51 protein-coding genes and 2 tRNA genes (2 of these 53 running past the window's edge) are annotated in these 57440 nt (G+C 65.5%); 20 read left to right on the top strand and 33 right to left on the bottom strand.

Going from position 1 to position 57440, the window contains the following annotated elements:
* Positions 1-642 carry the 5' portion of a SpbR family protein gene (gene spbR, locus ACXAJV_RS08885; RefSeq protein ID WP_475084350.1) on the bottom strand. The gene continues 495 nt to the left of window position 1, outside the view, so 642 of the gene's 1137 nt are visible here — the first part of the coding sequence; its start codon is at positions 640-642; the stop codon falls past the left edge of the window.
* A gap of 81 nt (positions 643-723) precedes the next feature.
* Positions 724-1608: a hypothetical protein gene (locus ACXAJV_RS08880; RefSeq protein WP_475084347.1), complete on the bottom strand. Its 885-nt coding sequence runs from the start codon at positions 1606-1608 to the stop codon at positions 724-726.
* Positions 1609-1732: 124 nt separating this feature from the next.
* Here ACXAJV_RS08880 and ACXAJV_RS08875 point away from each other — a divergent pair, with 124 nt between their 5' ends.
* Positions 1733-2218 carry a DUF6491 family protein gene (locus ACXAJV_RS08875; RefSeq protein WP_475084345.1) on the top strand — a complete coding sequence of 162 codons (486 nt, stop codon included), beginning with the start codon at positions 1733-1735 and terminating at the stop codon, positions 2216-2218.
* 10 nt (positions 2219-2228) lie between these two features.
* Here ACXAJV_RS08875 and ACXAJV_RS08870 read toward each other — a convergent pair whose 3' ends face one another.
* Positions 2229-3137 carry an alpha/beta fold hydrolase gene (locus ACXAJV_RS08870; protein ID WP_475084343.1) on the bottom strand — a complete coding sequence of 303 codons (909 nt, stop codon included), beginning with the start codon at positions 3135-3137 and terminating at the stop codon, positions 2229-2231.
* Between the two features lie 197 nt (positions 3138-3334).
* Between ACXAJV_RS08870 and ACXAJV_RS08865 the strand changes: the two genes are divergently transcribed.
* The 4 genes from ACXAJV_RS08865 (at position 3335) to ACXAJV_RS08850 (ending at position 5390) form a co-directional block, all read left to right on the top strand.
* Complete coding sequence (locus ACXAJV_RS08865; RefSeq protein WP_271185256.1) at positions 3335-3529, top strand: type II toxin-antitoxin system HicA family toxin; 195 nt, start codon at positions 3335-3337, stop codon at positions 3527-3529.
* 115 nt (positions 3530-3644) lie between these two features.
* Positions 3645-4046: a type II toxin-antitoxin system HicB family antitoxin gene (locus ACXAJV_RS08860; RefSeq protein ID WP_271185255.1), complete on the top strand. Its 402-nt coding sequence runs from the start codon at positions 3645-3647 to the stop codon at positions 4044-4046.
* 122 nt (positions 4047-4168) lie between these two features.
* Entirely contained in the window at positions 4169-4804 is a 636-nt protein-coding gene (locus ACXAJV_RS08855; protein WP_475084340.1) for a DUF5343 domain-containing protein, read from the top strand.
* 1 nt (position 4805) lies between these two features.
* Positions 4806-5390: a Swt1 family HEPN domain-containing protein gene (locus tag ACXAJV_RS08850; RefSeq protein WP_475084338.1), complete on the top strand. Its 585-nt coding sequence runs from the start codon at positions 4806-4808 to the stop codon at positions 5388-5390.
* Position 5391: 1 nt separating this feature from the next.
* Here the strand turns inward: ACXAJV_RS08850 and ACXAJV_RS08845 are convergent.
* Together ACXAJV_RS08845 and ACXAJV_RS08840 are read right to left on the bottom strand one after the other, a co-directional pair.
* Positions 5392-5468, bottom strand: a tRNA-His gene (locus ACXAJV_RS08845).
* A 317-nt stretch (positions 5469-5785) separates the two neighbouring features.
* The gene (locus ACXAJV_RS08840; protein WP_475084336.1) at positions 5786-6601 is read right to left on the bottom strand and encodes a M48 family metallopeptidase; all 816 of its coding nucleotides are present in this window, start codon (positions 6599-6601) and stop codon (positions 5786-5788) included.
* Positions 6602-6728: 127 nt separating this feature from the next.
* Between ACXAJV_RS08840 and ACXAJV_RS08835 the strand changes: the two genes are divergently transcribed.
* The 3 genes from ACXAJV_RS08835 to phhA all read left to right on the top strand — a co-directional run bounded on the left by ACXAJV_RS08835 (position 6729) and on the right by phhA (position 11312).
* Positions 6729-8849, top strand: a complete 2121-nt coding sequence (locus tag ACXAJV_RS08835) for an AsmA family protein (RefSeq protein ID WP_475084333.1) — start codon at positions 6729-6731, stop codon at positions 8847-8849.
* 165 nt (positions 8850-9014) lie between these two features.
* Positions 9015-10259 (top strand): beta/gamma crystallin-related protein, encoded by a 1245-nt coding sequence (locus tag ACXAJV_RS08830; protein WP_475084332.1) that lies wholly within the window; start codon positions 9015-9017, stop codon positions 10257-10259.
* Between the two features lie 171 nt (positions 10260-10430).
* Positions 10431-11312 carry a phenylalanine 4-monooxygenase gene (gene phhA / locus ACXAJV_RS08825; protein ID WP_475084329.1) on the top strand — a complete coding sequence of 294 codons (882 nt, stop codon included), beginning with the start codon at positions 10431-10433 and terminating at the stop codon, positions 11310-11312.
* 10 nt (positions 11313-11322) lie between these two features.
* On the opposite strand, the gene ACXAJV_RS08820 is transcribed toward phhA, so the two are convergent.
* From ACXAJV_RS08820 to ACXAJV_RS08770, 11 genes are all read right to left on the bottom strand, one after another.
* The gene (locus ACXAJV_RS08820) at positions 11323-11772 is read right to left on the bottom strand and encodes a response regulator (RefSeq protein WP_475084327.1); all 450 of its coding nucleotides are present in this window, start codon (positions 11770-11772) and stop codon (positions 11323-11325) included.
* 322 nt (positions 11773-12094) lie between these two features.
* Positions 12095-13438: an N-succinylarginine dihydrolase gene (astB, locus tag ACXAJV_RS08815; protein ID WP_475084325.1), complete on the bottom strand. Its 1344-nt coding sequence runs from the start codon at positions 13436-13438 to the stop codon at positions 12095-12097.
* Positions 13438-14886: a succinylglutamate-semialdehyde dehydrogenase gene (gene astD / locus ACXAJV_RS08810; RefSeq protein ID WP_475084323.1), complete on the bottom strand. Its 1449-nt coding sequence runs from the start codon at positions 14884-14886 to the stop codon at positions 13438-13440. Before astD ends, astB begins: the two co-directional genes overlap by 1 nt.
* Positions 14887-14890: 4 nt before the next feature.
* Complete coding sequence (locus tag ACXAJV_RS08805; RefSeq protein ID WP_475084321.1) at positions 14891-15907, bottom strand: arginine N-succinyltransferase; 1017 nt, start codon at positions 15905-15907, stop codon at positions 14891-14893.
* 25 nt (positions 15908-15932) lie between these two features.
* Positions 15933-17195 carry a hydrolase gene (locus ACXAJV_RS08800; RefSeq protein WP_475084319.1) on the bottom strand — a complete coding sequence of 421 codons (1263 nt, stop codon included), beginning with the start codon at positions 17193-17195 and terminating at the stop codon, positions 15933-15935.
* 82 nt (positions 17196-17277) lie between these two features.
* Positions 17278-18564, bottom strand: coding sequence for a cystathionine gamma-synthase family protein (locus tag ACXAJV_RS08795; RefSeq protein WP_475084317.1), 1287 nt, complete (start codon positions 18562-18564; stop codon positions 17278-17280).
* A 252-nt stretch (positions 18565-18816) separates the two neighbouring features.
* Positions 18817-19893 (bottom strand): OmpA family protein, encoded by a 1077-nt coding sequence (locus tag ACXAJV_RS08790; RefSeq protein ID WP_475084316.1) that lies wholly within the window; start codon positions 19891-19893, stop codon positions 18817-18819.
* Between the two features lie 288 nt (positions 19894-20181).
* Positions 20182-21765 (bottom strand): L,D-transpeptidase family protein, encoded by a 1584-nt coding sequence (locus ACXAJV_RS08785; protein WP_475084314.1) that lies wholly within the window; start codon positions 21763-21765, stop codon positions 20182-20184.
* An 80-nt stretch (positions 21766-21845) separates the two neighbouring features.
* Positions 21846-23717, bottom strand: coding sequence for a monovalent cation:proton antiporter-2 (CPA2) family protein (locus ACXAJV_RS08780; protein ID WP_475084312.1), 1872 nt, complete (start codon positions 23715-23717; stop codon positions 21846-21848).
* A gap of 120 nt (positions 23718-23837) precedes the next feature.
* Positions 23838-25553, bottom strand: a complete 1716-nt coding sequence (locus ACXAJV_RS08775; RefSeq protein ID WP_475084310.1) for a carboxylesterase family protein — start codon at positions 25551-25553, stop codon at positions 23838-23840.
* A gap of 123 nt (positions 25554-25676) precedes the next feature.
* A tRNA-Lys gene (locus ACXAJV_RS08770) sits at positions 25677-25752 on the bottom strand.
* Between the two features lie 218 nt (positions 25753-25970).
* Here ACXAJV_RS08770 and ACXAJV_RS08765 point away from each other — a divergent pair.
* Together ACXAJV_RS08765 and ACXAJV_RS08760 are read left to right on the top strand one after the other, a co-directional pair.
* Positions 25971-26498 carry a hypothetical protein gene (locus ACXAJV_RS08765; RefSeq protein WP_475084308.1) on the top strand — a complete coding sequence of 176 codons (528 nt, stop codon included), beginning with the start codon at positions 25971-25973 and terminating at the stop codon, positions 26496-26498.
* A 127-nt stretch (positions 26499-26625) separates the two neighbouring features.
* On the top strand, positions 26626-27231 hold the full coding sequence (locus ACXAJV_RS08760) for a PRC-barrel domain-containing protein (protein ID WP_475084306.1): 606 nt from the start codon (positions 26626-26628) through the stop codon (positions 27229-27231).
* Between the two features lie 98 nt (positions 27232-27329).
* Here the strand turns inward: ACXAJV_RS08760 and tgt are convergent, their stop codons facing one another.
* The gene (tgt, locus tag ACXAJV_RS08755; protein ID WP_475084303.1) at positions 27330-28481 is read right to left on the bottom strand and encodes a tRNA guanosine(34) transglycosylase Tgt; all 1152 of its coding nucleotides are present in this window, start codon (positions 28479-28481) and stop codon (positions 27330-27332) included.
* A complete protein-coding gene (gene queA, locus ACXAJV_RS08750; protein ID WP_475084301.1) occupies positions 28478-29539 on the bottom strand; it encodes a tRNA preQ1(34) S-adenosylmethionine ribosyltransferase-isomerase QueA in 1062 nt (353 codons plus the stop codon). The genes tgt and queA overlap by 4 nt, the downstream gene beginning before the upstream one ends.
* Positions 29540-29625: 86 nt before the next feature.
* Here queA and ACXAJV_RS08745 point away from each other — a divergent pair, with 86 nt between their 5' ends.
* Positions 29626-30591: an endonuclease/exonuclease/phosphatase family protein gene (locus tag ACXAJV_RS08745; protein WP_475084299.1), complete on the top strand. Its 966-nt coding sequence runs from the start codon at positions 29626-29628 to the stop codon at positions 30589-30591.
* Between the two features lie 73 nt (positions 30592-30664).
* Here the strand turns inward: ACXAJV_RS08745 and ACXAJV_RS08740 are convergent, their stop codons facing one another.
* The 4 genes from ACXAJV_RS08740 to gyrA form a co-directional block, all read right to left on the bottom strand.
* Complete coding sequence (locus ACXAJV_RS08740; protein ID WP_475084297.1) at positions 30665-31117, bottom strand: peptidylprolyl isomerase; 453 nt, start codon at positions 31115-31117, stop codon at positions 30665-30667.
* Positions 31118-31125: 8 nt separating this feature from the next.
* The gene (locus tag ACXAJV_RS08735; protein WP_475084294.1) at positions 31126-32085 is read right to left on the bottom strand and encodes a peptidylprolyl isomerase; all 960 of its coding nucleotides are present in this window, start codon (positions 32083-32085) and stop codon (positions 31126-31128) included.
* 2 nt (positions 32086-32087) lie between these two features.
* Entirely contained in the window at positions 32088-32576 is a 489-nt protein-coding gene (coaD, locus tag ACXAJV_RS08730) for a pantetheine-phosphate adenylyltransferase (protein WP_475084292.1), read from the bottom strand.
* A 69-nt stretch (positions 32577-32645) separates the two neighbouring features.
* Positions 32646-35498, bottom strand: a complete 2853-nt coding sequence (gene gyrA / locus ACXAJV_RS08725; protein ID WP_475084290.1) for a DNA gyrase subunit A — start codon at positions 35496-35498, stop codon at positions 32646-32648.
* Between the two features lie 253 nt (positions 35499-35751).
* Here gyrA and ACXAJV_RS08720 point away from each other — a divergent pair, with 253 nt between their 5' ends.
* From ACXAJV_RS08720 to ACXAJV_RS08710, 3 genes are all read left to right on the top strand, one after another.
* Positions 35752-37023, top strand: a complete 1272-nt coding sequence (locus tag ACXAJV_RS08720) for an alkaline phosphatase family protein (RefSeq protein WP_475084288.1) — start codon at positions 35752-35754, stop codon at positions 37021-37023.
* 65 nt (positions 37024-37088) lie between these two features.
* Positions 37089-38129, top strand: coding sequence for a Kelch repeat-containing protein (locus ACXAJV_RS08715; RefSeq protein ID WP_475084286.1), 1041 nt, complete (start codon positions 37089-37091; stop codon positions 38127-38129).
* Positions 38130-38156: 27 nt separating this feature from the next.
* The gene (locus tag ACXAJV_RS08710) at positions 38157-38720 is read left to right on the top strand and encodes a superoxide dismutase family protein (RefSeq protein ID WP_475084285.1); all 564 of its coding nucleotides are present in this window, start codon (positions 38157-38159) and stop codon (positions 38718-38720) included.
* 3 nt (positions 38721-38723) lie between these two features.
* Here the strand turns inward: ACXAJV_RS08710 and ACXAJV_RS08705 are convergent, their stop codons facing one another.
* From ACXAJV_RS08705 to ACXAJV_RS08680, 6 genes are all read right to left on the bottom strand, one after another.
* Positions 38724-39188: a DUF2269 family protein gene (locus ACXAJV_RS08705; RefSeq protein WP_475084282.1), complete on the bottom strand. Its 465-nt coding sequence runs from the start codon at positions 39186-39188 to the stop codon at positions 38724-38726.
* Positions 39188-40483, bottom strand: a complete 1296-nt coding sequence (locus ACXAJV_RS08700; protein WP_475084279.1) for an SDR family oxidoreductase — start codon at positions 40481-40483, stop codon at positions 39188-39190. The genes ACXAJV_RS08705 and ACXAJV_RS08700 overlap by 1 nt, the downstream gene beginning before the upstream one ends.
* A 60-nt stretch (positions 40484-40543) precedes the next feature.
* Positions 40544-42097, bottom strand: a complete 1554-nt coding sequence (locus ACXAJV_RS08695; RefSeq protein WP_475084277.1) for a serine hydrolase domain-containing protein — start codon at positions 42095-42097, stop codon at positions 40544-40546.
* A gap of 68 nt (positions 42098-42165) precedes the next feature.
* The gene (locus ACXAJV_RS08690; RefSeq protein WP_475084274.1) at positions 42166-43821 is read right to left on the bottom strand and encodes an ankyrin repeat domain-containing protein; all 1656 of its coding nucleotides are present in this window, start codon (positions 43819-43821) and stop codon (positions 42166-42168) included.
* Entirely contained in the window at positions 43818-44213 is a 396-nt protein-coding gene (locus ACXAJV_RS08685; RefSeq protein WP_475084272.1) for a BlaI/MecI/CopY family transcriptional regulator, read from the bottom strand. Before ACXAJV_RS08685 ends, ACXAJV_RS08690 begins: the two co-directional genes overlap by 4 nt.
* 322 nt (positions 44214-44535) lie before the next feature.
* Positions 44536-45039, bottom strand: a complete 504-nt coding sequence (locus ACXAJV_RS08680) for a single-stranded DNA-binding protein (protein ID WP_475084269.1) — start codon at positions 45037-45039, stop codon at positions 44536-44538.
* A gap of 813 nt (positions 45040-45852) precedes the next feature.
* Here ACXAJV_RS08680 and ACXAJV_RS08675 point away from each other — a divergent pair.
* The 3 genes from ACXAJV_RS08675 (at position 45853) to uvrA (ending at position 49754) form a co-directional block, all read left to right on the top strand.
* Positions 45853-46182 (top strand): PadR family transcriptional regulator, encoded by a 330-nt coding sequence (locus tag ACXAJV_RS08675; protein ID WP_475084267.1) that lies wholly within the window; start codon positions 45853-45855, stop codon positions 46180-46182.
* On the top strand, positions 46182-46715 hold the full coding sequence (locus ACXAJV_RS08670; RefSeq protein WP_475084264.1) for a DUF2812 domain-containing protein: 534 nt from the start codon (positions 46182-46184) through the stop codon (positions 46713-46715). The genes ACXAJV_RS08675 and ACXAJV_RS08670 overlap by 1 nt, the downstream gene beginning before the upstream one ends.
* 165 nt (positions 46716-46880) lie before the next feature.
* Positions 46881-49754, top strand: a complete 2874-nt coding sequence (uvrA, locus tag ACXAJV_RS08665; protein WP_475084261.1) for an excinuclease ABC subunit UvrA — start codon at positions 46881-46883, stop codon at positions 49752-49754.
* Between the two features lie 12 nt (positions 49755-49766).
* Here the strand turns inward: uvrA and ACXAJV_RS08660 are convergent, their stop codons facing one another.
* The 4 genes from ACXAJV_RS08660 to ACXAJV_RS08645 form a co-directional block, all read right to left on the bottom strand.
* Entirely contained in the window at positions 49767-50399 is a 633-nt protein-coding gene (locus ACXAJV_RS08660) for an exopolysaccharide biosynthesis protein (protein WP_475084260.1), read from the bottom strand.
* 48 nt (positions 50400-50447) lie between these two features.
* Entirely contained in the window at positions 50448-51356 is a 909-nt protein-coding gene (locus ACXAJV_RS08655) for a hypothetical protein (protein ID WP_475084258.1), read from the bottom strand.
* Positions 51357-51408: 52 nt separating this feature from the next.
* Complete coding sequence (locus ACXAJV_RS08650) at positions 51409-52458, bottom strand: hypothetical protein (RefSeq protein WP_475084255.1); 1050 nt, start codon at positions 52456-52458, stop codon at positions 51409-51411.
* A gap of 101 nt (positions 52459-52559) precedes the next feature.
* The gene (locus ACXAJV_RS08645; protein ID WP_475084253.1) at positions 52560-53456 is read right to left on the bottom strand and encodes a hypothetical protein; all 897 of its coding nucleotides are present in this window, start codon (positions 53454-53456) and stop codon (positions 52560-52562) included.
* Between the two features lie 214 nt (positions 53457-53670).
* Here ACXAJV_RS08645 and ACXAJV_RS08640 point away from each other — a divergent pair, with 214 nt between their 5' ends.
* Together ACXAJV_RS08640 and ACXAJV_RS08635 are read left to right on the top strand one after the other, a co-directional pair.
* Entirely contained in the window at positions 53671-54873 is a 1203-nt protein-coding gene (locus ACXAJV_RS08640; protein WP_475084250.1) for a YjgN family protein, read from the top strand.
* Complete coding sequence (locus tag ACXAJV_RS08635; RefSeq protein WP_475084248.1) at positions 54863-56152, top strand: M48 family metallopeptidase; 1290 nt, start codon at positions 54863-54865, stop codon at positions 56150-56152. The genes ACXAJV_RS08640 and ACXAJV_RS08635 overlap by 11 nt, the downstream gene beginning before the upstream one ends.
* 24 nt (positions 56153-56176) lie before the next feature.
* Here ACXAJV_RS08635 and ACXAJV_RS08630 read toward each other — a convergent pair whose 3' ends face one another.
* Entirely contained in the window at positions 56177-57328 is a 1152-nt protein-coding gene (locus ACXAJV_RS08630; RefSeq protein ID WP_475084246.1) for an energy transducer TonB, read from the bottom strand.
* A gap of 99 nt (positions 57329-57427) precedes the next feature.
* Between ACXAJV_RS08630 and trmFO the strand changes: the two genes are divergently transcribed.
* On the top strand, positions 57428-57440 hold the 5' portion of the coding sequence (trmFO, locus tag ACXAJV_RS08625; protein ID WP_475084245.1) for a methylenetetrahydrofolate--tRNA-(uracil(54)-C(5))-methyltransferase (FADH(2)-oxidizing) TrmFO. It continues 1394 nt past the right edge of the window; the window shows 13 of its 1407 coding nt (coding positions 1-13); it begins with the start codon at positions 57428-57430; its stop codon lies off the right edge, out of view.

The following is a 57440-nucleotide window of genomic DNA, read 5'->3' as shown; positions in this document are numbered from 1 at the left end:
CAGGGCGTGGTGCGCGACCAGGCGCTGCAGCGCGGTGTCGGAAATGTGCGAGATCAGGCGTTCGGTGACATCCAGCGGCAGTTGCGAGCGGGCGACGAAACTGTCCATCACCTGCGGGTTCTCGCAGAATTCGGCGAAGGCGCGCTGATAGGCGGCGTCGTCAAACCGGGCGCCGTCATTGGCGGCGGCGATCGACACGGCCCGCTCGTCGCGGCTGTCGAGCAGTTCGTGCACGATGATCGGCGCGACATCCGGACGCGCGGCAATGGCACAGCGCTTGTCGCTGCCGGCCTGCTCGAGCACGCGCAGCAGGTCCTCGTCTTCCAGGACCGGCGAGTTTTCCAGCACCGGCAAGGCCACCGCATCGACATCCATCGCCAGTTTCACGGCGACGTCGCGCGGCAGGTTGCGGGATTGCTTGAGCGTGACGGCCATTGCCCGGCGCACGAGTTCGGCGGCATCGCGGGTGATCAGGTCGAGAATGTCACGGGCGGCGCTGCGTTCGGCATCGGTCAGATTGGCCGCATCCATGCGGCGGCAGATCTTCTGCGCGGCCGAGGCGCGGACTTCCTCGTTCTCGCCCTTTACCAGACGGCGGATATCGTCCTGGGTCAGTCGATTGCGCAGCGCGACGACGCTCATGGCAGGTCCATCATGTTGAATGTATCGGCCCTGTTTTTAGGCCCGGCATGCTTAACGAAAGCTTGCAACCTGTTCGCGCGCTTAAGAATTGCGGTTGCGGCCGGCCGAGCGCGGGGCGTCCAGCGAGGCCAGGATTTCCACCAGTGCCGGCGACAGCTCGCCATTGCCCACCCGGTGGCTGCCCGGCGCGACAGGCGAGGTGTTGCGGGCCGGCGTATAGCTGCCGGCAAGGCGGATATTGCCACTGTCATTGAGATCGGGCGAGCCGGCAGCCGCGCGGTTTGCGGATGCCGGGATCTGCGGTGCGGGGCGGTCGCCGGTCAGCGCGGCCAGCACTTCGCTGGTCGAGCGGGCACGGCCGCTCTCGTAGAAGATGGCGCGATTGGCGCGGGCAGCCGCCGGGAAGAGCTGATCGGCCCGGCCCTGCGGATTATTCTCGGCAGCCTCGATCAGGCTGGCAGCCCCCTGGGCACCCAGAAAATGGGCGGCATAGAGCTCGCCGCCAGAGGCCGGCCGGCCGATGCGGGTCTGGATGACGGCGGCATTTTCCGCAGCCAGCTCACCGGCCATGCGGGCGGAGGCTTCGGCGTCGAAGCGCAGGTCGAGAATGCGCTGGCGCTGCACCGGATCCTCGACGACATAGCGGCCGCTTGCATCGCGGCTGATCGCGGCCGCGGCGTCTTCATAGCCATGCTCGGCGCCGCGGCGCTGCATCACGCCCAGCCAGGTCTGCTCGATGAACTGGAAGAGACCGGTCGCCGACGAGGTCGAGGCCTCGGCGCGCACATCGAAATTGCTTTCCCGCGCAGCGGTGCGCAGCAGGAAGTTGAAATCCGTGCCGGTCTCCTGCGCGGCCTGGCGCAGGGTGCGGGTCATGAAGTCCTGGTTATTGGCGTCGACGGGGCTGACCAAGGCGGGCTCCGGAATATCGGTTGCTGCGAATCGTCTGCCAGAGTCGCGGGACATGGCTAATCCGGCGTTAACGATGACGGGCCGGGGCCGCCGGACGCGCGGTTGACGTTGCCGGGCAGAGCGCCGATATCCTTGGCATTGCGAGGGATCCTTTGAACCAATGCATAAAGGATACGCCATGACATGCGAGACATTTGCCGGATCCGCCGCGCCACTTCTGGCTGCGGCCGGGGCGCTGGCCCTGATGATGGCGCCGGCCGCCATCGCCCAGGATATCGACCCGGAGGCCGTCGCGGCGGCCGAAGCCTATCCGCTGGAACCGGCCACCGACCGGGTCCGCCTGGTCAGTATCAACGGCTATTCGGTGATCGACCGCGAGCACCTGGTGCTCAATGGCGGTGCGAGCCGCCACTACCTCGTCACGCTGCGCCATTCCTGCCCGGAACTGCGCTCGGGCATCCAGATCGGCACGAGTTTCGGCGACACGGCCACGCTCTACCCGCCGCTGGTGGAATACATCCATGTCGGCCAGCCGCAGATGCGCTGCTCGATCCACACGGTCGAGGAGATCGACAACGTCGAGACGGCCCGCGCCCTCGTCCAGCGCCGCAATGCGGCGGACGAGGCTGCGGCCACCGGAGACGGCACGCCCGGCCGGCGCTGACCGCCGCGCCCTAGACATCGTCCCGCAAGGCACCGGACAGCCAGCCGGCGATCCGGTCCGGTGCCTGCATCGGGGCGAGATGGCCCAGATCGTCCATGCGTGTGAGCTGTGCCCCGTGACGGGTCAGCGCACGCGGACGCATCAGCGTCGAGCCATGTCCCGCCTGCAGCACGTGCGCACGCCCGGCAACCTGCCGGGCGGCAGCGTCGGGATCATGCCCCTGGGCCTCGTAATTTGCCGCTTCCCAGGCCGGGTCGCAGGCGAGGATAACTTTTTCTTTCCCAGCCCCGGCCCCACTCCCGGCGTCCTGCAGGCCGCCCTCGAGATAATCCTCCAGCACGCCCGGCGCCCAGCGGGCAAAACCGGGGTGTTTGGCATAGCGAAGCCGGGCCGCCTCGCGGTCGGGCCAGCCATTGCGGCGGCGGCGCGCCTGGCGGGCAATCGGCATGCGATTGCGGTTGAGCGCGAAGACCGGCGAGCGGGCAAGCCAGTAGACCGGGCGCGGCAGGATTACCGGTTCGATCAGGGCCAGAACGGGGACAGGCAGACCTTCACGAGCCAGGCGGGCTGCGGTCATCAGGGCCGTGGTGGCGCCCATGGAATGGCCCGCCACGGCATCCGGAACGAAGCCCAACTGCCCCCACAAGGCCATCATATCGGTAACATAAATGCCCCATGAGCGGTGCATGTCTGCGTCGGCCGGCAGCGTTGTGGCGCCATGACCGCGCAGATCCGGGGCCCAGATCTCGTACTCGCCGGCCAGTTTCTCGAACACCTGGCGATAAGCCGAAGCACAAAAACCATTGGCGTGCAGGAAAGCCAGGCGCGGCTTTCCGGGATTGGACCAGACGCGCAGCGACACCGTCCCGCCCGGCAGGGATACCGTCTGCACCGTAAAATCCGGACCCGTTCCGTCCATTGCATCCGCCTCCTGCCGGCTCTGCCGCCAGCTCTGCCAACCGGCGCCAGCCTAACCCGATCCCCCAGTATCGCACGGGCTGCAGGGCAGTGGATAAGTTGATGGCGCAAATACGCGGCCGGAGGGGGAAGACGGGGCGCGCGGGCGTGACAATAGCCACTTTTGATTGTATATTGTCACCAGCACACGGAAACCGAATGCCGGTCAGCAGCAGGGACATTATCCGGCGCCTTGAGAAGGCGGGATGGGTGAAGATTGCCCAGAAGGGCAGTCATACCCAATGGAAACATCCCGACCGCCCCGGCCGTGTCACCGTGCCTCATCCCCGCCGCACGCTTGCCGCGGGGACGCTGAAGTCGATCTGCCGTCAGGCGGGCTGGGACAAGCTGTAATCTCCCATCGGCGATAGTCGCCACCAGCCGCTAGGCCCACCGATTGAGAAATACACACTCAGTGTGTATATTGCCGCCGAGCCGGAATGCCAGCCCCGGACAGGAGACGCGGATCATGTATGTCGCCCTGGTCCACAAGGACCCCCAGTCGGATTTCAGCGTGTCCTTTCCGGACCTGCCGGGATGCGTGTCGGCGGGAGAGACCGTCGAGGCTGCCCTCGAGGAGGCGCGCACCGCCCTCGCCCTGCATCTGGAGGGGATGAAACAGGATGGCGAGACCGTCCCCGCTCCGCGGGCGATCGGAGCGCTGCTTGCGGATCCGGAGTTTCTGGAGGACCGGCGGGACGCCGTCCTCACCCCGCTGATCGCGCCCGCCATCACCAGCGGCCGCACCACCCGCATCAACCTCTCCATCGACACCGGCCAGCTCGCCCTGATCGACCAGGCCGCCACCCGCGCCGGCATGAGCCGGTCGGCGTTTATGGTGTCAGCGGCTGTGGGGCGGGCTGGGGTTTAGGGGGGAGCCCAACAAGGCCATTGGGCTAAGTCCAAGCTGCGGGACAAGTGCACCGAACTGTCTGAGCTTCAAATAGAGACCTAAACGTGTAAATTATCCGAACCAAGCTCGAAGAGGATAACATGGCCGCGAAATTACCCTATATGCTATCAACTGGCCTGATCCCAAAAATATTTGAGAAAATTCAAAACGCTCGCCGACCGGAACGTTTCACACAAGATTTTCTTGAAACGAAGCTCGGCCACAGCGGCGGAAGCGCCCGCGCGATCATCCCTCTCCTCAAGCGGCTCGGATTTATTGGATCAGATGGTGTTCCAACAGACCTCTATGATCAGTTTCGCAACACCGAGACCCAAGGATCTGCGATGGCTGACGGTGTACGGAATGCCTTCAGTGAGCTTTTCGATAGAAACGAGTACGTCTACGAAATGTCAAAGGATAAGCTCACGGGCTTGGTAATGGAAATTACTGGTGGGGCGAAAGACGACCGGAACATCATCGCTACGGTGAGCACTTTTCTAGCTCTTGCTGATATGGCCGACTTCGAAGCCAATGCCCAAGCGTCTTACTCCAAGATTGATGAACCGCCCACCGTTTCAGAACATAAACGAATAGAGCATCAAAATATAAGCATACCAAAATCAAACGAAAACCTTGAACTAAGAATGGGATATACGATTAATCTAAACCTTCCCGAAACCTCGGACCCCGAGGTGTTCAATGCTATATTTAAATCCCTGAAAGAAAATTTGCTTTAAAATGAATAGCGCAACAAAACATATAAAATTCTTTGGACTAAACAATATATCTATTGAATCATCGATTAGAAAAATAGAGAACGATCTAGATATAGACCTTGGTCACTCAGAGAAAACACCTGAACAAATAGATGAGACGTACTACCCTCAATTCACCGAACGCGTGAGAAAAGAGGCATCACGAATGGCGAGAAACTACGCCATTTTTTACTGTCTAGAAAACTCGATACGGGAAATAATATCAGAAAGGCTCGAAGAACAACACGGAGGCGAATGGTGGGACACGTGCGTCTCCCCTGCAGTTAAAGAAAATGCTTCAAAGAATATGAAAAAAGAAATTTCTAGTGGGGTGACGCCTAGGTCTACAGAATTGATAGATTTTACGAACTTTGGCGAACTCGGTGAAATAATTAAGACAAACTGGGACGTGTTTGGGGACATGTTCAGAGATGTCAAAGCCGTAGAGAGAGTGCTCGCCACGCTCAATACGCTTCGAGGACCGATAGCCCACTGCAAGCCTCTAGCCGAAGATGAAGAACTTAGACTTCATCTTGGTCTTCGCGACTGGTTTCGACAAATGGAGTAAATGGTACCGCCTTCCCGGTTCGAACGGGAGACCTCTAGATCCACAATCTAGCGCTCTAACCAACTGAGCTAAGGCGGCACTCGGGTGTCACGGTCCGCAAAGGGGGCGTGAGGCGCGGGAAACTAGCGTCCCTCCCGCGCGCTGGCAACTGCTTCGTCAGGCGATTTGCAGGCCGCTGTGCGGGCGGCCTGCGGCGAGCGGGAAACGGCTGATCCCGAGCGCTTGTCGGTCCTTCCCCTTGATGGGGAAGGTGTCCCGAAGGGACGGAAGGGGTGAAACGCGGAGCGTGTCCATTCACACACCTCGCTCCCACCCACTCCACCACGCCTGCGGCGTGGTCCCCCTCGCCCATCGAGGGCGAGGACCTGGAGCCAGCGCGGCCCTGGAACCTCTCCCTAAGCGCCATACCCCCGTGCGCGGATGTGCTCGCGCATGGCAACGATGCGGTTGGCGTCGGAGGGGTGGGTGGAGCCGAATTCGGCGGTCTGGCGCTGGTTCATGGCGGCCATGCCCATCCAGAAGTCGAGCGCGTCCTGGGGGTTGTATCCGGCGCGCACCATGTAATCGACGCCGATCCGGTCGGCCTCGTATTCGTGCTCGCGCGAATAGGGCAGGATGATGCCATAGGTGGCGCCCATGCCCAGCGCGGCACCGATCTCCTGGCTGTACTGGCTGTATTCGCTGTTGCCCAGCGCGCCGGTGACCAAGGAGATGCCGACCTGAGAGGCGAGCTGCTGGCTGGCGCGCTCGGCCGAGTGGCGGCCGGCGATATGGGCGATCTCGTGACCCAGCACGGTAGCGATATGCCCGTCGCCTTCCATCAGATCCATGATGCCCTTGTAGAAGGCCACCTTGCCATTGGGCAGGACCCAGGCATTGCGCTCCTCGCTGTCGAAGACGGTGAATTCCCACTGATAGCCGGTGAGGCCGGAGGCCGGGACGATGCGCTGGCCGACGCGTTCCAGGCGGCGCTGATAGCTGGGGTCGCGCAGCACGCGCTCCTCGCGCAGCGTGTCCCGCCAGGCCTGGTTGGACATTTGCGCCAGCTGGCCGTCAGAGACCAGCATCAGCTGGGAACGGCCCAGCGCGGCATTGTCGGCACAGCCCGCGGCCAGCGGCAGCACGGTGCCGGCAGCCAGGCCGATGATGAGCTCGCGGCGGCGCACAAGGCCGCTGGCGGATGCGGTGCGGTTGCAGCAGGTGTCCGGCATACCCTTCCCCTTTGGTTTTCCGACACATTCTCCTTTACAATAACGCACAGCCGCCTGCCCGTCTTGCCAAGAAAGCGACAATTGCAGGTGTTAGTGTGCGTCCGAATCCCTTTGGAGCCTGTCCCCCATGAAACGCCTCGGCCTCATTCTTCTCGTCCTCGTCGTCCTCGTGATCGGCGCCGCCTTCATCCTGCCCGCCGTGATCCCGGCCTCGGCCTATCGCGACCGGGTGGAAGCCGCCGCCGGCGATGCGCTGAACCGCCCGGTTCAGCTGGCCGGCGATGTCAGCCTGACCATCCTGCCGCGGGTGCAGGTGGTGGCGCGCGATGTCACCATCGCCAATGCCGAGGGGTTCTCGGACGAACCCTTTGCGCAGATGGGCGAGATGCGGGTCGGTGTGGAGCTGATCCCGCTCCTGTCGCGCCGGGTGGAGATCACCGAGTTCGTGCTGATCGATCCGGTGATCCGGCTGGAACAGCGCCGCGGCGGCAATAACTGGACCTTTGCCGATCCCGACGCCGCCCCCGCCCCGGCCGCACCGGCCGGTGACGGGTTTGCACGGCGGCCCGGCGCCCTGCCGATCGATGCCAGTTTCGGCGATGTGCGCATCGAGAACGCTTCGATCTTCTATAGCGATGGCAGCCAGAGCCGCGAGATCACCGGTCTGGACCTGGCCATTGCCCTGCCCTCGCTGGACGCGCCGACCGCGATCAACGGCTCGCTCTCGGCCGATGGCGAGGCGATGACATTCGATGCCGAGCTGGGCTCGATCCGCGACTTCTTCGAGGGCCGCGCCACACCGCTCACCCTGTCGCTGGGCGGCAATCTGGTCGATGTCAGTTTTGACGGGGACATCCCGGCTTCCGAAGATATCGAGTTTGCCGGCGAGTTTTCCGCCGACATCCCCTCCATCCGGGCGCTGGCCGCCTTCGCCGGCAGCCCGCTGCCGCCGGGCGAGAACCTGCAGCGCTTTGCCACGCAGGGCCGGATCGAGGGCACGACCTCGCGCCTGGGCCTGACGGCCCGCTCGATCCGCTTCGACGAGATCCGCGGTTCGGGCAATCTGGCCGCCGACCTGTCGGGCAGCCGGCCGCGCCTGACCGGCCGTCTGGATCTGGACGAGCTGAACGTGAACCCCTATCTGCCCGCCCCCGCCGAAGACGCCGCACCGGCGTCCGGTGGCGGCATCCCGCCCTGGAGCGAGGACGCGATCGATTTCGCCGGACTGGGCGTTGCCGATGCCGATCTGTCGCTGAATGTCGGCCGGCTGCTGGTGCGCGATATCGAGGTGACCGATGCGGCCCTGCGGGCCGTGGTCGAGAATCGCCGCCTGCAGGCCGTGCTGGAGCGGATTACGCTGTATGAAGGCCGGGGCAATGTCACCATCGTGGCCAATGCCCGCACGGCGACGCCCTCCTTCTCGCTCAATGCCAGCCTGGAAGGGCTGGACGCCCTGCCCTTCCTGGAGGCCGCGGCCGGGTTCGACCGGCTGGCCGGAACCGGGGCCATGACGCTCACGCTCGCCACCTCCGGCAACAGCCAGGCGGCGATGATGCGCAATCTGGGCGGCAATGGCGATTTCAACTTCGCCGATGGCGCCATTGTCGGCATCAATATCGCCGAGACGATCCGCAATGTGTCCGGCTTCCTGGACCGTTCCGGCGGCGCGCAGGCGGCCGACACCAGCGAGGAAGACAGCGAACAGGCCAGTGTCGGCGAGCGTCAGGAGACCGACTTCTCCAGCCTTGGCGGCAGCTTTGCCGTCACCAATGGCCGGCTGACCAATAATGACCTCCTGATGCTCTCCCCGCTGCTGCGCGTGGAAGGCGAGGGCTGGGTCGATCTGCCCAGCCAGACGCTGGACTATCGCCTGCGTCCGCGGGCCGTCGCCTCGATCGAGGGCCAGGGCGGTTCGACCGACCTGCAGGGCATCGTCGTGCCGATCCGTTTCCGGGGCGATTTCAACAATGTCGGCTATGGCGTCGATACCGAGGCCGTGACGCGCGCCCTGCTGCAGGGGGCGCTGAGCAATGCCATCGGCGGCGACCGCAACCAGTCGCCCGAGGATGCCGCGCGCGACGCGCTGCGCAATGCGCTGGGCCTGGGCGGCAGCGATGATGACAGCAGCGATGACAGCCAGGACGATGAGGAAGAAGTCGATCCGGCCGAGCAATTGCTGCGCGGCCTGTTCAACCAGCGCCGCCAGTCCTCGCAGCAGGATGAAGACACCGGCAACGAGCCGAACTAGGTTCAGCATACGCAAGGGGCACCGGTCGCGGTGCCCCGGAATGGGGGATGCGGTTGCGAGCCGCGCCCGGGCCATGAACAGCGCATGAACCTGTCGCTTCGCTCGGGTTCAGCCAGGCTCTGGCAGGGTGATGCTCGCACCGCATTGGCAAGAGGGAGAGAACCCATGTCCATCCGTACCGCCACACTCGGCGCAGCCCTGCTCGCCGCAGCCTGGCTGCCTGCCGCCGCGCCGGCCCAGGCCCAGGAAATCATCCTGTATGACGGTCCGAACTATACCGGCCAGCAGGTCCGCGTGACCGGCGCCGACCGCAATCTGTCGAGCCGCCGTTTCAACGACCGCACCTCCTCCTTCCGGATCGTCTCCGGCGAGTGGGAAGTGTGCCAGCACGACGATTATAACGGCACCTGCGAGACCCATCGCAATGACCAGCCCTCGCTGGGCCGGATGGACAACCAGATCACCTCCGTGCGCCCGGCCTATCTCGGCCGCCCCGATCCGGGCCATCCGGGCCGTCCGGACCGCCCCGGCCAAAGCTCGATCACGCTCTATTCGGGTTATAACTATTCCGGCCGCTCGGTGACGATCACCGATACGGTGAGCAATCTCCAGCAGCTCGGCTTCAACGACCAGGCGCGCTCGATCCGCCATTCCGGACGCCGCTCCTGGCGCGTCTGCCAGCACGCCAATTTTGACGGCGCCTGCATGGAAGTGGATCGCGACATCCCCTCCATCGGCGGCGGCATGGCCGCGCAGATCTCCTCGGTCGAACCGGATTTTGGCAGCCGTCCGGGCCGCCCCGGCCGTCCGGGCCGTCCGGGCAGCGACAACCGTCCGCGCAGCGGCATCTTCCTCTATGACGGCCCCAACTTCACCGGCCAGCGTGTCGATGTGAGCTGGGATGTCGCCGACCTGTCCCGCCAGGGCTTCAACGACCGGGCCGACAGCCTGATCGTCGCCCGCGGCGAGACCTGGCTGATCTGCCAGCACGATGATTTCGGCGGCCGCTGTGAACGCGTGCAGGGCGAGGTCAACGATCTGGGCCGCTACGGTCTGCGCAACACGATCACCTCCCTGCGCCGTATCGACAATGGCTATGGCGGCGGTGGCGGCTGGGACAATGGCGGCTATCCCGGTGGTGGCGGCTGGGATCGCGGCGGCGAGATCATCCTGTACGATCAGTTCAGCCAGCGTGGCCGCTCGGTGCGCATCGAGCACGAGATCGACAATCTGGAGCGCCTCGGCTTCAACGACCGGGCCCTGAGCCTGGACGTGCGCGGCTATGACCGCTGGCTGGTGTGCGAGGATGCCGGCTTCCGCGGCCGCTGCGAGGAAGTCTCCGGCGAGGTGGACAATCTCCACCTGCTCAACCGGGAAATCTCCTCGGTGCGCCGGCTGGGCCGCTACTGAGCCGATCGGCAGAGCGAGACTGAAGACGGGCCGTCCGGACATGCCGGGCGGCCCTTTTTCATAGGGGCTGACGGCGTGCATAACAAAGTCTGCACGCGCCTCTTGGGTGGCGCGTCAATCAGGCGTATATTTAGTTACAAATGAAACTAGTTACACGCCGGATGACCCGTCATGCCTGTCAATGACCCGATCGTGGCGGAACAGACCCCCGCCGCCGACTTTACCATCGACCAGAAGTGGGACCGCTATACGTCCGAGGAACACGCCATCTGGACGACGCTCTACGAGCGCCAGATGTCCGTGCTCAAGGGCCGCGCCGCGCCGGAACACTTCAAGGGGCTGGAACTGCTCAATCTCAATGAGGGCGGCATTCCCGATTTCCGGCGGGTCAATGAGAAGCTGGAAAAGCTGACCGGCTGGACCGTGGTCACCGTGCCCGGCCTGATCCCGGAAAAGGATTTCTACGACCACCTGGCCAATCGCCGCTTCGTGTCCGGCCGCTTCATCCGCGATGGGGAGAAGCTGGATTATCTGCCCGAACCCGACATCTTCCACGATGTGTTCGGCCATGTGCCGCTGCTCACCCAGCCGGTGTTTGCCGACTATATGCAGGCCTATGGCCGCGGCGGGCTGCGCTCGCTGGAATTCGACGCCATCAAGCACATGGCGCGGCTCTACTGGTACACGGTGGAATTCGGCCTGATCAACACGCCGGAAGGCCGCCGCATCTATGGCGCCGGCATCGTCTCCTCGAAGGCCGAATCGATCTTCTCGCTGGAGGCACGCTCGCCCAACCGGATCCATTTCGATCTGGAACGCATCATGCGCACCGACTACCGCTATGACGATTTCCAGCAGACCTATTTCGTCATCGACAGCTATGACGAGCTGATGGAAGCGACCTATGAGGATTTCGCGCCGATCTATGCCCGCCTGCCCGGCATGGACGAACTGAAACCCTCCGACACGGTCGAGGGCGACAGGATCTACACCAAGGGCACGCAGGAATATGCGAAGGCCGGCGGCCTGCCGGCGAAGGCGGAAGCGCTCTAGCTCAGGCGGTTCAGGCCGCGGCGCTGCCCGCGCGGCGCAGGTGCAGATCGCCGGTCTCGCGGTCTTCTTCCAGACACACCGCGCCCAGCCCGGCGATCATGCTGGAGAAGTTCTCGCGGGTGACCGGTTTGACGATGTAGAAGCTGGATCCGGCCTCGCGGCACTTCGCTTCCATCTCCGGATTGCGCGCACCGGAATAGACACCCACCGCACCGCCGCCCAGCAGCGGCTGGACCGAGACAATGAAGTCGAGCGCATTCGCGCCGGCCAGGGAAAGATCGGTGAAGACGACGGCCGGACCGTCGCCCTTGTCGCGCAGGTGGGCGAGCGCGTCTTCGGGGCGGGTAAACGCCGCAAAGCTGAACCGCACGCCGGCATCTTCCAGATCCGCCTGGAACAGAAAATGCTCGTCCGGGTCGTCATCGACCAGAATGACGGAAACGCTCTGGCTCTGGCTCAATATCTGCTCCCCACGATCAGACGGCGCGGAACCTAGCATGATTTGCCGGTTTGGATAGTGCAAAGCGAACGTTTTGCAAAAGCGCGGTTAAGCAAGCCCCGAGTCCTTTGATCACCATTGCGGCCGATGAAATGGCTCGGGTTTTTGAGTGATCGCATTTTCGAACCGCAAAACCGGTTCCCACTTTTGCTGAAAATGCCGGATCCTGGGTGATCGCATTTTCGAACCGCAAAACCGGTTCCCACTTTTGCTGAAAATGCCGGATCCTGGGTGATCGCATTTTCGAATCGCAAAACCGGTTCCCACTTTTGCTGAAAATGCTTCAGGCTCGCTGAAACGGATAATAATCCCCGCCCAGGCCGAGAATTCCGGTCAGCGCGTCCAGCGCCTCGCGGCTCTCGCGCAGCAAGGCCGGGTCGGCCAGATCATTCGGTTCCAGCCGGTCGCGGTAGTGCTTGTCCGCCCAGACCACCAGCGTGTCATAGAGCCCGTCCGACATCAGCGCCTGCGGCGCCACGGCGGCCCGCTCCTCCGCGGTCAGCACGACGCGCAGGCGCAGGCAGGCCGGTCCGCCGCCATTGCGCATGGACTGGCGCACCTCGACGAACTCCACCCGGCCGATCGGACCATTGCCCGCCGTCATCGCCGCACAGTAGGCGCGCGTGGTCTCGGTTTCCTCGGTCTCCTTCGGCGCGATCAGCACCAGGCGGTCCTCGCCGGGCCATTCCAGCAATTGCGAATTGAACAGATAGCTGGTGATGGCGTCGCCGACGGGCACCTCGGCTTCGGGCACCTCGACGAAATCCGGCTCAAACAGACCCTCGGCCGCTTTGCGGATCGCAGCCAGGGCTGCCTCACGGTCGGCAAAGGCGAGTTCATGGAAGAAGAGCGTGGTGCGCGTACCGACGCAGACGACGTCGTTGTGGAAGGCACCGGCGGCAATCGCCTCGGACGACTGGCGGATGAAGACGGTGCGTTTCGGGTCGAGCCCGTGCGAACGGGCGACCGCCTGGCAGGCTTCCAGCGTCTGGCGTGCCGGGAATTTGCCGCTCCAGGCCTCGCCGGCCTCGCGGCCATAGACGAAGATCTCGACACCCGGACCGCCCTGCTCGGCACACAGGCGCACATGATTGGCCGCGCCCTCATCGGCAAAATCCGGCTGCATGGGCAGGACGTCGTGCACGGCAAAACGGGCCGTGTCCGGGAAAGCCCATTGCAGGGCCCGGCGGGTCTGCTCGCCCTCGATGGAACGGTGCAGCGTGGTCAGCAGATTGGCCGGGGTGAGATGCAGGCGGCTGTCGGCCGTATCGGCCGACGGCGACACGGTCGCAGCATTGGCGGCCCACATGGGCGAGGCCGAGCACGCCTTGCGCAACAGGCCCGGCGCCGTCTTCCAGGCGGCCTCGATCACCGACGCGTCGGAGCCGGAGAAACCGGCCCGGCGCAGCAGCGGCAGATAGGGGCGTTCATGCGGCGGCAGCAGGCCCTGCACCAGGCCGCTATCGGCCAGGCGTTTCATCTTGGCGAGGCCTTCCAGCACGCCCTGGCGCGGCGAGGACACCAGGCCTTCATTCTTCGCACTGGCCAGATTGCCCTCGGACAGGCCGCCATAATTATGCGTCGGGCCGACCAGCCCGTCGAAATTCACCTCGACCGCGCGCGCCATCAATCCACTCCCTTGACCGGCATGCGCTCGGGCTTCGACTGGGCCTGCGTGGCGACCGGATAGGCGCAGTAGTCGGCGGCATAGAAGGCGCTGGGCCGCAGATTGCCCGACTGGCCCGGCCCGCCGAAGGGCATGTTCGAGGCCGCACCGCAGGTCGGCCGGTTCCAGTTGACGATACCGGCGCGGGCTTCCACCCAGAAACGCTCCCACAGGGCTTCATCGTCCGAGACCAGACCGGCCGAGAGGCCATAGGCGGTATCGTTTGCGGCCGCGATGGCGGCGTCGAAAGAGGCAACGCGCACCACCTGGATCAGCGGGCCGAAGACTTCCTCGTCCGGCACATCCACACCGGTGACGTCGATCAGGCCCGGACGCAGGAAGGCCTCGCCCAGGTCCGCAACGGTCTCCGCCTTGCGGATCGCTTTTGCACCACGCGACAGGAGGTCGTCCTGGGCGGCCAGCACGCCGCGCGCGGCCTGTGCGGAGACCAGCGGGCCGATAAAGGGTTCCGGGTCGGCGTCCCAGCGGCCGATGCTCAGCTGGCCTGCGATGCGGTCGATCGCCTCGATCACGGCATCGCCGGCTGCGCCCTCGGGCAGGATCAGGCGGCGCGCGCAGGAACAGCGCTGGCCAGCCGTGATGTAGGCGGAATGCACCGCGACGCGGGCCGCGGCCTCGGCATCTTCGGCATCCCAGACGACCAGCGGGTTATTGCCGCCCATTTCCAGCGCCAGCTGGATACCGGTGCGGCCGGCGAACTTCTCGTGGATGAACTTGCCCGTGCCCCAGGAACCGGTGAACAGCACACCGTCCAGATCGGCATGATCCAGCGCGGCGGCGCCCGTCTCGCGCGCGCCCTGCACGAGGTTCAGCACGCCCTTGGGCAGGCCGGCAGCCTCCCAGGCCTTGGCCATGAACTCGCCCACGGCCGGGGTCATCTCGGACGGTTTGAAGACGATCGTATTGCCCGCCAGCAGGGCCGGCACGATATGGCCGTTCGGCAAATGGCCGGGGAAGTTGTACGGGCCCAGCACGAACATCACGCCCAATGGCTTGTGCGCCAGGGCGGCATAGCCAAAGGCGGTGTCCGACGACTGTTCGCCCGTGCGGTCGGCATAGGCCCTCTTCGAGATGGCGATCTTGCCGGTCATGGCGCCGGCTTCCGCCAGGCCTTCCCAGCGCGGCTTGCCGGTCTCGCGCGAGATCAGCTCGGCGAGCTCGGCCTTGTGCGCCTCGAGATAGGCCTGGTAGGCCTCGACGATGGCGACACGCTCGGGATAGAGGCTGCGCCCCCAGGCCGGGAAAGCCGCCCGCGCGGCCTTGAAGGCGGCGTCCACATCCTCCGCCGTGGCGGCCTTGCCGCTCCACACGCGGCTGCCATCGGCCGGGTTTTCCGAGTGCATGTCAGCGCCATTGCCCGCGCGCCATTGGCCATCGATCAGCAGCATGAAATCACCTCATTCGTCGCCAGAAGCGGGCGCGATCGCCTTCGGCCAGATCGAGCGCCTGCATGGTTTCGTAGGAAATGCCCAGAATGTCGCCATCATCGACAACCTGGGCGTGACAGGTCCGGAAGTCCGGGAAACGGTCGGTCGACAATATGCCGTCGACACCGCCCGTCGTCGTCGCCGACCGCACGGTCACCTCGCGGCTCTCGCGCAGGGTGCGGATATTCTCGGTCCAGGTAGAGACCAGCGGGCCGCCATCGAAAATGTCGACATAGCGGTCGTAGTGGAACCCCTCCCAGAGCAGGAGATTATAGGCCCCCTCCCCGTGCGGATGCGGCTTGCCGATCACTTCGCGCACTTCGGGCGGCAGCAGGTCGAGATAGATCAGGTGCTGCGGGCCCAGATCGAGGATGAACTGGTTGTCGGTCGACGCCGACAGCCGGTCGGCATCGTCGAAATCCATCCGGAAGAAGGGCCGCGACACCGCATCGAAGAAGGGCGAGGATCCGTCGTCATGGACCACGCCGCGCAGCTCGGCCAGCACACGCTCGCCAAAGCGCGAGCGGTCGGCCGCCATCATGAGGTAGCGCGACTGGGCGACGAGCCGTCCGGCGCCGGTACCGCGCCCGGCCTCGGACACGAAGAGCGTGCCCACTTCCGATGCACCGGCAAAGTCATTGACCAGAAGCATGGCATCCATGTCGAAGCGGCGTTCGGCCTCGTAGGAATGCTGGGCCAGGGTGATGATTTTGAAATCCCAGTAGGGTTTCGACACACCCACCATCGATTTCACAGCCGAACAGCCGACGATGCGGCCGGTTTCGGTATCCTCCAGCATCAGCTGGTAGGCATCCTCGGTCTGGCCCGGCTCCGGCGTCGAAAAGATCGCCTCGGATTTTTCCAGGCGCGCCGCCAGCACATCGGCCGGTACGGCCAGGGATGTGAAACCGGTTCCCGCTTCCTGCGCCAGACCCACAAGCGCGTCTGTGTCGGTGCGTTTGGCCGCACGTACAATCAGCATGCTCTCTCCCCGATCATGCCTGTTTTTACTGGGTTCTTGCCAGAGCGCGCGCTTCCTTGGCGTTGAACTCGCCCCGGGCAAATTTCATCAGCATCACCGCCGACAGCTTGGCCCGTTCGGCAAAGCTCGACAGTTTGACGATCTCGCGATCGGAATGGATATCGGCGCCGCGCACGCCCAGCGTATCGACATTGGGACAGCCGGCCGCCCACAGATTATTCCCCTCGCACACACCGCCCGTGTCCTGCCAGCGGATGTCCAGGCCCAGCGCGCCGCCCGCCGCCTTCGTCCATTCGAACATGCGGGCATTGGCCGGGCTCATGGGTTTGGGCGGACGGGTAAAGCCGCCATGCAGCTCGGCCGCGATACCATCGCGCACGCGGATCTCGTCGACCAGGCGTTCCAGCTCGGCCTCGACCCAGGTGCGGTCATTCTCGGTCTTCACGCGCACATTGAAACGCGCCACCGCATTGTCCGGCACGACATTCGGCGGACCGCCGCCATCGATGCGGGCGAGATTGAAGGTCACGCCCTCACGCCGGCCATTGAGCTCGTCCAGCCCCAGGCCGAACTGGCAGGCGGCGGCCAGGGCGTTGCGGCCCAGATGGTGCTCGCGTCCGGCATGGGCGGCACGGCCGGACACTTTCAGCGACCAATTGCCCGATCCCTTGCGCGCGCCGGCCAGCGAGCCATCGGCCAGGGCCGGTTCATAGGTCATGCCGATATCGGCGCCGGCGCCCAGATCGGCGATGATGGGGCCGGAGCCCAGCGAGCCGATCTCCTCGTCCGGACTGATCAGCACATCGACGCCGATCTCGTCCTTCCAGGGAGAACGCTCCAGGCCGAGGAGTCCGTGCAACATCACCAGGATGCCGCCCTTCATGTCTGCGACACCGGGGCCGTTCAGCGTGTCGGCGTCCCACAGCTCGGTCGACTGGAAATGACTGTCCGCCGGGAAGACCGTGTCATGGTGACCGGTCATGACAATGCGGATCGGCGCCTGCGGCCGCAGCCGGCAGTGGAAGGAGGGCGTGAATGCCTGCTCACGCACGGTTCCATCGGGATCGACAATCGTCGTCGGCGGCAGGTCGATGGCGGATATTTCGCCGCCCAGCTCGCCAAAGGCGGTTTCCAGACAGGCGCGCATGCGCTCCAGACCGTCCGCATTGCGGCTGCCGGAATTGATCGCCGACCACGCCTTCACCGTGTCGATCATGTGATCGGCGCGGCTGTCGATCCAGTCGAGCACGGCGCGCTCGTCGGGGTTGAGATCGAGTTTGTCCTGCATGTCTCAGTGATAGCCGTTTAAATGGACGGGTCTACCCCCGCGCGGCAGAGACCGCGCGGGAGTGATGCGAGACGGATCAGGATCAGGCGTGTTCAAGCGCCTGTTTCAGGTCGGCGATCAGGTCGTCGGGATTCTCGATACCGACCGAGATGCGCACCAGACCGTCGGAGAAGCCCTGACGCTTGCGCAGCTCCGGATCGACACCGCGGTGAGTCGTCGAACCCGGGTGGCAGATCAGCGTTTCGGTTCCGCCGAGGCTCACCGCCAGCTTCATCACCTGCAAGGCGTTGAGCATGCGGAAGGCTGCCGCCTCGCTCTCCAGGTCAAAGGCAAAGGTGGAACCGGCCGAGGTGGACTGGGCCTTGAAGACATCGCCATCACGCGTGCCATCTTCCAGGAAGCCCAGATAGCGCACCCGGTTGACCTTGGGGTGATCGCGCAGGAATTCGGCGACCTTTCGGGCACCGAGCGCGGCCGCTTCCATGCGCAGCTTCACCGTTTCCAGCGAGCGCAGCAGCATCCAGCAGGTGTGCGGATCCAGATTCGTCCCCAGATAACCGCGCAGGCTGCGGATCTGTGCCATGGCGTCGGTTGTGCCGGAGGCCGAGCCGGCGATCAGGTCGGAATGGCCACCGATATATTTGGTCAGCGAGTAGACGACCACATCTGCGCCGAGCTCGATCGGCTTCTGGCCGACCGGGCCGAGGAAGGTGTTGTCGACAACGAGATAGGGGCGCTTGCCCTGCTTCTTCTCGATCAGGTCGACAAGGCGGCGGCAAACATTCAGGTCGACCTGGTCATTGGTCGGATTGGTCGGCGTCTCGGTGTAGATGACCGAGACCTCACCCTTGGCCAGCGCCTCGTCGGCGGCGGCGTGGATCTCGTCCTCGTGGGCGCCGGCAAAGAAGTCGACCGACTGGATGCCGTAATTCGGCAGGAATTTGCGGATCAGGCTTTCCGTGCCGCCATAAAGCGGGGTCGACTGGAGAATCACCGAGCCGGAGTGCGCCAGGCCCATCAGCGTGGTGGAGATGGCCGCCATACCGGAGGAGAAGACACAGCATTCCTCGGCGCCGTCATAAAGGGCGAGACGGTCTTCCAGCACTTCCATATTGGGATTGTTGAAGCGCGAATACATCAGGCCGGCGGCTTCCGGGTCGCCCTCTTCAGCCTGGCCGACATTGATGCGGAAGAAGGCCGCACCCTGCTCCGCGCTCTCGAAAGCGAAGGTGGAGGTCAGGAAGATCGGCGGCTTGATCGACATTTCCGAGAGCTTCGGGTCGTAGCCATAGCTCATCATCTGGGTTTCCGGGCTCAGCGTGTGCCCGGCGATCGCGCGTTTGCGATACGGCTTGTCCGGCTTGCTCATGGAAGTTCTCCCTAATCTTGCAGGTGCGGCCAGGCCCCTGCCGCCGCGTTGCATCCGGTGTGAACCGGCGCTTCGGGCGGGTCAAGCACAGCCTCAGCAAGACGGAAAAAGCGACCAGATCGACCCCGCAACAGGGCGTTTCGTGCACTATTTTGCCAAAACGGACCCAGGCTGGCGGCACTCGCCTTCAGACAAAAGAAAAGCGGCCCGGCAAGAGCCGGGCCGCAATCCTTCGGTTCATCGGATCCGGACTTAGTCCAGAACGATGACCACTTCCGAACGACGGTTCAGCGGCTCGCGAACACCGTCAGCGGTCTGAACCGCCGGGCGGGTTTCGCCATACGCTTCCATCGAGATCGTGCTCGCCGGGACGCCGAGGCGGACCAGCTCGTCGCGGACGACGCGGGCACGGCGCTCGGACAGGCCGACGTTGTAGGCAGCAGCGCCCGAACGGTCGGCGTGGCCGGCGACGGACACGCGGGTCACACCGCAATTGCCGCGCTGGTTGGCAGCCTGAGAGATCACGGCCCGAGCCTGATCCGTCAGATCCGCGCGATCCCACTCGAAGTAGACCGGGAAGCTCACGTCATTGCACGACGGCGGCGGAGGCGGCGGCGGCGGAGGCGGCGGGGGCGGAGGCGGCGGCGGAGGCGGCGGCGGGGGCGGCGGCGGGGGCGGCGGAGCCGCGAACGCGTACCGCAGACCGATCCAGGCCTCGTGGCCGGACAGGTTGTCGACGCTCACATTCGGCGCGTAATCCGTGCTGGCGGCCGAGAAGTAACGATACTCGGTGTCCAGGGTCAGTTGCTCGGTGAGCTCCCAGCCGATACCGGCGAGGATCTGCCACACCAGCGGATTGTCGCTGTCCTGCGCGATCACATAGTCGGCTGCCGTCGGGTTGATGGGCGTGGTGCCCGTCGAGAAGCCCGTGAGGGTGCCGGACACATCGCCCAGACCCAGACCAGCACCGATATACGGGTGGTAAGCGCCATCCGGATTGAAGTCGAAGATGGCGTTGGCCATCACGGACCAGATCTGGAAGTCGCTCAGGCTGTGCTCGAACGCGCCGATCGCGCCGGTGTCGTTGTAACGATGAGCCAGTTCGCCTTCGAGACGGAAGCCGTCAGCCCAAGAGTAGCCCAGAGCCACGGCTTCACGCCAATTGCTCTCACCACTGATTTCACCATTCAGCGAGCCGGAAACGTCGGTGTCGCCCGGGCCGCCGTAACCGACTGCACCACGGACATACCAGCCTTCGTCAGCGAACGCGGGACCCGCTGCCAAGAAGGCCCCAACGGCGACCGCCGTAAAAAGCCGTTTTTTCATCATTCCCCCTCCAGAGGCTCTCGCCTCCTTGGTGTGACTGACCATGCCCAGCACAGCGCCGGGCGCGAAGAATCGTCCTGACGGACGCTCCTGGTACGTCCCCTACTACAATTAGATCGCGAGCGCCATAGGTCAGACAGGTAAAGCCCCGATAAGACCGGAATATTTTGTCGCGTTGCAGCAAGGATACAGTGTGCCCCGGGACCGGGCCACACATCCCCGTACAACCGCACAACGCAGCGACCTCCGGATCGGTTCCCGATTTTTTTCGGAAAATGCCGAAACCCGTAGTTAGCGCAAAGCTGCGATTGCGTCGAACACCCCTGTCCGGCTGGTTTCTCCCGCTGCGGTTGCTGCCGCGAAAGCCTGCGCATACGCAGCAACCAGCCGCCCGTCACGGCGATAAAGGTCGTGCAGGTAGCGAACCGAACCGTCTGCCTCCCCCACAACCGTCCAGTAGGCGATATGGACCGGAATGCGCTGGTCCAGCCAGACAACGGTGGGCGTATTGCCGGACACGACCGCGTCAATCCGGGCCCGCGACCAGTCCGCCTGCCCCGCCAGCACCCATTCGGCCAGGGCGAGCGGGTCCTGCACACGGATGCAGCCGGCCGAGAAATCCCGGCGCGTGCGCACGAATCGGTCCCGCTCGGTCGTGTCGTGAATGTAGATATTGTGCCGGTTGGGGAAGATGAACTTCACCTCACCCATCGGATTGGTCGGCCCGGGCGGCTGCGACAACCGGTAGGGCCAGCGATCATTCCAGCGGCTCCAGTCGATCTCGTAGACCGAAATCGGCTCACCAGCCGAATTGTAGATGCGGAAACCGTGCGAATTGACGATGCCCGGATTGCGCCGGATCGAGGAAAAGCGCGAGCGCGCCGAGCTTGATGGCAAACCCCACCAGGGATTGAGAACGATGTATTGCATCTCCTCGGAGAATTCCGGTGTCGAGGAGGTCTGGCCGCCGATCATCACCTCATGCTCGCGCGCCAGCCGACCATTCTCCCAGGCCTCCAGGTGGAAGTCGGCGAGATTGACCCAGATATGCCGCTCGCCCAGCTGCCGGGTGCGCCAGCGCCGCTGTTCGAGATTGGCGCGCAATTGCGCGATCCGCTCCTGGGGTGTGATGTTCAGCTGGCGCAGGGTCGGCCGGTCCAGACGCCCGGTCGGCGAAAGGTTCACCCGCCCCTGATAGCGCCGCAGCGCGGTGTCCAGCCGCATGTCGAACGCATCGCCGCTTGACCAGCCCGGCGCCAGCAGCCCCTCGGCCGCCAGCCGCGCGCGCAACTGGTCGACCCGCAGCCCGGCATCGCCGAGCGTCAGCGCATTGCCGCCCTCGATCTGCGGCCAGATCGGGCGCACGGTCATCAGGCGCAGCATTTCCCGGCGCAGGATGTCGTAGTCGCGCACCGCCGGCAGGCTTTGCGCGATCGCCTGTTCGACATGACCGGTATCCAGCGCTGCCACGAGGCGTGCGACCAGCCGGGATGCCTCATTGTCCGTCAACAGACGCGGTGTCAGCGTGTCCTGGTCGATCAGCCCGTATTCCAGCCAAGCGGTATATTGCAGCGCGGCCCGCGATGCCGCCGCTGCCTGCGGCTCGAATGGCACGTCCGGATCGAGCAGATAGTCGGCAATACTGTCCAGGGCCGGCAGTCCGTGCCCCGGTGCCTCGTAAAGAAAGCCGGCCAGTTCAGCGACCGATTGCGGCGACCATCCGGTGACCTGCAGCGCCCAGCGGTCGAGATCGGCCGTCCGCACGGGCTGGGGTGCCTCGGGAATGCCGGAAGCAATCACCGGCTCGTCGTCAGACGCAGCCGTGGCCACGCCTGGCAGCATGGCCAGCAGAACTGCCAGAAGAAAACGTCCCAACCCGGTCCCCGATTCAAAAGCCGCCCGACATTAACCATTCAGGCTGCGGGACGGAACCGTGTTTCGGTCGCCCGCGCCGGTCAGGACAGCGGATCGCGCTCGTCTTCCGGATCGGGTTCGCCAACATCCTCGGCCATCAGCTCTGCCAGCGACACGACGCGCGACCGCGACCGCTCGATATAGGCTTCATTGTCGAAGACATCGATCTGGGAATCCCAGACCTCGAACAATTGCCGCAGGCTTTCCTCGTCGTGATGGGCAAAGGCCAGCGCCTTCTTCTCGGCACGCTGGCGCGTTTCGCCGAGCACTTCAAGCGACTGGGTCGCCGCCTCGAGGGAAGAGCCGAACATTTCGCGCACCGCGCTGTCCGCCCCCGCGGCGCGCAGCTGGTAGACATGTTCGCGGCTGGCGGCGCGGGCGATGATGTGCACGCCGGGATAGCGCTGTTTCACATGCTGGACGAGTTCGACGGCACGTTCGCGATTATCGGTGCACACGACCAGCAGCTTGGCGCGGGCAATACCCGCTGCTTCCAGCAGGCCGGGCCGCAGGGCATTGCCGTAATAGACCTGGATGCCGAATTTGCGCAGCCCGTCGATATGCTCGGCCGAATTGTCCAGAACGACCGGCTTGTAACCGTCCATCACCAGCAGGCGGTGCACGATCTGCCCGAACCGCCCCATGCCCGCAATGATGACGGGCGCCTCTTCCTCGATCGTGTCCTCGGCGCGCTCCTGCCCTGCCTTGCGGCCAACCCGGGGCGAGACAAAGCGCTCGAAGGCGATCATCAAAAGCGGCGTCGCCATCATCGACAAGGCGACCACCAGCGATGCAATTGCGGCGATCTCGTCGGGGATGACGTGAAGGCTGGTCGAGAAAGCGAGCAGCACGAAACCGAACTCGCCGCTCTGGGCCAGCGCAAAGGTGAACAGCCAGCGGGCCCGCCCCTTCATCCGGAACAGGACGGCCAGCGCCAAGAGGATCGCGCCCTTCACCAGGATGAGGCTGAGCGTGAGGCCGATGATGAGGCCGAACTCATTGCCCAGCAGGGCGAACTCCATCCCCGCACCGACCGTGATGAAGAAGACGCCCAGCAGCAGGCCCTTGAAGGGTTCGAGATCGGAGACCAGCTCGTGACGGTATTCGCTTTCCGCCAGCAGCACCCCGGCCAGGAATGTCCCCAGCGCCGGCGACAGGCCGACCATGCTCATCAACACGGCAATGCCGACAATCAGCACAAGTGCCGCGGTAAAAAAGAGTTCGTGCAGGCCCGTACGCGCGATGATGCGGAAGGCCGGGCGTGTGAGATAGCGGCCGCCCAGGATAACACCGCCGACAACGGCGAGCGTCATCAACCCCTGGGCCCAGGCCGGCCAGGCTGCGAACGGCGCCGGCCCGCCATGGGCGCCGCCGCCATGCGCCGCGCCGGCGTCTACCCCCGCTACCGCCAGGAAGGGCAGAAGGGCGAGCATCGGAATGACGGCAATGTCCTGGAACAGGAGGACGGAGAAGGCCGATTGCCCGCCCTCGGTGCGCAGCCAGCCCTTTTCGCCCAGCGTCTGCAGGACGATGGCGGTCGAGGACAACGCCATGATCAGGCCCAGCGCCAGCGCCAGCCGCCAGTCCAGCCCGAAGCCCAGGCACGCGACCGCGACGACCAGCGTCGTCACAGCCACTTGCAGCCCGCCCAGCCCGAACAGGCGCATGCGCATTTCCCATAACAGGCGTGGCTGGAGTTCCAGGCCGATCAGGAAGAGCATCATCACCACGCCGAACTCGGCGAAGGTCTGGACGTTTTCCGGATCCGACCCCATCCAGTCGAGCAGCGGTGCGATGGCCACGCCGGCCAGCAGATAGCCCAGCACCGAGCCGAGGCCGAGACGGTGTGCGATCGGCACCGCAATCACGCCGGCGCCCAGATAGATCACCGCCTGCAGGAGAAGCTCGTTCATGGTCGGGCCGCCGAATCAAAGACGTGTTGATGGGATGGTCGGCGCCAGAATAGCGCGCGACGGCGGCGGCGCCATGCCCCGCACGCGTTTTCCGTCGATAATGCCTTCACTCGGGACGCCTCAGCAATCCAGCCGGGTGTCGAAGAGCGATGATGCTTCAGGGCGGCGGCGCAGGATGGCGGCAGCCACCCTGCAGCGTTCGGCAGGTTCCAGCCGGTCGTCCGCAGCGAGGTCACGGGCGATGGCTTCCACCGTATCGCGGCCATCGATCACGGCCACACCGCCATCATCCGGCGTGTCGAACCGCATCAGGCGTGCCGTCTCGCCCCAGCGCAGCCAGGCCGGTCCGGCCTCCCCGCCCGTTCCGGGTTCGCCGGCATGGGCGAAATGGCCCCAATAACCGCCCATCGCATCCGCCAGGGCCTCCCGGCCTTGGGCATTGCGATCGTTGAACAGCACGCGATCGAAGGAGCCGAACAGCTCGAAATGATTGAAGACGAACGGGATTTCCATGGCATGCGAGGCGCCAAGCAGCTCGCCGGTATCGGTCAGGAGAACCTTGCCGCCCTCGTCCCAGTCGAAACGGTAGGCCCAGATATCGCGATGCCCCGCAGCGTGAAGACGGTCGAGCAGCTCGTCGACCGCGGTCACCCGCCAGTTCCGGGTCGGATATTCCACGGCCGCCGCATAGCGCGCGCTGTCGCGCGGCCAGACCAGCGGCCCGAGGCGCCGCGTCAATTGCGGGTCGAAAGCCGTATAGAGTTTCATCTCGTCACGATTGACGCCGGTAATCAGGGGCACGGGCGCGAAACCGCCCGGCCGTGCCGCCGCGCCCAATATGCCATCCTCGGGCAGGGTGACCCCGTCCTCGATCATGCGCGGCAGCGATGTGAACGCACCGCTTTCATCGCGATAGACCGCATAGACATCCTCAAGGGACGCCGCGCGCATGGCCGCCCCGTCCGCAGCCGGCCCGGCAAAGGCGGCAACGGCTTCCAGGGCGGGATTAAGGTCGTTTCCACCGCCGTTTTCGGCCATCTCGCGGCTGTTCGAGCCCGTTCCGCCGCTTTGCATGATGGCCGCATCGAACCGGCCGCGCGCCGGTTCGGACGCCATCAGGGCGGCAATATTGAAAGCGCCCGCGCTTTCCCCGAAGATCGTGATCCGGTTCGTGTCCCCGCCGAAGGCGGCGATATTGGCATCCACCCAGTCCAGCGCCGCGACCAAGTCGAGCAGCGCGAAATTCGCGGCCTCGTCGAGCGGGTGTTCGGCACTTTCGCGCAGGGCCGGATGCGACAGGAAGCCGAGCGGGCCCAGCCGGTATTGCACGGCGACGACGACGACATCCCGGTCAGCCGCCAGCTGCGACCCGTCATAGGCCGAGGACGAACCCCAGACATTCGCCCCGCCATGGATCCACACCATGACGGGCAGACCAGCCTCGGGCGCTGCATCGCGCGGGGCATAGATATCGAGTGTGAGACAGTCTTCCTCGCCGATCAGCACACCGGCCTCGACACCGGCGGCCGCTGCAGAGAGTTCATTCGTGACCTGGGGACAGACGGCGCCGTGCTCGATCGCTTCCAGCCGGCCATTGAACGCCAGAGCCGGCCGCGGAGCCCGCCAGCGCAGATCGCCTTGCGGCGGGGCGGCATAGGGGATGGCCAGCCAGGCCGAAGCCGCTTCGCCAGATTGAAAGCCGACAATCTCGCCCTGGGCCAGCGTACGCTGCGTCTCCGGCGCCGGCTCGATGCGGACTTGCGTCTCCTCGGCCCCGTTACACCCCGTCAGAATCAGCAGCGCCGCTGCGGCTGCCAGGCACACACATGTCTTCATCGACCCCTCCCGTTTGCGCGGGAAGGTTTGGCCGGGGGCGTGGCAAGGTCAAGCGGAAGGCGCGTTCCGGGCCGGCAAACGGCCGCGAAATCCCGGCTGGGCAACGAAAATGCTGGAGATAAGTGGTGAGCCGACAGGGGCTCGAACCCTGGACCTACTGATTAAAAGTCAGTTGCTCTACCAGCTGAGCTATCGGCTCCCCTCACGAGGAGCGCGGAACCTATACGGGCGATTCCGGAGGGTCAATGCGGCTGTGAAGGCGGATATCAGCATTTCGGCCAAGATTTTTCCGCAATCGCCGGTAAACTTGCCGGCATGACGAACAAGGTCGTGATTCCAGCCATGCTTTGCTTCGCGGTGGCGTTGTCCGCCGGAGCATGCTCGTCCACCCGCCAAAACGCCGGCGAAACCGCCAGCATGGCCCGCGTCGAAACCACCGATGCGCTGGAAGACGCTGTCGGCCTGCCGCGCGAACGGCCTGGCCCGATCATGGTCGATGAGGGCGACGATACCGTACCCACCCCCTATGGCGGTGAAGGCTCGCGCCGGCGCTGTTCGACGGTGGCGCGCGATGTCGCTCGTCTGACCGTGATCCTGGGGCCCGATATCGAGGAAGAGGAACGCCAGGCCGAGGAAGAGGCGCGCGAGGAACGCAGCTGGTTCGACCGGGGCAGCGGACTGGCGTCCCAGGCGCCCGATGCAGCCGCCGACGGCGCACGCAGCCTGTATCACTCCACGATTGTAGGCCTGAACCCGGTGCGTCCGGTGATCCGCTTTATCGGCGGGGCCGGACGGATCGAGGACGAGGCGCGAGAGCGCCGCGAGATGGCCCAGCGGCGCCGTGCCTATCTGCGCGGTTTGTATGACGGTTTCGGCTGTCCGACGCAGCAGATGCGGCGTGCTTTCGAGGCCTATGGCCTGGTCGAGCCGGGCACCGAAAACTGAGCCCCACTGCATTACATTCCTGTAATCTTCGCAACTTTTCGTGGCGGCCGTCCGTTTGGTGTCCGGATGGCAGGCACAGAGCTGTCCCCGGCTGAAGCCGGCAGATGGAGCAAGACAGGAGGTAGACATGAAACGCTTCTCTATCCTGACGACTGCAACCGCTGCATCGGCGTTTGCCTGCGCAACGACCGCGCTGGCCGGCGCTGCGGCCCTGGCCCAGGACGATCTTCACCAGGATGAAAAACCCGTCGTTGACGAGCAGATGACCGTTGAAGGCCAGGCCCACGCCCCGGCGCCGAACGAGACGATCCAGGACAATGACCTGCTGCGCGAGACCGCAGAGGCCTGGGACAATTCGGACCTCGACCGCGCGCCCTATACCGATGACCACCACTGGATCGACCTGCGGGTTGAATCCGAGGATGGCGGCGAGCTCGGCGAGATCGAGCGGGTCCGCCTCGGCACGGAAGGCGATGTCGAAGCCATCGTCGTCGAGAGCGGCGGCACGCTGGACATCGGTGGCCGCGAGGTCCTGATCGAAGCCGACGAGGTGAACTTTGCCCCCGAGGGTGACCGCCCGATCGCCGTGATCGAGTACACCCGTGCGGAATTCGAAGCGCTGCCGGACTTCAACGAGGACGCAGCAACCGAATACCCGCTGTCGGATGACGACTATGGCGACAATGAAAACGATATGGAGCTCGATGACGGCCCGGCTGATCCCAGCCAGTAAGCCTAACATCTAAGCCCCTTGCTTCAGGTCCCTCCCCGCACCTGAAGCCCCTGAGCGGCGCTTCCGCCCCCCGGAAGCGCCGCTTCTGTATCTGCAGCTCAGCCGGGGAAGTTCTCGCCGCTCTCAATGGCGGCCCGGCCCGCTTCCCATTTGGCGCGGAATTCCTGGCGGAAAGCGTCGAATGTGCCCGCGGCAATCGCCGCCCGCATCCGCGCCGTCAGGTCCTCGAAATAGGCGATATTGTGCCAGGACATCAGCATGGCCGAGAGGTATTCGCCCGAGCGGAAGAGGTGGTTGAGATAGGCCCGCGAATAATCACGGCTGGCCGGACAGTCGATCGCCGGATTGAGCGGACGGTCATCCTCGATGAATTCCGCGCGCTTGATATTGATCGGGCCATAGTCCGACCAAGCCTGGCCGTGACGGCCCGAACGCGTCGGCAGGACGCAGTCGAACATATCGACACCGCGCGCCACGGATTCCACCAAATCGATCGGCTTGCCCACACCCATCAGATAGCGCGGGCGCTCCGCGGGCAGGTGCGGCGTGGTGAAGTCGAGCACCTCGCACATCGTCTCGAATCCCTCGCCCACGGCCAGCCCGCCGATCGCATAGCCGTCATAGCCGGTCTCGATCAGGCGCTGCGCGCTTTCCCGGCGCAGATCCTCGAACACCGACCCCTGCACAATGCCGAACAGGTTCTGCGCCTCGCGATCGCCGAAGGCCGTCTTCGAGCGCTCGCCCCAGCGAACGGACAGATCCATGGAGGACTTTGCCTCGGCCTTTGAGCAGCCAAAGGCGGTGCATTCGTCCAGCTGCATCGAGATGTCGGCGCCCAGCAGGTCGGCCTGAATCTCGATCGAGCGTTCCGGCGAAAGCTTGTGCTCCGAGCCGTCGATATGGGAGCGGAAGGTCACCCCCTCCTCGGTCATCTTGCGCAGCTTGGACAGGGACCAGACCTGGAAGCCGCCGCTGTCGGTGAGGATCGGGCCCTGCCAGGTGGAAAACTCGTGCAGGCCGCCCAGCCGTTTCACGCGTTCTGCACCCGGGCGCAGCATCAGATGATAGGTATTGCCCAGGATGATATCCGCCCCGGTCTCCTTCACCTGGTCCATGTAGAGCGCCTTCACCGTGCCGGCCGTGCCGACCGGCATGAAGGCCGGTGTGCGGATCTCGCCGCGTGTCGTCTTCAGCACGCCGGTGCGGGCCGCGCCGTCGGTGGCATGGATGTCGAAGGGGAAACCGGTCATGCGCTCCGCTCGATCAGGCTGGCATCGCCGTAGGAATAGAAACGGTAGCCCGAGCGGATGGCGTGCGCATAGGCCCGCTTCATCACGTCCAGTCCCGCCAGTGCGCTGACCAGCATGAACAGGGTCGAGCGCGGCAGGTGGAAATTCGTCATCAGCGCATCGGTGATGCGGAACTCATAGCCCGGCGTGATGAAGATGTCGGTGTCGCGGCTGCCCGCTTCGATCACGCCGGGCTGCGAGGCCAGGCTCTCGATCGTGCGCAGCGCCGTCGTACCGACCGGGATCACCCGGCGGCCCTCGGCCTTGGCGGTGTTGATCGCCTCCGCCGCCTGCGTCGACACGGTGCACCATTCGGCATGCATGCGGTGATCGGCGAGATCGTCGGCCTTGACCGGCAAGAAGGTGCCCGCCCCGACATGCAGCGTCACATGCGTGTGCTGCACGCCCCGTTCGGCCAGCGCCGCCAGCAGGCGTTCGGTGAAGTGCAGGCCGGCCGTCGGCGCGGCGACCGAACCGTCCTGCTTGGCGAACAGGGTCTGGTAGTCCTCGACATCCTGCGCGTCGATCTCGCGCTTGCGGGCGATATAGGGCGGCAGGGGCGGCACGCCGGTCGCGGCGATGGCCTCGTCCAGCGCCGCACCGGTGCGGTTGAAGACCAGCCGCGTATCGCCGCCCTCGGACTTGCCGGTCACTTCAGCTGACAGATCCCCGGAGAAGGCGATCACATCGCCGACACGCAGACGCTTGGCCGGGCGCACGAAGGCGCGCCAGCCGCTGGCATCGAGACGCTTGTGCAGATTGACCTCGACATCGACCGGTCCGCCGCCGCCCACACTGCGCGCCGGACGCACACCATTCAGCGCTGCGGGGATGACGCGGGTGTCGTTGAACACCATCAGATCGCCCTCGCGCAGGAGTTCGGGCAGGTCGGACACGCCACGATCGGCGAACACGCCATTGCCGGCAATGTGCAGCAGCCGCGCCGCATCGCGCGGACGCGCGGGACGCAGGGCAATACGCTCCTCGGGGAGCTCGAAGTCGAAATCGGATACGCGCATGGCGCAGGGGTCTATCCGCCGGCTTGCAGGTGCGCAATCTCTGCTGTGTAGTGGCCGCACACCCATCGCACCCGGACGATCCTGCCTTGCGTCTTTCCAGTCTCGTGTTTCTTCCGCTTGCCGGCCTTGCCGGGGTCGCTGCCGCATTGTGGCTGGCACCTCTCTGGCGCGGCTTCGACGCCTTCCGCCAGCTCTGGCCTGTCTGGGCGGTGCTCGCTCTGATCGTATTGGCCGCGATTGTCCTGCTGCGTCACCGCACAGCCCGCTGGCCGATGGCCGTCATCGCCCTGCTGATCTGGCTGCCCGGGCTGGGCGAGCCGGTGCGCCGGCTGACGGCAGAGCGGGCCGCGCCCGCCGACACCGCCCTCACCCTGCGCCTGGCGACGCACAATATGTGGGGCAGAAACACCGCGCCGGACGCTACCGCCGATACGCTGTTGGCCCTCAATGCCGACATTCTGGCGCTGCAGGAGGCTTTCGCGAATGCGCAGCCCGCCCGGGACCGGCTGGAACAGGCCTATCCGTTCGTGGCCCGCTGCCGCGCGACCCGGATACTCAGCCGGCTGGAAATCCTGGAAAGCGGCTGCGTCCGTCCGCCGGACCCGGCCGTGTTCCGGAGCAAAATTCCCTGCGACCGGGAAGTGCCGCCGGCCACCTGGGCCCGCATCCGCCTGCCCGACGGTTCGGACACAATTGTCGCATCGGTCCACCTGACCTGGCCCTTCCCCGGCGCCACGCAGGACTGCCAGCGCGGCGGCCTGGCGCGTTTCCTCGACAATCTGCCCGCGGAGCAGATGATCGTGATGGGGGATTTCAACGCGGCGCCGCCGTCCTATGCGCTGTCACGCCTGGAACGCGATCTCGGCCTCCACCGGCGCACGCTTGCCCTGCCGAGCTTTCCCTCCGGCACCCGCCCGGTGCTCGGTCTCAATTCCATCCTGGGGATTGATCACATCTTCGCCGGCGAGGCCTGGCAGACCGTCTCGGTGGAAACCGGCCCGCAGACCGGCTCCGACCACCGCCCGGTGGTGGCGACGCTGCAGCTGCGCTGACCGGCCATCCCAAATGAAAAGGGCCGCCCCGTGAGGACAGCCCTTCTCTTGTTTCTGCAGCGGTTTGCCGGGGCTACGCTTCGACGACGCTCGCCTTGACGATCTTGCCCGGCTTGGCCGGCGGCTCACCCTTGGGCAGCGCGTCGACATGTTCCATGCCGGACACGACTTCGCCCCAGACGGTGTACTGGTTGTCCAGATAAGGCACCGCGTCCAGGCAGATGAAGAACTGGCTGGAAGCCGAATCCGGATCAGCCGCCCGCGCCATCGACATCGTGCCGCGCTGGTGCGGCTCGGCGGAGAACTCGGCCGGAATATTGGTACCGGAACCGCCCATGCCATTGCCGTTCGGGCAACCGCCCTGGGCAACAAAACCGTCGATGACGCGGTGGAAGGTCAGCCCGTCATAGAAGCCTTCCCTGGCCAGCTTGGTGATCTGTTCGACGTGTTTGGGCGCCAGGTCCGGGCGCAACTTGATGACGACGTCGCCGCCTTCGAGCGTGAATACCAGTTGTTCTTCAGCCATGTGTCTTTCTACTCCGCAATTCTGGACGGCACGGTGATTTCGCAGATGTCGGGCAGATTACCCTGGGCATTGCGCAGCGTGTCGAGATAGCCCGCAAAGGCCTCGCTATCCGTGTCGACGACTTCAATCTCGATCTGATCTTCGGCCGGCAGCTCGCTGCCGATACGCATGGAACGGATCACGTCCGGACGGAAATCCGGGTCTTCCATCGCCGAGCCGACCGCGATCTGGTCGACGGCGTCCATGCCATGACGCACCCGGCCCCACACCGTGTACGTGGCGTTGAGGTGATCGGGGCTGCCGGTGGTGATGTAGAACTGGCTGCGGGCCGAGTTCGGATCGCTGGTGCGCGCCATCGCGGCCGCGCCGCGGCAATGCAGCAGCCAGGACTGGACCATGCCGTCGCCGGTGATGCCGGCCAGGGCGGCGGTCTGGGTACCGGCATGGAAACCGTTCCAGAAGCCGGCCTTGGCCATCTGCGGGATCTGACCGGGATTGACGACGCGGTCCTGCAGCTCGCTGATCACGGGCTCGCCGGCCCGGCGGATGGTGAATTCGGCTTCCATCGGCGGCTTGTCAGCCGCATTGCCCGGATTGGCGCGCGAACCGCCGCCCTGCGCCATGAAGCCGTCGATCACGCGGTGCCAGACCAGGAAGTCGTAGAAGCGCTCGCCGACCAGCTCGCGCAGGCGCGCGACGTGGTTGGGGGCAAATTCCGGCGCCAGCTCGACCACGACCATGCCGTGATCCGTGTCGATATAGAGCAGACGATCCTGATCGACGGTGCGCCAGGCTTCAGCGGGGAAATCATAGCCCGGTTCCGCAGCAGCGGGCTCGGCCTGGGTGGCAACGGCCGCGGTGCTCGCGGCAGAGGCCGCGATCTCGGTATCGGCTTCGGTTGCCGCTTCACGGCCGCAGGCAGCGGCCGTCAGGGCCAGGGCGAAAGTGGCAGAAAGGGTCAGTCGCATGATCACGCAAGTCGCTCCTTGAGACGGGCTTCCACGGCGGGCGGCACGAAATCGGAGATACGTCCGCCCAAAGCTGCGATTTCCTTGACGAGACGCGAGGCAATCGCCTGATGACGCGGATCGGCCATCAGAAAGACGGTCTCGATATCGTCATTGAGGCGCTGGTTCATCGCCACCATCTGGAATTCGTACTCGAAATCGGAGACGGCGCGAAGACCGCGCATGATCGACTCCGCGCCGATCTCCTCGGCAAAATGCATCAGCAGGCCGTCGAAGGGCCGCACCTCGATCGCCGCGCCGGCCTCGAACTTCTCGACCTCGTCACGCACCATCTCGACGCGTTCCTCCAGCGAGAACAAAGGCTTCTTGGCCTCGTTGATGGCAACACCGATCACCAGCTTGTCGACCAGTTTTACGGCCCGGCCGATGATATCGAGATGGCCGTTGGTGATCGGGTCGAACGTGCCGGGATAAAGGGCGGTTCGGGTCATGTCGGTCTCCTGGCCGGCTGCCGCCGCTGCTTGTAGCGGGATTGCGAGCGCCTTCAAAGCGTTTCGGGATCAGGCCTCGCTGTCATCCGCGGCGCCGGGCGTGTCGTCCGGAGCGGCATCGGGCGCTTCACCGGCCGGGCCTTCGCCCCCCTCGAGTGCCTCGCCATCCTCGTCCACGGCTTCATCCCCGGCATCGGGAATGCGGACCACGGCGACAACATTCTCGCCATCATTGAGACGGATGAGACGCACCCCACGCGACGACCGGCTGGCGATCCGCACGGTATCGACCGGGAAGCGGATCAGCTGGCCGCCATCGGTGACCGCCATGATCTGATCGGCATCCTCCACCGGGAAGCTGGCCGAAAGCGGGATCTCGCGCTTCACATCGGTGGCAGCGACGCCCTGATTACCGCGGCCCATGACCCGGAAATCATAGGCGGAGGAGCGCTTGCCCATGCCGTCGGAGCCGACGGTAAGCACGAATTCCTCGGCAGCCCCCAGCTCGGCCAGGCGCTCGGTCGTCAGAGCCGCCTCGTCATCGCTGCCGTCCTCGTCGGCCTCGAGCACCGGCGCATCGGCCTCCTCGTCATCGCCCAGCGCACGGCGCATGGCGGTGGCGTGTTTCATGTAGGCGCGGGCTTCCGGCGAGGTCACATCGACATGGTGCAGGATCGCCATCGAGATCAGCGTGTCGCCCTCGGCGAGGCGGATGCCCCGCACGCCGACAGAATTCCGGCCGGCAAAGACCCGGACATCCGTCGCCGGGAAGCGGATCGCGCGCCCCTTCTCCGTCGTCAGGAACACATCGTCGTCCTCGGTGCACAGCACCACATTGACGATCCTGTCGTCCTCGCCCTCCAGCTTCATCGCGATCTTGCCGTTGCGATTGACCTGGACGAAGTCGGACAGCTTGTTGCGGCGGACGGTGCCCTTGTTGGTGGCGAACATGACGTCCATTTCCGCCCAGACGCTCTCGTCCTCGGGCAGCGCCATGATGGAGGTGATCGTCTCGCCCTGCTCCAGCGGCAGCATGTTGACCAGCGCCTTGCCGCGCGTGTTCGGCGCGCCCATCGGCAAGCGCCAGGTCTTGGTCTTGTAGACCATGCCGCGATTGGAGAAAAAGAGCAGCGGCGCATGGGTGGAGGCGACGAAGAGCGTGGACACGAAGTCCTCATCCTTCATCGACATGCCCGAACGGCCCTTGCCGCCACGGCGCTGGGCCCGGTAGTCGGACAGGGCCGTCCGCTTGACGTAACCGCCATGCGTCACCGTCACCACCATGTCTTCGCGCGGGATCAGGTCCTCGTCCTCGAAGTCCAGCTCGGCATCGATGAATTCGGAGCGGCGCGGCGTCGCGTAGTTCTCGCGAACCTCGCGCATCTCGTCGCGGATGATGTCGAGCACGCGATCGCGCGAACGCAGGATGTCGAGGAGATCGGCGATCTGCTCGGCCAGCGTCTTGGCCTCATTGCCCAGTTCCTCGCGGCCCAGACCGGTCAGGCGGTTCAGGCGCAGCTCCAGGATGGCGCGGGCCTGTTCGTCAGTCAGACGCAGCGTATTGCCGTCGGTCAGCACGGAGCGCGGATCGGCCACCAGTTCGACCAGCGGCGCCACGTCGAGCGCCGGCCAGTCGCGCGACATCAATTCCTCGCGGGCTGCGGCCGGGTTCGGCGCGCGGCGGATCAGGGCGATCACCTCGTCGATATTCGCCACGGCGAGCGCCAGGCCGACGATGACATGCGCCCGGTCGCGCGCCTTGTTCAGCTCGAATTTGCAGCGGCGGGCGACGACCTCTTCGCGGAAGCGCAGGAATTCCTTGAGGATATCCAGCGCGCCCAGCAATTGCGGGCGGCCACCGACCAGGGAGAGCATGTTGGCGCCGAAGCTCGTCTGCATCGGCGACCAGCGATAGAGCTGGTTCAGGATCACATCGGCATTGGCATCGCGCTTCAGCTCGATCACCACGCGCAGACCGGTCCGGTCGCTTTCGTCGCGCAGATCGCCGATCCCCTCGATCTTCTTGTCGCGGACAAGTTCCGCGATCTTCTCGATCATCGAGGCCTTGTTCACCTGGTACGGAATTTCATGGACGATGATCGCCTGGCGGCCATTGCGCACTTCCTCGATCGAGGTGCGCGAGCGCATCATGATCGAACCGCGCCCCGTCGCCAGCGCATTGCGGGCGCCGGTACGGCCGAGGATCAGACCGCCGGTCGGGAAATCGGGCCCCGGAATGTATTCCAGCAGCTCGGTGTCGGTCATCGCCGGATTGTCCATCAGCGCCAGCGTACCGTCGATCACCTCACCCAGATTGTGCGGCGGGATATTCGTGGCCATGCCGACAGCGATACCGCCGGCGCCATTGACCAGAAGGTTCGGGAAGCGGGCCGGCAGGACGACCGGCTCCCGGCGCTCGGCCGAATAGTTTTCGACGAAATTGACCGTGTCCTTGTCGATATCGGCGAGCAGCGACTGGGCCACCTTCTCCATCCGCGCCTCGGTATAACGATAGGCAGCGGGTGGATCGCCATCGATTGAGCCGAAATTGCCCTGGCCGTCGATCAGCGGCACGCGCATCGACCAATGCTGGGCCAGACGCACAAGCGCGTCATAGACCGCCTGGTCGCCGTGCGGGTGATAGCGGCCCATCACGTCACCGACGGCGGTGGCACACTTGCGGTAGGATTTTTCGTGCGTCTGGCCATTCTCGTGCATCGTGTAGAGGATGCGCCGGTGCACCGGCTTCAGCCCGTCGCGCGCGTCCGGGATCGCGCGGCTGACGATGACGCTCATCGCATAGTCGAGATAGGAGGAGCGCATCTCCTCCTCGATCGAGATATTGCCGATACCGTCGGGAAGGCCGGCATTGTCGCCAACCGGCGGAAGCTCGTCGTCGTGATCGCTCAAGGCGGTCCTCATGTGCTGGTTTCGCAGGTCCCGGCCGCCCCGGCCGGCATCCACGAAAAACGCCGCCGTCACGCAGCGGCCGGCAAAAGCCGGAAAAGCGCGTGAATCAGGCGGCAGGCCTGTCGCCAAGTCTTAACAATCGGGGGGGGCTGGCGCAAACACCGGCGTCGGTTGGCCACGCCACGATTGGCAGGTGCTGTCTTCCGTTTGTGACAATCCCCGCTTACACCCCGTCATAACTTCATCTCGTGTTGGGGAACCCGTTATGCGTCTTGCCGCCCTTGCCTCCTTGGCCACCACGGTCCTTCTGGCTGCCTGCAGCCACGTCCCGTCGCGCGCGCAGCAGGAGGATCCGATCGTGCTGATGATCGGCCTGGACGGCCTGCGCTATGACGCGATCGACCGCTGGGATGCCCCCAACCTGCAGGCGCTCGCCGATCGCGGCACGCGTCCGGAACGCATGATTCCCGTCATGCCGTCGAAGACCTTCGTGAATTTCTACTCCATCGCCACGGGTCTCTATCCCGAGCATCACGGCATGATTTCCAACTCGCCCTGGGACCCGACAGCCCGCCGTCATTTCTCCAATTCCGAAGGTGGCCCTCAGGACCCGTTCTGGTGGCAGGGCGAGCCGGTCTGGATCACGGCCGAACGCCAGGGCCTGCGCAGCCACATCATGTTCTGGCTGGGTTCGGAAAGCCCGGTCGAGGGCGATCTGGCCAGCGTCTGGCACCCCTATGAGCACAACAAGCCCTATGACGAGCGCGTTGACGAAGTGCTCGCCTGGTTTGATGGGCCGGCCGACGAGCAGCCGCGCTTCGCCGCGGTCTATTTCGACCATGTCGACACGATCACCCACCGCTCCGGCCCGTTCACGCCGGAAGAAGGCGAAGCCGTTGCGGAAGTCGACCGGCTGGTCGGGGAGATCGTCGACGGTCTTGAAGAACGCGGCCTGCTGGACCGGACCAATATCATCATCGTGTCCGACCATGGCATGTCCGCCGTCTCGACCGAGCGCGTCATCCGCATCGATGAGCTGGCTGATCTGGACGGCATCCTGTTCGAGGAAGGCATGGGCTCCTACGGCATGGGTCTGGAGCCCTTCCTGATGGGCTATGGCAGCGAGGAAGACGTCAATCGCGTCTACCACGCACTGCAGGGCGCCGATCCGCGCATCATGGCCTATCGCCGCGAGGACTATCCGGACCACTGGCGCTTCAACCACCCCGATCGCGGTCCCGACCTCTTCATCCTGGCCCAGCCCGACTGGCTGATCACCTCGTCGCGCACCGATCTGAGCAATCCCTACCACGCCTCGCTGCACGGCATGCACGGCTATGACAACCGCGCGGAAAGCATGGGCGCGACCTTCATCGGCGCCGGCCCGGTCTTCCCGCAGGGCACCCGTCCGACAGCGTTCGAGAACGTCAATGTCTACGGCATCATCGCCTGTGCGCTGGACATCGAACCGGTACCGACCGATGGCGATCCGGCCGAGATCGCCCGCATCACCGGCGGCAACTGCCCCGCCGAGTAGTACGCAGGGGACTGGTCAATCCGCGTCGTATCCGGTTCACTTCTCCCGCCTTTCGGGAGAGACGCATGAACACGCTGACACGACGCGGATTTGTCTCCGCCAGCCTGGCCGCCGGGCTTGTCCCGCCGGCCCTTGCCCGGACATCTGCCGAGACATCACCGTGGAGACCGGCCACGCCACTGCCGGTACGCACCCAGGAAATCTATCCGGCCGTGCTGCACGGGCGCATCTACCTGGCCGGCGGGCTGTCGCCCGATGCCGGGGTGACGCAGGGCGGCATGGGTATTCTCGACCGGGTCTTCTACTGGTCCCCGGGTCCGCACCTGGGCGGAAGCTGGGCGGAGGTCGCCGCCCTGCCCGAACCGCGCCACCACCCCAATCTGGTCGGTCATGACGACGCGATCTTCGCGATCGGCGGCTTCCATGCGGCCCAAGGCGGTGCCTGGCACATGCTCCCGGCCAGCACGCGCTACGATCCCGATGCCGATACCTGGCAGGAGGTCGCGCCCCTGCCGGCTCCCTTTGCCGAGACCTGCGCCGTCTCGCTGCCCTCCGGCATTCATGTCGCCACCGGCCGTCAACCCGCAGGCGAGGCCAATGCCAACTGGCCGGACCATACCGACAGCAGCGCGCATTTCGTCTACGACGCCGCAGAGGATCGCTGGCGCCGGGCCGCCCCTAATCCGAACCCCCGCAACTCAGCCGCCGGTGTTGCCCTGGACGGGCGTTTCCATGTGATCGGCGGGCGCCGTGTCGGCGCGGGCAATGAGCCCCATCACGAGGCCTATGATCCGCAGACAGACACCTGGCACACGCTCGCCCCGTTGCCGCAGGGCCAGGGCGGGCTGGCGGCGGCTGTCGCCCATGGCCGCATCCACGCCTTTGGCGGCGAGTGGTTCGGCGATGATGGCGGTGGTGTCTATCCGGAAATGTGGATCTATGACCCGGCCGCCGATGCCTGGCAGGCCGGTCCGCCCATGCGCACGCCGCGCCACGGGCTGGGCGGTGTTGCTATCGACAATCGCATCTTCGCCATCGCCGGCGCGACCGGCCCGAGTGCACAGGGAACGACCGGCGGGGTGGAAGTGTACGCACCGGCACCCTAACTCAAGGGTAACTCGCCGGAGCCTCCCATGCTGATCCGAAGTATCCTCGCGCTTGCCCTCACCGCCCTGGCCTCCACGACCATGGCCCAGTCACCGGATGCGGTGTCCGGGGAGCCGCCGGCAACGGTCCGCGTACCCATCAGCGGGCATAATGGCGACCCCTTGTCCGGGCTGGCCGTCTTTACCGAGGGCCCGCAGGGCGTGCTGATCCGGCTGCGCGTCAACGATCTGCCGGTTCAGGCGCGCGGCCAGTGGCATGCCATCCACCTGCACGAGACGGCCGACTGTTCCGGCCGCGGCTTCACGGCTTCGGGCGGCCATATCAATCCGGACAGCGTGGCGCACGGCCTGCTCAACCCGATGGGTCCCGCTCCGGCCGACCTGCCGAATATCTGGGCTGATGCTGCCGGCAATATCCACGCCGAGCTCTATGCCACTGGCATCACCGTCACGGATGCCCCCGGCCGGGTGTCCCTGCTGGACGGCGACGGCTCCGCCATCGTCATCCATGCCCGACCGGACGATCACAGATCACAGCCGATCGGTGGCGCCGGCACGCGCATCGCCTGCGGTGCGATCACGGTCGAATAGGCGCTAGAAGCCCGGCTTGGTGATCATCAGGACGAAAATCCCGATCAGCGCGGCAAAGGCCGGCCAGCCCAGCACGAACCAGATCCGCATCAGACGGTGAACCTCCGGCGGGACAGCCCCACCCTCCGCCGTCGTGAGCCGGTCGCGCACGCGATACTGAATCCACACCACCGGCAGCCAGCAGGCCCCGATAAAGCCGTAGAGCCCGTAGCTGGCCAGCAGCCAGGGCGCGGTCAGCGGCCATCCGGCCAGATGCGCCAGCGCGATGCCGGACAAGGGCTGGATCACGACCGCACTCGCCGTGAACAGCCAGTCGGCCAGGACCACATGGCGCGCCGCGAGCGCAAAGCCCGCCCGCTCGCCGGAGCGCCAGGCCATCAACATGAAGAAGGCAATCGCCGCGCCGGATCCAAAGAGGACACAGGCCGAGAGAATGTGGACCAGCCGGGCGAGCACGTAGAGATCCATCAGCGCTCATCCTCCGTCGCCGCCACCAGCAGTGCCAGCGCCATCGCGGGAAACACCTTGATCACCGGGCCCAGCGGATCGGCCCACAGGTCCGGCGCCAGCCAGCTGATCCCGGCGATATAGCCAAGCGTGCCGGCAATCATCAGCGCCGCGACACCGCGCACGCGCCATTTGGCGAGCATCGCAAGCCCCACAGCGATGTCGAATAGCGAGGTCAGCCAGAACACGGCGGTACCTGCCGAACCTGTCAGCCCCGCTCCCGCCAGTACATCCATCGCGCCGGACCGGGCGACGGTCAGGGTCAGAAGCCCCGTCACCAGCCAGAACAGGCCCAGCAGCCAGCGCGCAAGCGGCCGCGCAAAGCCCAGCCGCGCCTGCCAGCGATCCTGCACACCGGCGGGATGAGCTGCGAGCCAGTCATGAAAGCCGCGCGGCCGGGCGCCGGTGGCCTCGATCCAGGGCGCCGGATCGCCTTCGACATCGAAGTCGAGCTGTTTGAGAGCGTTGCTGCGCAGGGGTGTGCGCACGCCCAGCCAGCCCAGAATATCCCCGGCCCGGAAGGCCGGGGCGGCCAGCCAGCGCGGCACCGGCCAGATACGGGTCTCGCCGAAACCGAGCCAGCGGCGATAGCCGCGCGCGGCATCGGCCAGGCTGACCCGTTCCGGCCCGGCCAGATCGAAGCTCTGCCGGGCCGGTGCGTCCGGCCGGGCAAGGTCCGCCACCGCCGCACACAGATCATCCATGCCGATGGGCCGGAAGACCTGCTGCCCGCCGACCAGGGGCGTGATCCAGGGAATACCGCACAGCGCGCGCAGCAGGGCCGTTCCGCCATAGACATTGCGGGCGATCACCAGTGAGGGGCGCAGGATCAGCCAGTCGAGATCGCGGGCTTTCAGCGCCGCCTCCCCCGCCAGCTTGTCCCGCGCATAGCTGGACCCGGCAGCCGCATCGACCCCGACCGCCGAGATGTGCAGCACTCGCCGGACACCGGCCTGTTCGCACGCCGCGAACAGGGCATCCGCCCCCGCGACATGGACCGCGCGGCTGTCATCGCCGAGCCCGTCCTGCAGCACGCCGACACAATTCACCACCGCATCGACGCCCGCCAGGCGCTCCGCCCAGTCTTCGGAACTATCGTGCCGGAAGTCGCAGGCGACCCAGTCGAGCCCGGGCGCGCGCCGTCGGGCGCTTTCCACGCCCCGGGCGGCCGCCACCACGGCGTGTCCGCCAGCGTGAAGATGCGCCGCGATATGGGACCCGATAAAGCCGGACGCTCCGGCAATGAGTATCTTCAAGGCGGCGCCCCTCCGGCCGAATCTGCAGCCAGTCTACAGCGCAGGGGCGCCGCCGGAAGATCAGTCCTGGCGCTGATAGTGCGACAGGGCGTTTTCCAGCCGCAGGGTCAGGCCCGTCGCCTCACCCAGCGCATTGCGATGAAACTCGACCTCCCAGACGCCCATCGTGTCGGCCATGTCGGCCAGCACGAAACGCGTCGGCGAGAGCGGGGTCAGCGGGCTGTAGCGATCGCCGCCGGCCCGGCCGATTTCCAGCTGGCCGTCCTGGACGCGCACCGCCAGCGGCAGTTCGAAAAACCCGCCGCTCATCTGTTCACGCAGCTCGACCGGGAAGCCGGAATCGACCGCATAGGCGCCCGAAAAATCCGCCAGAACGGCCGGATCGAGCCTCAGCTGCGGCGCCACGACCGGCGCATTGACCGGCCAGTCCATCGTGTCGGCAACCGCATTGCGGATCTCGTTGATCAGGGACCGCCCCCGGGCGCCATTGGTCAGAATGACCAGGCCGTCGCCCGTAGCCGGATGGCCCTCGATCCAGGCGCGATAGGAATTGTTCGTGCCGCCATGGTGGAAGACAAAGCTCTCGCCACTGCCGGTCACCCGCGGTCCCAGCCCGTGCTCGCCGGGCGCGATACGGGTCATCATGGCGAGGGCCCCGGATTGCGACAGCGGCCCCGCCTCGCCGCGATAGCTGTCGATCAGCCCGGCCACCAGCGCACCCAGATCATGGGCGCTCGTCCACAGGCCCGACGCCGCCATTTCCGGCATGGCCTCATAACCGCGCGGCAGGGCAACCGGTTCACCACCGCCATTGTGAGCGCGCGCGATATTGCCATGCTCGGGCGGCAGCGGATTGGTGTAGGTGCTGCGCGTCAGCCCCAGCGGCGCGAACAACTGGTCGCGCGCGACCGCCTCGAAGGGCGCGCCCATTACATCGCTGACCAGCAATTGCGCCAGCGTGTAGCCGCCGCCGGAATACTGATACCCCGTCCCCGTGCGGAATTCGCGCGCCAGCGGCTCGCCGCCGGCCGGGGCCGCACCGTCCAGCGTCGCGATCACATCCGGCAGGGCCTCGCCCGGCTGGAAATCGGCAAAGCCGTGAATGTTGAAGCCGGAGGTGTGCGAGAGAATGGCCCGCAGACTGACCGGCTCACCGGCAAAGGCATCGCGTTCGGCCGGCAGCTGCCAGGACGAGACCGTGTCCAGCACATCGGCATCCAGATCGAGATAGCCGGCTTCGGCCAGCCGCAGGATCAGCGTCGCCGTGACGACCTTGCTGACCGAGCCGGCGGAAAACACGGTGTGCGCATCGACCGGCGCGTCACCGCCGGCCTGCAACACGCCGAAACCGGCTTCATAGACCACCGCGCCATCATCAATCACCGCAACGGCAACGCCGGGCACGGCGTAGTGCGCCATGCGGCCTTCCAGTGTCCAGCTTTGCGGCGCGCCGGCCTGCTGGATGCGCGGCCGCAGATGATCGGCAAAGCCGGCGGCGCGCTGATCCGGGCTCTGGGCCTGGGCTGCCAGGACGATTGTGGTGGTGGCCGCAACGGCCAGACACGCGCCCAGCACAAAGGGTTTCGCCAGGCTGGCGAAAGAGGATTTCGTCATTGATGTCTCCAGAAGTTGAATCCCGCCGCCGCGCCTTGAATGGCTGGCGGCGGGTGTGGCAGCTGAGGCTAGCGGCCCGTCGGTTCCTGATGCGTGGCGCCATTCGCCTCCAGCCAGCGGACCATGTCGCGATGGCCGTTGCGACGCGCTTCACTGAGCGGCGAGCGGTATTCCTCGCGGCCGTCGCGGATATTGGCGAGCACGGTCAGCGACAGGTCGGCTCCGGCCTCGGCCAGGCGTTCGGCGACATCGACATGACCGCCCTGGGCCGCATTGATCAGCGGGGTCTCGTCGCCGCGGACATAGGCATTGGGGTCGGCGCCGGCTTCCAGCAGCAGATCAACCACGTCGCCCCGGCCGCGCAGTGCTGCTGCGATCAGGGCATTGCCGTCGCCAGAATAGGCTTCGTTCACATCGGCGCCGTAGGACAGGAGCATCTCCACCATCTCGTAGTCGCCGCGGGCGGCCGCCGCGATCAGCGGATTGCCGTCGCCGCGCACGCCCAGATCGGGATCGGCACCGGCCGCCAGCAGGATGCGGGCTGTCTCGCGCTCGCCATTGCGCGCGGCGGCTGTCAGCGCCGTACCGTCACCGGAGAAACGCACATCCGCATTGGCACCGTCGGCCAGCAGGGCCGAGACTTCGCCGGTGCGGCCGCGGCGGGCGGCATGGAAGAGGCGGGCATCGCGATCCAGCGCCTCGTCCAGCGAGCGCGGCACGGCGGCCGGCGCGTCCAGGGTGGCACCGACGCCCGGCGTCAGGATGAGACTTCCGGCAGCCAGCACGGGGAGGATGAGAGCAAAACGCATGACACTGTCCTTTCGATCGAGCGCACCGGGCGCTGTGAGGTGGCCGATACGGCGGGCCAGACCACTGCGGGTCGGCGCGGCCGCAAGAGCCAGGGAGGGCGTTTTCACGGCCGCTGCCGCGCTATCGAGCAGGGCCATGGCCAGGGCGCGGGGCTGACCGGTGATCCGGGCCGCCTGGCGGTCGCACAGGGCTTCGCGGGAACGGTCCAGCACCGGCAGAACCCAGCGCAGCGGCACCGCCCACCAGAACACCGCCATGATCGCCCGCACGGCCAGTGCGGCCCAGGTATCGCCGCGGCGCACATGGGCAATTTCGTGCTCGATCACGGGCCGGGCCGAGACGTCCAGGGCAAAGCCGCGCGGCACCAGGATCAAGGGCGCGGTGAAACCGGCCACCATGGGGCAGTTCACCTCGTCGCTTTCGGCCACCGGCAGGGCAAACGACATCGCCAGTTCCGCCGGCGGCACCGTGCGGCGCGCCCGCGCCTTGAGACGCTGCAGCGCGACCAGGTCGGCGGCCAGGCGCAGCAGCATGGCCAGCGTCACGGCCGCCCAGATTGCCAGTCCGATGCCGGCCGCCATGTCCGGCGAGACCGGCAGGCCGTCCATCAGGCTGGCCGTCTCGATATCGGGCAGTTCGGGCAGGCGCTCCTGCGCCTTGACGGGCGTGTCTGCCATATCCGCCGCAACCGGCGTTTCGATATAGACCGGCAAGGCCTGCTCCGGCGCCGATGGCCGCGGCAGGACCGCGACAAGAAAGACCAGGGGGACGGTCAGGATGGCGGCCAGCGCCAGATCGTGGCGCTCGCGCAGCCAGGCCTGCGGCGCGAACCGGTCGAAGACGGCAATACCGGCCGCCAGCACCGCCGCCGCGGTCAGCGCGAAACCGGCGGACGGGATCAGGGCCGCGATCATGGTTCGCCCTCCCCGCCGCTCTTGCGCAGCACTTCGGCACGCAGCGCCTCGATGTCTTCCAGCGTCAGCTGGTCGTCCTTCACCAGGTGCTGGGCCAGGCTCTGTGCAGATCCGCCGAACAGGGATTTCACCAGCGATCCCAGTGCCGAGGCCTGGGCGCCCTCACGCGACAGCAGCGCATGATAGATGTGGGCGCGACCATCCTTGCGGAAACCGACATAGCCCTTGCCGGCCATGATGCGCACCGTCGTCAGGACCGTGGTGTAGGCCAGGCCGTGATCCGGTGCGAGCACATCGGTGATCTCGCGCACGCTGGCCTCATCGCGATCCCACAGGACCGCCATGATGCGCTGCTCGGCATCGGTAAGCTGAGGAGAGGCAGGACGAGCCATCTACGAATTCCTTAGTTGATAGAGCCAACCTATCCCGGCCGGCGGCGCATTCAACTAAAAAATTAGTTATAGACTGCAAACGGAAGCGGGATTGGCGGCACGCGCGTCCCGCGGGGGCAATCGGGATGGCTCGACACGCCTGGGCGAACCGCCACCGGGAGGAACGCCCTTCCCCCAATACGTCATCCCCCGCTTGTCCGGGGGACCTCGTCCATCGGGTTGGGATAGCGCGAAAGAACAGGCCCCCTCAGACGGGACAGCCTGAATCCCCCGGACAAGCCGGGGGATGACGGCCGGTGTTACGGCGCCGGAGCATTCCCGACTAGAACGGGATCTCGTCGTCCAGGTCGGCGTTGGAGAAGTCTTCCTTGGGGCCTTCCATCGGGCGCGAACCGCCGCCCTGGCCACCCTGGCTGCCGAAGCTGTTGTCATAGCCGCCGCCGGACGAGCCCTGGAAGGAGCCACCGCCCTCGCCCTTGCCGTCGAGCATCTGCAGCTCGCCGCGGAAACGCTGCAGCACGACTTCGGTGGAGTATTTCTCCTGGCCGTTCTGGTCGGTCCATTTGCGGGTCTGCAGCTGACCCTCGATGTAAACCTTCATACCCTTTTTCAGGTAGTTCTCGGCGACCTTGGCCAGCTGATCGTTGAAGATCACGACGCGGTGCCATTCGGTCTTCTCGCGGCGCTCGCCGGAATTCTTGTCTCGCCAGCTCTCCGACGTGGCGATCGACAGGTTGACCACCGGATCGCCATTATTCATGCGGCGGATTTCCGGGTCGCGGCCCAGATTGCCCACCAGGATTACCTTGTTGACGCTTCCCGCCATCGCCCTTGCTCCGTCTTGTCGCGGCCGCCCTTTACGGACAGCCCATTTGTTCACATTATGTTCCGCAGGTCAACGCGGCCCGCGAGTCGCGCCGATTTGAAAGGAGGGGCTGGCGAGAGTCCAGAGAGGTCGGGAGCACAGACGCAGCCGATCGTGACGCTGGCCACCACGAATGAGCGCAAACGGTTTTGAAGGCGAAAGCAGCAGCGCCGGGCCAGCGGCGCATCAGGGAGGATGAGCCACCCTGACCGTAGCCCCCTCTGTTTCTGCTTTTAGGGGCTTTGTTTTCAAACTGGAGACGATGGTATGGGATTTTTTCCGCTTATCATCGCCTTTGACATGAAAAAGACCCGGACCACCTGGCAATTGCGGATCCGGGTCCTATTCGTAGTCTAAGGACAGGGGGTGGGCCGAGAGGCTCATCCCCGCTCCAGAAATATAGCATGCTTCCGGCGGACCGCAACGCGACACAAGATGCGGACATCGCCTCCATTCTGACGGTGGTTCCGCCCCGAACTACATGCCGGAAAGACAGTCTTCCCCGCCTGCATCACGCTCATCTCGTCCGGATCAGTCGCCGCAGAACCCAAAGACCTGCGCAAGGAAGACCTCCTCGGCCTCGGCAACGGCCACGACATTGCCCGCGCCGCCAAGACAGATCACAAGCCGCTCAGCTCGCCCCTTCACACCATGTTGCCATCTTGCCGCCGGCAAGAATCCGGCTGCTAGCGAGACGCACCCCTCTATATCGCCTCCCGATATATCGATTGACGTTATATCGGGAGGCGATATAGTAACGATGTTGGAGGCCCGATGTCCGATTCCCTACCGCCGGTGAGTGAAGCGATGTTCTACATTCTGATCGCACTCGCCGAACCCAGGCACGGCTACGCCGTCGCACAGCAGGCAGAAAAGATCAGTGCCGGACGCGTCAGCATTGGACCGGGCACGCTCTATGGCGCCCTGACGACGCTCACCGAACGCGGATGGATCGCCAGAGCCAGCTCTGAATCCGGCAACCGGCGCAAGACTTTCCGGCTCACGAAGACCGGCGCTGCGGCGCTTGGCGAGCAAATCAGCCGGCTGGAAGAGATGGTCGAACACGGACAGCAGGCGCTGGCGCTGATCGGAAAGGCGGACTGATGACCCACGAACAGGAACGGACAATCTGGCGCATCGGGGTGTTTTTCATGTGGCAAGACAGCGCCGAAGCCCGCTGGCTTGAGCGCATGGCCCGCGATGGCTGGCACCTTGTCGCTGTGAAAGCGTATTTTCTGTTCAAGTTTGCCAAGGGCGAACCCTGCGAGGTCCGCTATCATCACGACTTCATGTCCGAAACCACCCCGGACTATGCGGTGTTCTGTGCTGACGCGGGGTGGGAGCTGGTGTGTACCTGTCATTCCTGGGTGTATGTACGCACCCGGCCCGGCAGCGAGGCGACGGTCGATTTCTTCACCGACGCACCATCGCAGATCGTCAAATACCAGCGCGTCGCGCAGTCCAGCGCTATCATCAGTGCCGTCGTGACCTTGCTGACACTGGCGCTGCTGTACTGGATGCAGGGTTTCAGCTTCCTTTTTGGTGTGGTGGCAGCGACCCTGGCCGGCCTCGCGGCAACGGAATACGTGCTGGTACAGCGCAAAATCGAACGTCTTCGACGCAAAGCCTCTGTTTGAGACCGCCGCCTCCCGCCACAACGGTGTCAGGAAGCGCGTGTCACTGACTGGACGCTTGGGCGGCATGGCCTTATGTGAAAACAGTATACGCCGCAGGACACAGACGATTTCGTTCTCATAGTGTTCCGCGCCTTTACTTCGGTTCAAACGGGATTCAGCTCGGTCATGGCGCTCGACAAAATCCGCGTGCAGGGCGCACGCGAGCACAATCTGAAGAATGTTTCCGTCGAGCTGCCGCGTGACAGCCTGATCGTGTTCACGGGCCTGTCGGGCTCGGGCAAGTCCTCGCTCGCCTTCGACACGATCTATGCCGAGGGCCAGCGACGCTATGTGGAAAGTCTGTCGGCCTATGCGCGCCAATTCCTGGAGCTGATGGCCAAGCCGGACATGGACTCGATCGAGGGTCTGTCTCCGGCCATCTCCATCGAGCAGAAGACGACCTCGAAGAACCCGCGCTCCACCGTCGGCACGGTGACCGAGATCTACGACTATATGCGCCTGTTGTGGGCGCGCGTCGGCGTGCCCTATTCGCCCGCCACCGGCCTGCCCATCGAGAGCCAGACGGTGAGCCAGATGGTCGACCGGTTGATGGCGCTCGACGATGGCAGCCGCCTCTATCTGCTGGCGCCCGTCGTGCGCGGCCGCAAGGGTGAATACCGCAAGGAATTCGCCGAATGGCTGAAGGCCGGCTTCCAGCGCGTGAAGGTGGATGGCGAGTTCTACACGCTCGAGGAGGTCCCCGCGCTCGACAAGAAGTTCAAGCACGATATCGACGTTGTGGTGGACCGGGTGGTGATCAAGGAGGGCCTTGAAAGCCGCCTCGCCGACAGTCTGGAAACCGCGCTACGCTTGGCCGACGGTATTGCCGTGGCCGAGTCGGCCGACCGAACCGACGAGAAGGGCAAGGCCGAGCGCATGATCTTCTCGGAGAAGTTCGCCTGCCCGGTCTCCGGTTTCACCATCGAGGAGATCGAGCCGCGCCTCTTCTCTTTCAACAATCCGGTCGGCGCCTGCCCGACCTGCGACGGGCTCGGCCAGTCGCTGAAGTTCGACGAGAATCTCGTCGTACCCGACGGCGACAAGCCCTTGTCCGACGGTGCCATAGCGCCCTGGAGCCGGGCGACCTCGAAACTCTACCAGCAGACGCTGCAGGCGCTGGCCGGCCATTTCGGCGGCGACATGTTCACGCCCTGGCGCGACTTGCCGGAGGATTTCCGCAAGGTCGTGCTGTGGGGCACGAAGGAAGACGTCACCTTCGTCTATGAGGACGGGCTTCGGAAATTCGAGACGAAAAAGCCCTTCGAGGGCGTGATCCCCAACCTGCAGCGGCGCTGGCGCGAGACGGACAGTAGCTGGGTGCGCGAGGATCTCGCCCGCTTCCAGTCCTCCCAGCCCTGCGAGACCTGTGGCGGCCGGCGCCTGAAGCCGGAAGCGCTGAGCGTGAAGATCGACGGCCAGGACATTTCCGACGCCTCGAAACTCTCCATCCGCAAGGCTGAAGAATGGTTCACCGCGGTCTATGAGACACTGTCGCCGAAGGACAAGCAGATCGCCGAGCGCATCCTCAAGGAGATCCGCGAACGCCTGAAATTCCTGGTCGATGTGGGTCTGGACTATCTCACCCTCGACCGTGCCTCGGGCACGCTGTCGGGCGGGGAAAGCCAGCGCATCCGCCTGGCCAGCCAGATCGGCTCGGGCCTGACCGGCGTGCTCTACGTGCTCGACGAGCCCTCCATCGGCCTGCACCAGCGCGACAATACCCGCCTCTTGGAAAGCCTGCAGGGGCTGCGCGATCTGGGCAATACGGTCATCATCGTCGAGCATGACGAGGAAGCCATCCTGACCGCCGATTATGTCGTCGATCTGGGTCCCGCAGCCGGTGTGCATGGCGGTGAAATCGTCGCCGAGGGCACGCCCAAGGAAGTCATGGCCAATCCGAAAAGCCTGACCGGCCAGTATCTTGCCGGCACGCGCCGTATCGAAGTGCCGGAGAAGCGCCGCAAGATCGACAGGAAGCGCACGGTGAAAGTCGTCGGCGCGACGGGCAATAATCTCAAGGGCGTGGATGCGGAATTCCCGCTCGGCGTGATGACCTGTGTCACCGGCGTGTCCGGCGGCGGCAAGTCCACCCTCACCATCGAGACCTTCTACAAGGCGGCGGCCCGCAAGCTCCAGAAAGCCCAGCAGGTTCCCGCCCCGCACGACCGCGTCGAGGGGCTCGACCGGCTCGACAAGGTCATCGATATCGACCAGTCGCCGATCGGCCGCACACCGCGCTCCAATCCGGCAACCTATACCGGCGCCTTCACGCCGATCCGGGAATGGTTCGCGCAATTGCCCGAAGCCAAGACCCGCGGCTACAAGCCCGGCCGCTTCTCCTTCAATGTGAAGGGCGGGCGCTGCGAGGCCTGCCAGGGCGATGGCGTGGTGAAGATCGAGATGCACTTCCTGCCCGACGTCTTCGTCCCCTGCGATGTGTGCCACGGCAAACGCTTCAACCGCGAAACGCTGGAAGTGCAGTTCAAGGGCAAGTCGATCGCCGATGTGCTGGACATGACGGTCGAGGAAGGCGCCGACTTCTTCAAGGCCGTGCCGGCCGTGCGTGACAAGATGGAAACGCTCAAACGCGTCGGCCTGGGCTATGTGAAGATCGGCCAGCCGGCCACCCAGCTCTCCGGCGGCGAGGCCCAGCGGGTCAAGCTCTCCAAGGAGCTCTCCAAGCGCGCCACCGGCAAGACGCTCTACATTCTCGACGAGCCCACCACGGGCCTGCATTTCGAGGATGTCCGCAAACTGCTCGAAGTGCTGCACGAGCTCGTCGATGCGGGCAATTCCGTCGTGGTGATCGAGCATAATCTCGACGTCATCAAGACCGCCGACTGGCTGCTCGATCTGGGCCCGGAAGGCGGCGACGGCGGCGGCGAGATTGTCGCCCAGGGCACGCCGGAAGACGTCGCCAGGGTCGAGGCCAGCTGGACCGGCCGCTACCTCGCCCCGATGCTGGAACGCGACAGGGAGTTGCGGGCAAAGGCGGGGTAGGCGCAGGGCGCCCTACCCCACGATCAGCCAGACCGCCCACAGCGCGCTGGCCGAGGCCAGCGCGCCGAGCACCAGGACCAGGCCATCGCGCACGGTCAGGCCGGCGGCCATGATGACAATACCCAGGGCGGGCACGACCACGCCGCCCGGCACGATCGAGGCGGCGAACATGGCCACCGACATCACCACGCACAGCGCGGCGAACCCCATCGTCCAGGGCCAGTCGAACAGGATGTGAAAGCGCGGCTCGATCACCTGGTCGACCCGGCGCAGCCAGGGCCGCACCCAGTCGACGCCGCGCCGGAAGGCGTCGGCGGAGACCTCGAACCGCCGGATGCGCTGCGGCAGCCAGAGCCGGCGGGAATTGGCGAGGAAGTGCAGCGAGATCAGCAGGGTCAGCCCGGACATCGCCCAGGTGACGCCCGGCAGCATGCCGATGACGGGCATGATCGAGACCAGCGCCGGCAGAAGGAGAAGCGGCCCGAAGGAGCGCTTCTCCAGGGCATCGAGGATTTCGCCCAGCGTGATGGCGCTGCCATCGGCCGCGGCCGCGAGTTCGTTGAACAGGGCTTCCAGCTTCTGCGGGCCGTCCGCATCAGCGTCTGGTGCATCACCGGAAGGACCGGACTGTTCGGTGTCTGTCATTCCGCTTCGCCTCGCATCCTGCCGTCAGGCCGCGCGCGGCGGCCGGGATCAGGATGCCGCGCCGTCGCGCATACGCAAGAGCGCATCGTCAGCCACCGGCTCGCGCTCCTGCAGCGCGTCCCAGCGCGCGATGTAGGCGGAATAGCCGTATGAGACGATGCTGGCGGCGAGCGAGAAGACGACCATCAGGGCCCATCGCAGCATGCCGGCCGAATCCGGCGACACCCAGAGCGCGGTGACCGCGCCCAGATCGCTCGGTCCGATCAGGTCGAACCGCTTGGTGACGCTGCTGAACGGCGCGAACTCGGTCATGGCAGCGACAATCACCAGCGCGAGCAGGGCGGGCCAGAAGATGCCCCGTGTCACCGGCCAGACGTCCGTCCCCCAGACACGCCTGTCGCGGATGCTAAGCGCCGGCAAGGCCCACAGCCTGACACTCACCCAGGCGAACGCCGCCAGCAGGACCGCAATGGCAACCTCGTCAGGAAGCGTAATGTCCGACACGAACTCGACCAGAGAAACCATTGCCCACACCGACAGAACGGCGACGGCCAGGACAGCCCCCAGGATCAGCGCGTGGACAACAAGGCTCAGCGTCAGCCGCCCTTCATCGGCGCCCAGCCGGAAGGGAAAGGCGTGGACCTCTCCGCGAACCAGAAACCGCAGCCAGGCCGCGCTGATCGAGATATAGCCCGCCCACACAGCCAGAATCAGGCACAGCGCGATGGCGGTATCGGCCACACGCAGGTCTTCCATCCGCTGCGGGAGGCCGGATTCCGCGAGGCCGGATGCGCCGTAGACGGTGAACACCCCGCCAGCCAGGAGCGTTGCGAGCAAAGCGCTGGCCAGGAAAAGGAGGGCCGCCGCCACAGGCCGGCGCACCATCTGCAGGGGCCCATGAAAAGCGGCGGCAAACGGGTTGAAGGCCTTCGAGGTCACGCCGTCATCTCCAGACATCCTGAGCGAGAATGACTCCGGAAAACAATCTATCAGCGCAACCCCTTCGCCGCTAGCCCTCGCGGGGCGAGGCGCCCATCGGGTGATCCTGGTCCAGCACGGTGCGGTCGTCGGCACTGCCCTCTTCGCCGACACGCCGGGCGTTATAGGCCGCCACGCCGTGCCACATGCCTTCCCAGACGATCTGCATCAGATAGCTGAGCACGAAGCCCAGCCCGATCATGCCGATCGTGACCGGATTGGCGAAGACGCTGGAAATCGCATCAATCACCTGCTGCGGGTCGGCCTGGGCGCCCGAGGCCTCGAGCGCGATGAACTCCATCAGCACCGGGAAGAGCGCACCCAGGAAGGCCAGCTGGATCACGCCGCCGATGATGGAGGACAGGATGAAGACCATCACCGCGACCGCGATATAGGAGACCAGCATGTGCCAGAAGACACCACGCGTCGCCGTCCAGCTCTCGAAGAAGCGGAAGCGCGACTGGTGCACGGTCAGCGCCGGGGCGCAGGCCATACGCACGGCGATCACCAGCGCGGCGATCAGCAATACCAGCACGATCAGCGCAACGATCAGGCCGCCGGCCGCACCGGTGAAGACATTGGCATCCTTGCCGCCCGCTGCCACGCCGGCCCCGACGACCGAGATCGCAAAGAAGATCGTGAAGCCGAAATAGAGCACAACACCCATGACCCAGTAGAGAATGTTCACGCCCAGCAGGCGGAACTCGTCACCACCCAGGCGGAAGGGCAGGCCCGGCTTGATCTCGCCGCGGGTGAGAAAACGCAGCCAGGCCGCCTGGCTCATCAGCGCCAGAGCAATCCCCGCCAGCGCCATGAAGGGGGCAAACCCCATGATCGGCATCACCATGCCGAAGGCACGCCGTACCGCCTCCTCGTCGCTGAGCTGTCCGGCCTCGTCGAGAATGATGAGCTGGGAGAGATTGTCCCAGACGGGAATGAGCAAACTCACCCCCGCGGCAAACAACAAACCGACCAGCACGGTCTGGCAGATCATGATCCACAGCGCACCGCCCGGATTCTCGCCAAACCGCTTGAAGAAATGGAAGATGGCATTGCCGATATCGAATGCGCGTACCGTCATGAGAGCCCCCTGCTGGCCGTTTCCCTGTCCGCTGTCATCATGACGGATCGCGAGGAACAGGCCAGAGGGAAAACGCGCGCTGATGTCCCGGCGGCCACCCGCTAGGCGGCCGCCGTGCGCGTGCGTTTCTGGTAGAGATAGGCGTAGAGCCCCGACATCACCGGATAATTGAGCCCGACGAACAGGCCGAGCCACAGCCCGTACTCGCGCACCCGGGCCAGGCCCGGCGTCCCGGTCATCTCCGGCGGTATCGACGCCGAGACGTCGATCAGGCGATGCCCCAGCATAGTGCTGAGAAGCTCATAGAGCGCCAGTTCGCACAGGGTCAGCGGCAGGCCGGCGAGCAGCAGCGTGGCCGCAATACGCCAGCCATTCCTGTCACTCAGCGGCCAGGCCTTCATCACCTGGATCCGGCCGGTGGCAATTGTCGCCGGCAGGGCCAGCACGAGGCGCGCCGCCAGCCAGGTGACGATGGCCAGGCCAGCGATACCGGCCGCGATGACAACAACCCAGTCCGATGTGCCCATGTATTGCGTTGCGCCGGCGACATCGAAGCCGGACGCTTCCGGATCGATCCCGGCACGTTCCAGCGCGCCCATGGTCACCGTTCCGAACAGCGTGCCCCAGAACAGGAAGACCAGCACGAAGACGATCACGACGAGGAAACCGGTCAGGAGGTAAACAGCGAACAGCCGCAACTCCTCGCGCCCCAGCTGCAGCCCCAGCCAGCCGGGCATCTCGCCGCGCACGGCGAGGCGCAGCGATGCCGCCGAGAGCGCCACGCTCGCCACGACGGTCGCCAGTGACAACACCCACGCCACAAGGCCCAGCGCCGACGGCTCGTTGCCCGCAGCCGTCATCGGCATCAGGGCGAGTTGCGCCGCATAGGCCGCCGTGTAGGGGATGGCCGCAATCAGGATCTTGCGCCAGTGCACCAGGAAGAAGGCATAGGCGGCGAAAACACTGCGCAGGACGGGAACGGATGTCGGAGACGGCATGGGCGGCTCGGCAGGCTGGAAGGGCAGAACCGTTGATCTAGCGCAGTTCGGCAGAAAAGGGCAGCAGCAGCCCCGCGCCTTCTACAGCGCACGTCGCGCAGACCGCTATGTGGAGTTGCTCTTGCGTCCGATCCACTTTGACATTGACGCGTCATGTCCGCGGGCTAACGTCCCATTCGGGAACCGGGATTTCTGATCGACCCAGGGGGACAGCATGTCAGACGAAACCACACCGGCCGGCAGCGGCGGTGAGCCCGGCGCGCCGGAAAACGCGCCCGCCGGACCTGCCACCGAAAACCCGGCCACTGAAACGGCCGGAAGCGGCGGCGAGCGCCTGGTCTTTGCCCAGAACGGCACGGTGGGCGGCATCCTGCCGATCACCCTCCTGAACGCACTCCTGAACATTGTCACCCTGACCCTGTGGCGTTTCTGGGGGCGTACGCGGGTGCGGCGCTATATGTGGTCGACGACGACGATCAACGGCACGCCGATGGAATACACCGGCTCCGGCTGGGAGCTGTTCCGCTCCTTCATCGTCGTGATGGTGCTGATCTTCCTGCCGGTCTACGCCGTGATGTTCGCCGGCCAGCTCCTGTTGCCGCCGGAAACATTCTTGCTGGTCTTCGGCCTCGCCTACATCCCGATCCTGATCTTCTTTTCCTGGCTGCTCGGGCTCGCCGTCTGGATCGCCCGCCGCTACCGGCTGAGCCGGACCACCTGGCGTGGCATCCGCTTCGGCCAGGCCGGCTCGGCCAATACCTATGCCTGGGCCTCGGTGGGCTATGGTCTGCTGAGCGGGATCACGCTGGGCTGGTACGCCCCGGCAGCCGAGATGCGCCTCACCCGCCGGCTGTGGCGCGAGACCTTCTTCGGCGACCGCAAGTTCGAGATCCTGCAGGGCGATGAGGGCCTGGCCGGGCCGCTCTACCCCACCTTTGCGCTGGCCTGGTTCGCCGGCGTCATCGGCTATATCGGCTTCATCGCGGGCTACATGTACGTGCTGTTCGGCGGCTTCGGGAACATGGGCGACACAATACCCACGCCCGACGTCATGATGCTGGTCAAGATCTACGGCCTGGCAATCGCCTACGTACTGTTTGTGGGGCTTGCGAGCCTGCCCTATGCCGCCGCCGTGATGCGGCGCAAGGCGCAGATCCTGGGCCTGGAAAACCTCACCTTCCGCCTCGACGCCAGATCGCTCAGCCTGGGCTGGATTTTCATCACGAATTTCCTGATCGTCACGCTGACCTTGGGTTTCGGCCTGCCTGTCGCCCAGCTGCGCCTGTGGCGCTATATCTTCAAACGCCTGGACGCTGAGGGCGAAATCGACATCGAGGCCGTGCGCCAGAATGCCGATCGCGGCCCCAAGGCCGGCGAGGGACTGGCAGACGCATTCGATATCGGCAATGTCATCTAGTACGCCCACACCCGGCCGGCCGGCCCTGGCCGGCACCTATGCCGACGGCGAGAGCGCCAGGCTTCACGCGGTGACGGTAACGCTCGACGCAGACACCCTCGCCCTCGATGGCGAGGGTGTCGCCGTGCGCTGGAAGGTGCCCCAACTGCACCGCCTGCCCGACCGGCCGGACGGCGCCGCCGTCATCAGCGAAAAAGGGTCCGATGCCCGGCTGTGGATCGCCCCGGGCGACCGGGACGTATTGCGCACCTGGTTCCCGAAACTCTTCGCACCGGGCCGGACCCGGCGCGGCACACTCATCCTGGGCGCGGCGCTCACCGGCATTGCCGTCGCCAGCCTCGCCTTCCTGTTTGTCGGCCTGCCCCTCCTGTCGCACCCGCTCGCCCACGCCGTACCGCTGGACGTGGAACGCCGCATGGGCGACCAGACCAACCAGATGGTCGCCTGGTTCACCGACGAATGCGAAGCCGGGGAAGAAGCCCGGGCGGCGCTCGACAGCCTGGCCTCACGGCTCCACGCCGTGTCCGGCTCGCCCTTCGAATTCCGCCTGCGCATTGTCGATGCCGGCTTCCCCAATGCCTTTGCCCTGCCCGGCGGCCATATCCTGGTCACTGACGAGCTGATCGACGAGATGGAAAGCCCGGACGAGCTGGCCGGTGTGCTGGCCCACGAAGCCGCCCATGTCGCCCAGCGTCACGTCATGGCGGCGCAGCTTCGCGAGATGGGATTCGGCGTGTTGCTGGAATTCATGATCGGCGGCGGTTCCGGCGCCGGACAGGAAATCGCGCGCACCGGCGCGACGCTGGAAAGCCTGCGCCATACCCGCGGCGCGGAAAGCGAAGCCGACGATTATGCGCTGCAATACCTCGTCGCCGCCGACATGAACCCGCATGGGCTCGCCGATTTCTTCGAGCGCATGCAGACGGTGCTGGAAGGCGAAGCGGAGGCTGAAGCTGAGGATGCCGGAGACGATGCCGACACGCCGGACGAGGCGATGTCCGAGCCCTCAGCGAACACCGGTGAGGCGCGCAATGATCGCTGGCTGAGCAGCGTGCTGCGCACCCATCCCGACACCCGGGCCCGCGCAGAACGGGCCCGCGCCGCCGCCGAACAGATCGGCTGGTCCGGCGAGCCCGCACTCGACGAAGCCCAATGGGCGGCGCTCCAGGCTGTCTGCTCCGATGGCCCCATCCCCGACAACACGTCCCTCGACCGCGTCCGCGACCGTATCGAAGACGCGCTCAGATCGGGCGAGGATGGCGAGGATGCAGGGGAATAATTCAGCGGGCTGAGACCCGGTCTGTTAGCGCATCATGAAGGTGAAGCAGACGGACACGCCATCGCGCCGAACCGGAACACCATCCTGTGTTGCCGGCGCGTAGGTCCAGTCTTCCATCGCGCTGAGAACCGCCTCGTCAAACAGTCCGCCCGGAACAGACGCCCGGATCTGCGGATCGACGACGCGGCCGGTTTCATCAACCGCGAACTCGACGATGATCACGCCTTCCATCCCGTCTGCCTCAGCACGTCTGGGATAGCGTGGTTCCGCCCGCTCTATCGGCTCTGCATCGATCCGGCCCGGCGGAAGGTCGGGCTCTTCATCATCGCTCTCGGACATGTATCGCGACTGATGAATCGGGTCCGCTTCCAGGTGGGCGTCGACCCGCGATGCGCGGTGCCCGGCACGGCTGGCCGCCAGCAGGCGGAGCGCGCTTGCGTTGTAGATGAGCCTTTCAAGCTCCTCGGTATCGGCCTCCTCCTGGTCTCGCGCGACGTCCATCGCCATGTGGAAATGATAGGCGGCCTCGACATTGTCACTCCGGACCAGCCTTGAAATACCGGCCACATAGTGTGCATTGGCGAATGCCGCGTCCGGGACGCCCCCGCGCGCGACCTGCAGCGCAATCAGGGCCTCGGCCGGCTCCAGCGCCCGCCGGGCCTGCCCCGTGCTCAATGCCAGGCGTGCATTGAGCGCGTACGCCTCCTCGGCGAAGACCAGCGCATCGCCGTCAATCCGGTCGAGATCCGCGAGCGCCTCGACCGTCTCGCGCGAACACCGGTGCGCATCACGCATGTCCTCGGCCCTGAAGGCATTCACCGCAGCATTGTGCCAGCGCCAGGCCCGTTCCGTCGGGGCCAGCCGCAAACGATCGCCCAGCCGGGCCGCCTCACGCCAGGCGTCGCGCGCCTGTTCGAAACTTCCGCTGACTGCCGCCGCCGAGCCGTAGTTTTCGGCCAGCAGGCCGAGCGTCTCGCGGTCAATATTCTCCGCCTCGCCCGCCTCGTAAGCCCGTCGCGCAGCGTCATGGGCCGCCGCCGCATCTCCGGCCGCCAGGGCGCGTTCGTATTCGACATAGGGTCCGGTGACCGAGGACGGCAGGTCCTGTGCGCTTGCGTAACCAGCGCTCGAACACAAGCACGCGATTACTGCCAGACCAACAAGTTTCAATTGCATCACGCCCCCCTTCGCTCTTGACGAGTTAGGCGCGGGAAGGCGGCCGCGTCAACCGTCCAGCTACCCCGCGCCATTGACTTCGCGCGGTGCGCGCTCGATATGCCGCGCATGA

The sequence above is a fragment of the Maricaulis sp. ABE4_448 genome (genome assembly GCF_056160825.1).
This window is presented reverse-complemented; position numbering and strand designations above follow the sequence as displayed.

Coding starts and splice junctions, on each gene's coding strand:
- ACXAJV_RS08880 (WP_475084347.1), bottom strand. CDS start 1,608: ATGTCCCGCGACTCTGGCAGACGATTCGCAGCAACCGATATTCCGGAG.
- ACXAJV_RS08875 (WP_475084345.1), top strand. CDS start 1,733: ATGACATGCGAGACATTTGCCGGATCCGCCGCGCCACTTCTGGCTGCG.
- ACXAJV_RS08870 (WP_475084343.1), bottom strand. CDS start 3,137: ATGGACGGAACGGGTCCGGATTTTACGGTGCAGACGGTATCCCTGCCG.
- ACXAJV_RS08865 (WP_271185256.1), top strand. CDS start 3,335: ATGCCGGTCAGCAGCAGGGACATTATCCGGCGCCTTGAGAAGGCGGGA.
- ACXAJV_RS08860 (WP_271185255.1), top strand. CDS start 3,645: ATGTATGTCGCCCTGGTCCACAAGGACCCCCAGTCGGATTTCAGCGTG.
- ACXAJV_RS08855 (WP_475084340.1), top strand. CDS start 4,169: ATGGCCGCGAAATTACCCTATATGCTATCAACTGGCCTGATCCCAAAA.
- ACXAJV_RS08850 (WP_475084338.1), top strand. CDS start 4,806: ATGAATAGCGCAACAAAACATATAAAATTCTTTGGACTAAACAATATA.
- ACXAJV_RS08840 (WP_475084336.1), bottom strand. CDS start 6,601: ATGCCGGACACCTGCTGCAACCGCACCGCATCCGCCAGCGGCCTTGTG.
- ACXAJV_RS08835 (WP_475084333.1), top strand. CDS start 6,729: ATGAAACGCCTCGGCCTCATTCTTCTCGTCCTCGTCGTCCTCGTGATC.
- ACXAJV_RS08830 (WP_475084332.1), top strand. CDS start 9,015: ATGTCCATCCGTACCGCCACACTCGGCGCAGCCCTGCTCGCCGCAGCC.
- phhA (WP_475084329.1), top strand. CDS start 10,431: ATGCCTGTCAATGACCCGATCGTGGCGGAACAGACCCCCGCCGCCGAC.
- astB (WP_475084325.1), bottom strand. CDS start 13,438: ATGGCGCGCGCGGTCGAGGTGAATTTCGACGGGCTGGTCGGCCCGACG.
- astD (WP_475084323.1), bottom strand. CDS start 14,886: ATGCTGCTGATCGATGGCCAATGGCGCGCGGGCAATGGCGCTGACATG.
- ACXAJV_RS08805 (WP_475084321.1), bottom strand. CDS start 15,907: ATGCTGATTGTACGTGCGGCCAAACGCACCGACACAGACGCGCTTGTG.
- ACXAJV_RS08800 (WP_475084319.1), bottom strand. CDS start 17,195: ATGCAGGACAAACTCGATCTCAACCCCGACGAGCGCGCCGTGCTCGAC.
- ACXAJV_RS08795 (WP_475084317.1), bottom strand. CDS start 18,564: ATGAGCAAGCCGGACAAGCCGTATCGCAAACGCGCGATCGCCGGGCAC.
- ACXAJV_RS08790 (WP_475084316.1), bottom strand. CDS start 19,893: ATGATGAAAAAACGGCTTTTTACGGCGGTCGCCGTTGGGGCCTTCTTG.
- ACXAJV_RS08780 (WP_475084312.1), bottom strand. CDS start 23,717: ATGAACGAGCTTCTCCTGCAGGCGGTGATCTATCTGGGCGCCGGCGTG.
- ACXAJV_RS08775 (WP_475084310.1), bottom strand. CDS start 25,553: ATGAAGACATGTGTGTGCCTGGCAGCCGCAGCGGCGCTGCTGATTCTG.
- ACXAJV_RS08765 (WP_475084308.1), top strand. CDS start 25,971: ATGGCCCGCGTCGAAACCACCGATGCGCTGGAAGACGCTGTCGGCCTG.
- ACXAJV_RS08760 (WP_475084306.1), top strand. CDS start 26,626: ATGAAACGCTTCTCTATCCTGACGACTGCAACCGCTGCATCGGCGTTT.
- tgt (WP_475084303.1), bottom strand. CDS start 28,481: ATGACCGGTTTCCCCTTCGACATCCATGCCACCGACGGCGCGGCCCGC.
- queA (WP_475084301.1), bottom strand. CDS start 29,539: ATGCGCGTATCCGATTTCGACTTCGAGCTCCCCGAGGAGCGTATTGCC.
- ACXAJV_RS08740 (WP_475084297.1), bottom strand. CDS start 31,117: ATGGCTGAAGAACAACTGGTATTCACGCTCGAAGGCGGCGACGTCGTC.
- ACXAJV_RS08735 (WP_475084294.1), bottom strand. CDS start 32,085: ATGCGACTGACCCTTTCTGCCACTTTCGCCCTGGCCCTGACGGCCGCT.
- coaD (WP_475084292.1), bottom strand. CDS start 32,576: ATGACCCGAACCGCCCTTTATCCCGGCACGTTCGACCCGATCACCAAC.
- gyrA (WP_475084290.1), bottom strand. CDS start 35,498: ATGAGGACCGCCTTGAGCGATCACGACGACGAGCTTCCGCCGGTTGGC.
- ACXAJV_RS08720 (WP_475084288.1), top strand. CDS start 35,752: ATGCGTCTTGCCGCCCTTGCCTCCTTGGCCACCACGGTCCTTCTGGCT.
- ACXAJV_RS08715 (WP_475084286.1), top strand. CDS start 37,089: ATGAACACGCTGACACGACGCGGATTTGTCTCCGCCAGCCTGGCCGCC.
- ACXAJV_RS08710 (WP_475084285.1), top strand. CDS start 38,157: ATGCTGATCCGAAGTATCCTCGCGCTTGCCCTCACCGCCCTGGCCTCC.
- ACXAJV_RS08705 (WP_475084282.1), bottom strand. CDS start 39,188: ATGGATCTCTACGTGCTCGCCCGGCTGGTCCACATTCTCTCGGCCTGT.
- ACXAJV_RS08695 (WP_475084277.1), bottom strand. CDS start 42,097: ATGACGAAATCCTCTTTCGCCAGCCTGGCGAAACCCTTTGTGCTGGGC.
- ACXAJV_RS08690 (WP_475084274.1), bottom strand. CDS start 43,821: ATGATCGCGGCCCTGATCCCGTCCGCCGGTTTCGCGCTGACCGCGGCG.
- ACXAJV_RS08685 (WP_475084272.1), bottom strand. CDS start 44,213: ATGGCTCGTCCTGCCTCTCCTCAGCTTACCGATGCCGAGCAGCGCATC.
- ACXAJV_RS08680 (WP_475084269.1), bottom strand. CDS start 45,039: ATGGCGGGAAGCGTCAACAAGGTAATCCTGGTGGGCAATCTGGGCCGC.
- ACXAJV_RS08675 (WP_475084267.1), top strand. CDS start 45,853: ATGTCCGATTCCCTACCGCCGGTGAGTGAAGCGATGTTCTACATTCTG.
- ACXAJV_RS08670 (WP_475084264.1), top strand. CDS start 46,182: ATGACCCACGAACAGGAACGGACAATCTGGCGCATCGGGGTGTTTTTC.
- uvrA (WP_475084261.1), top strand. CDS start 46,881: ATGGCGCTCGACAAAATCCGCGTGCAGGGCGCACGCGAGCACAATCTG.
- ACXAJV_RS08660 (WP_475084260.1), bottom strand. CDS start 50,399: ATGACAGACACCGAACAGTCCGGTCCTTCCGGTGATGCACCAGACGCT.
- ACXAJV_RS08655 (WP_475084258.1), bottom strand. CDS start 51,356: ATGTCTGGAGATGACGGCGTGACCTCGAAGGCCTTCAACCCGTTTGCC.
- ACXAJV_RS08650 (WP_475084255.1), bottom strand. CDS start 52,458: ATGACGGTACGCGCATTCGATATCGGCAATGCCATCTTCCATTTCTTC.
- ACXAJV_RS08645 (WP_475084253.1), bottom strand. CDS start 53,456: ATGCCGTCTCCGACATCCGTTCCCGTCCTGCGCAGTGTTTTCGCCGCC.
- ACXAJV_RS08640 (WP_475084250.1), top strand. CDS start 53,671: ATGTCAGACGAAACCACACCGGCCGGCAGCGGCGGTGAGCCCGGCGCG.
- ACXAJV_RS08635 (WP_475084248.1), top strand. CDS start 54,863: ATGTCATCTAGTACGCCCACACCCGGCCGGCCGGCCCTGGCCGGCACC.
- ACXAJV_RS08630 (WP_475084246.1), bottom strand. CDS start 57,328: ATGCAATTGAAACTTGTTGGTCTGGCAGTAATCGCGTGCTTGTGTTCG.